Genomic DNA, 57,671 nt, shown 5'->3' on the forward strand with positions numbered 1-57,671 from the left:
CATGCAGATGAGCCAGGTGCAGACCGCTGGATTGTGTTTATCTTTTTCATGATGGGATTGTCTATAGGTGTTCACTTGTTGAATCTATTAACTATACCAGCTATTGTGATGGTTTATTATTTTAGAAAAAGAGACAACTTTAATTATGAATTAATTCGTTCTTGGTTTATTAAAATTGTATCTATTGGTGGAGCGTTAGCCTTTATTGCTGCCTTAGTTAGCGCAGCTGCTGAAGCTACCGACAATGTTCCAATGGATGGAACAATTGGGGGACTAATGATATTGGCTACCATTGTTGGCGTAGGATTATTGTTTGTTATTGAAAAATGGAAGCCTGCCCAAAAAGCTTATTATGGTGGTGTTTATATCTTCTTTGTTATTGGATGTGTTATTACTGGTGCTGTTCAAGTAGGCGTTATTCAATATTCAATTAAAATGGCTGGTTCATTTGATAGATGGATGGTAAACGGAGCAGGGATGCCTTTCTTTAGTGGGTTCACCCTATTCTTTGTTTTAGTTGCTGCATTATTATGGTATGGATTAAAATTAGCTGCTAAGAAAGCATGGCCTTATTTAACTCTATCGATCTGGTGCATCAGCTTTATGTTTATAGGCTACAGTACTTATTTAACAACAATGGTTAGGAGTAGTGCAAATCCTTCAGTGGATATGTACAACGTAGACAACCCAATGAGTTTAGTGGGTTACTTAGGTCGTGAACAATATGGTGATTTCCCATTACTATACGGTCAAAAATTCACCGCACAGCCCGTTGATTTAAAAAATACGGGTATGCGTTATCAGAAAGCCCGGGATAAATACATTGAAGTAGGTCAGGATAAAAAATACGTGTACAATCCCGAGGACAAAATGTTGTTCCCAAGGGTTTGGGATGCAAGCGATGATCAATACCATGCTTACTATTATTCTGCATTTTTGAATATTGCGAAATTAAAAGATGGTACTTATGAAAGAGCCCCTAATCAGGTAGACAACGTTAAATTCTTTGTAGGCTATCAGGTTTATTGGATGTACTTCCGCTATTTCATGTGGAATTTTTCGGGTAAGCAAAATGATATTCAAGGTGTTTACACAGGGAATGTTCGTGATGGAAACTGGATTACTGGGATATCTTTTGTTGACAATTTAATTTATGGAGATCAGTCAAAATTGCCCGATTCTCTAAAAAATAACAAGGCCAACAATAAGCTATTTGCATTGCCATTTATCTTAGGTATTTTGGGTTTTGTATATCACCGTAAAAAAAGAGGTGATGATGCCTTTGCCAATTTATTAATGTTCTTCTTTACCGGCTTTGCAATTGTTTTATACTTAAATCAAGCCGGTAACCAGCCTCGTGAGCGTGATTATGCTTATGTAGGAAGTTTTTATGCATTTGCGGTTTGGATTGGATTGGGAGTAATGGCAGTTATTTCTTACTTAGAGAAAAAAATGAAGCCTGCCGTAGCTGCTATATTAGCAACTGTTATTTGTTTGCTTGCCGTTCCGGCCTTAATGGCTCAACAAGAGTGGGATGACCATGATAGAAGTAAGAAAGTTTTGGCTCGTGATTTAGCGCGCGATTATTTAGAAAGCTGCGCTCCTAATGCCATTCTATTCACATTTGGAGACAATGACACTTATCCATTGTGGTATGCACAAGAAGTGGAAGGTATTAGACCAGATATTCGGGTTATTAACTATAGTTTATTGGGTATAGATTGGTACATTAATGAAATGAGATACAAAGTAAATGAGAGTGCACCTATTGATGTAATTTGGTCTGCCGAACAAATTGAAGGTGGTAAAAGAGATTATGCTTTGTATCGTCCTAAGCCCAATATTCCTGAAGATCGTTATTATGACCTATACGATTTAATGAAAAATTATGTAGGAAGTGATGACCCAATTAATATGGAAGATAGGGGCAATGGAGAAGCGTTGAGTACTTTCCCTGTTAGAAAATTCTCTGTTCCTGTAGACAAGGTTCAGGTGTTGGCTAATAAAACAGTGAACGCCAACGATAGTGTTGTTGCTGAATTAAGATTTGAATTACCTAAGAGTTCAATGATGAAAAATGATATGGCTGTTTTGAATATCATTGCTGCCAATAAATGGAATCGTCCTATCTATTTCACTAATCCTCAAGTTGATTTAGGATTTGATGAATTTTTACGCAGAGATGGATTGAGTCATAGACTGGTTCCAGTTCAGGGCTCTAAAGTAAACACCGATTGGATGATGTCTAAAGCAATGAATGTATTTGCTGCAGGAAATGCCAATGTAAAAGGGGTCTATTTTGATGAAGAGAATAGAAGACACTTGAATAGTATTAGAACTGCTTATACTGAATTAGCTATTGATTTAGCAGCTAAAGGCAGAAAAGAAGATGCTAGAAAAGTTTTACAGAAAGTAGACAAGTTAATGGATGAAGAAAATTTCCCTTATGGAATGGTTAGTAGAGGGAATATGCATAATAGAAATACTTTGATGTTCTTAGAAGCTTGTTATATGGCAGAAGATAAAAGTTTAATTGAAAAAGTAGCTGCTTCTGTTGGTAAAGATCTTCAGCAACAAATCAACTATTATAATTCGCTTACTGGTAGGAAGGCCGAATTAATGGAAGATGAAAAAAGAATTGCAGAAGGTTATATGGAAGGGATGGAGAGAATGAAGTCTGTATATAATCCAGCCATACAAATTCCAGGTAAGTTAATGGCCCCGAGAGACAGCAGTAAATAGTATTAAAAAGAGTATATTGAATCGTCCCGAGTTTTCGGGGCGATTTTTTTTTGAACTTAATAGACTTATAACTGTTATTAAATAATATGATTGGGCACCAATTTTTTGCTTTTAATCCTGAAAACACTGGCAAATCAAAGTTTGAGCAGTTGCTCGATATATTTATGCAATTGCTTACCTATACTAGCGGAGATGCTTCAGAATCGTTGAGCTGGATGAATGAGTTAGATAAGCAATACCATTTTACTGATAAGGATTATGGGATGGGCGACTTTATTGAAGACCTTAAGCAAAATGGCTACTTAAAAGAAGACCCAGCAAATGGTGATTTTAGTATTACGGGCAAGTCAGAACAGACTATCCGAAAGAAAAGCTTAGAAGAAATTTTTGGGAAACTGAAGAAAGCAGGTAAAGGGAACCATCAAACATTCAAGCCAGGTCAAGGTGATGAAGTTAATTCAGATACTAGGCCATTTCAGTTTGGTGATATGCTAGAGCAGATTGATTTTACGGAGAGTATAAGAAACGCACAAATAAATAGAGGGGTAGAAGCATTCTCTATGCACGAAGACGATTTGCAAATTAGAGAAGCAGATTTTAAAACACAAACTTCTACAGTGCTAATGATTGATATCTCTCATTCCATGATACTATATGGAGAAGATAGAATTACCCCTGCTAAGAAAGTGGCCATGGCCTTATGTGAGTTGATCACTACCAAGTATCCGAAAGATACCATTGATATAGTAGTATTTGGAAATGATGCTTGGAGTATAGAAATGAAAGACCTTACTTATTTAAAAGTTGGGCCTTATCATACTAATACGGTTGCAGGTTTAGAATTGGCCATGGATTTGCTTAGAAGAAGAAAGAATCCCAACAAGCAAATTTTTATGATAACAGATGGTAAACCTACTTGTTTGAAAATTGGTAAACAGTACTATAAAAATAGTTTTGGATTAGATAGAAAAGTAGTGAATCGATGCATCAATTTAGCAGCACAATGTAAAAAATTAAAGATACCCATCACCACGTTTATGATTGCTTCAGATCCCTATCTGCAGCAGTTTGTACAGGAATTTACCGAAATGAATAACGGCAAAGCATACTTTGCTTCATTGGATAAATTAGGTGCATTTATATTTAAAGATTTTGAAAGCGGAAAAAGAAAAACAGTTTATTAAAATGAAAAAAGCAAAGAAAGTTCAATACGATACTATTTATAATTTAGGTCAACTGAAAGCAAGTGGATATCAATCTAAGTCGGTTAAAGAAGAAGTAAGAAACAACCTAATTAAAACCATACAGGATAAAGAGAATCCTTTTGTTGGTATAATGGGATATGAAGACACTGTTATACCTGATACAGAAAGGGCTTTACTGAGTCAGCATAATATTTTGTTTTTAGGTCTTCGCGGGCAGGCCAAAACAAGGATGGCAAGGCAAATGATTGACCTGTTAGATGAATACATACCTGTTATCGCAGGTTCCGAGGTAAACGACGATCCTTTTAAACCATTAAGCAGGTATGCCCATGATTTGATAGCAAAAAAAGGCGATGATACACCCATTGAATGGGTACACCGATCTGCACGTTATGGAGAAAAGTTGGCTACGCCAGATGTGAGTGTTGCAGACTTAATTGGAGACATTGATCCTATTAAAGCGGCTAATTTAAAGTTGAGTTTTTCAGATGAAAAAGTCATCCATTACGGAATTATTCCAAGAAGCAACAGAGGAATTTTTGTCATTAATGAATTACCCGATTTACAAGCCAGAATTCAAGTAGCATTGTTTAATATTTTACAAGAAGGTGATATACAAATCAGGGGCTTTAAATTAAGAATGCCTTTAGATATTTTATTTGTATTCACTGCAAATCCAGAAGATTATACCAATAGAGGAAGTATTGTTACGCCATTAAAAGACCGTATTGAAAGCCAAATACTTACTCACTATCCTAAAAATATTGAAACCTCATTGGCTATTACAGAGCAAGAAGCCAATATTTTACCAGCTCAAAAAGAAAGAGTTAATATAAGCGATTTAGTAAAACGCATTATTGAACAAGTTGCATTTGAAGCAAGGTCTAATGAATATGTTGATAGAAAGAGCGGGGTTAGTGCAAGGCTAACTATTGCGGCACTAGAGAATGCGGTGAGCAGTGCCGAAAGACGCGCCATCATACACAATGAAGCCAATACACAGGTTTGGATTAGTGATTTAACTGGCATTATACCCGCAATAACTGGTAAAATTGAATTGGTATACGAGGGAGAACAAGAAGGACCCTATCAGGTTGCCGTAAATTTGATAGATAAATCGGTTCGGAATTTGTTTATCCAATATTTCCCCAATCCTGAGCAAGCAAAAAAGAGAAGAAATACTGGTAAAAAGTCAGTAGAAGAAACTGGGGCAAACGAAAGTCCATACAAAACCATAACTCGTTGGTTCGACGCTGGTAATCATATTGAATTGCTATTAGACATGAAAGATGCTACTAAAATTGAAACCCTATACCAAATAGATGGTTTGTATGCATTGGTTAAAAAATATTATCCGCAAGCTAATGCCAATGAAAATGCATTGTTGATGGAATTTGTATTACATGGGTTGGCAGCTTATTCTATGATCAGCAAAAAGTCTTTGGATGGCAAATTAACTTTTAATGATTTAATGGGAAGCATGATGAATTTTGAAAATTTTGGAACTGAAGAAGAAGAGGAAGATATCTAAATTAGTTCTTTTAATTTTTCAACAACAGCATCTATTTCGGCTTTGGTATTGTGTTTGCTAAAGCTAAATCTAACAGTAACCTGATTGGGGTTATTGTTAATTGCTCTAATAACATGAGATCCTTGGTCGGCACCACTAGTACAGGCACTTCCTCCACTAGCACAAATATTATTGATGTCTAGGTTGAATAATATCATTTCGCTTTTCTCTGTCTTAGGAAAACTAACGCTTAAAACAGCATACAAGGATTTGCCAGTTGGATCTCCATTAAATGAAATGCCTTTAATATTTTTTTTGAGTTGATCCATCATGTATAGCTTCAACTCGGTAATATATGCACTATCATTTTCGTAATTACTAGTTGCCAATTCAAGGGCTTTTGCAAAACCTACAATGCCGTACAAATTTTCTGTGCCAGCACGCATATTTCTTTCTTGGCTTCCCCCATGTACAAAAGGCTTGATTTTTACATTTTCATTAATATACAACATGCCAACTCCTTTAGGGCCATGAAATTTATGCCCCGCTCCGGTAATAAAATGCACCGGTGTATTTCTTAAATTAAATGGGAAATGACCAACTGTTTGCACAGTATCAGAATGGAAAATAGCATTGTGTTTTTTACAAAGCTCGCCCACTCCATGAATATCCAACATATTACCTATTTCGTTATTGGCATGCATTAAAGTAACCAAACATTTTTCCTCACTTCCGGCTATTAAATTTTCCAAATCATTCAAATCTATATGCCCGTCTGGTAAAAGCTTCACATAGCTTAATGCGGCTTCTCCATTTTGGTATAAATATTCTACAGTATGACTTGTGGCATGGTGTTCAATAGGAGAACTAATAATATGCTTACATCCTAGGTCTCTTACAGACGCAGTAATGGCCATATTGCTACTTTCTGTACCCCCGCTAGTAAAGAAAATTTCAGCAGGGTGTGCATTCAATATTTTAGCAACTAATTTTCTGGAATTTTCTATTGCCATCCTAGATTCTCTACCATATGAATAAATAGAAGATGGATTACCAAAATGCTTCGTTAAATAAGGCATCATAGCTTCTAATACTGCAGGGTCTAGCGAAGTTGTTGCTGCATTGTCTAGGTAGATTCTTTCCATAAAAACGTTTGATCAATTATTAATTTAATCCAGCTGCTTCCTTAATATCATTCATCAATCTTTTTGCAATATTTGCTGCAACAGTTTCACTATTGCTTTCGGCGTAAATTCGAATAATAGGTTCTGTATTACTGCTTCTTAAATGAACCCAGTCGTTGTCAAATTCAATCTTAAGTCCATCTTCCGTATTAATCGGATTCTTTTTATACTTCTTCTTAATTTGTTCAAATATGTTAGCTAAGTTAACTCCTGGGGTTAGTTCTATCTTATTTTTACTCATGAAGTAATCAGGATAGGTATTCCGGAGTTGTTTTATCGATTTTTTTTCTTTTGCAAGATGGGTTAAAAACAAAGCAATTCCAATTAGTGCATCTCTACCATAATGTAAGTCGGGTACAATAATTCCTCCATTACCTTCTCCTCCAATCACTGCATTTACTTCTTTCATTTTGGTAACCACATTTACCTCGCCAACTGCACTTGCAGAATATATGCCACCATGCTTAATTGTAATGTCTTTTAATGCACGAGTACTACTCATATTGCTAACAGTATTGCCTTTGCGATGTTGCAAAACATAGTCTGCAACAGCAACTAAAGTATACTCTTCTCCAAACAAACTACCATCTTCACATACAAAGCAAAGCCTGTCTACATCGGGGTCTACCGCAATACCCATACTTGCTTTTTGTTTATTTACTTCATTACATAAATCTCTTAAGTGTTCAGGTAATGGTTCAGGGTTATGGGCAAACTGACCATTGACCTCCCCGTTTAAAACGGTATATTTTTTTACCCCTAATGCATTTAACAAAGCAGGAACTGCAATAGCTCCTGTGCTATTGATGGCGTCAATTACAATAGAGAAATTGGCAGCTTTAATGGCGTCTTTATCTACCAATGGGTAATTTACACAAGCTTCAATATGTTTTTCCAATAAATTTTCTCCATCTGTTACCTTGCCCAATTGATCTACAGATACAAATTGAAAATCTTCTTTGGATGCTATTTCAAGTAATTTTGCTCCATCTGCGCCACTTATAAATTCTCCTTTTTGGTTGAGTAATTTTAAAGCATTCCATTCTTTGGGATTATGGCTGGCAGTTAATATAATTCCTCCAACCGCTTTCTCAGACACTACGGCCATTTCAACAGTTGGAGTGGTGCTTAATCCTAAATTAATTACATCTAGCCCCATTGAAATTAGGGTGTTAACTACTAATGCTTGAACCATTTCTCCACTAATTCTACCATCTCTTCCAATGACTACTTTTTTATTTTGATCATTCGATTGTATGAGTAAAGTGCCGAATGCAGCAGTAAATCTTACTATATCTACCGGACTCAATGTGTCTCCTGGTTTACCTCCAATAGTGCCTCTAATGCCTGAAATGCTTTTTATCAATGCCATATGTAAATGCTTAAACGGCGGCGAATATAATTCAAATTTTTTGTATGGCTAGGTAACGTAACTTCGCAGTTGAAACATTAATATGGCAGACAAAGCATGGTTTAAGGACTGGTTTAATTCTCCTTACTACCATTTATTATACCAACATAGAGACGAAAATGAGGCTGAGCTGTTTATTAATACACTCATACACTATTTGCAGCCTGCTATTGGAGCAACTATGTTAGATATTGCATGTGGAAAGGGTAGGCATAGTATGGCTTTGGCAGAAATGGGATTTGATGTAACTGGAATTGATTTATCTGAGGCATCAATCAGTGAAGCCAAAGCAGCCGAGTCAGCGCAATTGCATTTCTATCAGCATGATATGCGAAGGGGGTTTAGAATTAATTATTTTGATTATGCCTTTAATTTTTTCACCAGCTTTGGTTATTTCAAAACAAGAAGAGAACATGATAATGCAATAAGGATGATGGCTGATAGTATTAAACCGGGGGCAATATTGGTTATTGACTATTTAAATGTTCATTTTGTAGAATCCCAATTAGATCCAATTGTTACAACTGAAGTTGAAGACGTTAAATTTCATATTAGCAAATGGCAAACAGCTGATCATTTTTTTAAACAAATTCAAATTACCGACAAAGAGCATGCTGCCCCAAGGCATTTATATACAGAGCGAGTGGCTAAGTTTTCCCTTGGTGATTTTAATGATATGCTCAGTTATCAGCATATGCAAATCGTTGAAGTTTTTGGCAACTATCAACTCGGACATTATGATGTTAAAAATTCTCCAAGAATGATTATAGTTGCAAAAAAATTACACGAAAAATCACTATAGGTTAAACCCCAAATACTTTATAAGACTTTCTGGGAGTTTAGGTAAATTCTTACGCTCAATTAAATAGGTTGATAAGCCAGACAAGTCTCTGTAAACATAATGCTTGTTTAAAGCCCCTTCTAAATAACCGGCCCCTGAAGTATTACCTGTGCCCACCCGCATTCCAATCATTCTTCTAACCATGATTAGGTGTTTGTGTCTCCAGTTACTCATTAAATGATCCATTTCAATTAATGAATCCAATATTTGATAGGAAGTTTGAAAAACGGGAAAATCTCTATAAAGCATAATAAACAATGCAGCACGCATTGCGGCAGGGCTAAAACTACAGTTAAATAATTGCTGTTGTTCCTTACTCATTTCAGGGGCAAAATGTTGAAAGAAAACGGCGTCAAAATCTGCTTGTTTCGATTGCTCTCTTTCAGATAAACCTGCGCTGTAAACGGCTTTGTATTGTTTCCAAAAAGGGTGATTAATAGGATCTGTAGACAACTGATCTTCCCAATATGCGTTATCAAAAAACGGCATCCGCTCTAACCAGTCATTCACCAATTGTAACAAATTTTTTCCTTCTTCTGTTTGAGTGATATGCTGATAGTCTGGTTGAGTAAATCCACCTTCATTGGTTCTCTTATAATAATCTTTTTGGTGTCTCTTTTCTATTTCTAGCCCTAGTTTGGCTTCAATGAGCCTGAATTGCTTGCTTTGAAAGCCAGAGGAAGGTGTTAATAGGTTTCGAAATGCTAAAAAGTCCATTGGTGTCATGGTGTCTAGCACATTTACTTGCTGATTCAGCAGTTCTAATATTTTTATGATTCTTTTAAACCGATGTCTTACAAGGTTTAAATCTTCTGAATTGTCGTTAATTTTTTCTTTTTGGAAAATGCCCATGCAATAGTCTAATTCAAACAGAATTTGCTTAAACCAAAGCTCATAAGACTGATGAATAATAATGAATAACATTTCATCATGGGCAGGTTCATTTCCCGGCTCAAAGCTAACTGGATATTGGCTTTCAATAATTTTATCTAATTGTAAATAAGTACCGTAATACATTGGCTCTTTTTCCATGGCAGAATAGTTAGGCTTCAAATATAGCTTCATTCATTCAATTGCAAAAGAACCACTAAATTCGTAGCATGACAGCAACTTCATTAACTGAGCAAATTTTATTGAAGCAATCTTATTTATGTGTAGGATTAGATTCAGATATTACCAAATTACCTGCCCATTTAAAAGCTAATCCAGATGGAGTACTTGAGTTTAATAAATCAATCATAGACGCAACCCTGCCTTATTGTGTTAGTTATAAAATCAATACTGCATTTTATGAGTCTCAAGGATTAAAAGGTTGGGAAATAATGAAGGAAACATTGGACTATATACCCAATACGCATTTTACTATTGCTGATGCTAAAAGAGGTGATATTGGTAACACTTCAACACAATACGCAAAGGCTTTTTTTGAAGCACTCAATTTTGATGCTATAACAGTTGCTCCTTATATGGGCGAGGATAGCATTAGGCCTTTTTTAGAATATGAAAATAAAGTAACCATTGTTTTAGGCTTAACTTCTAATATTGGCAGCAACGATTTTCAGCAACTTTTATTGGAAGAATATGACGAATCATTAACTATGGTACCACATATAACACAAGGCTCAGTAGAAAAAAGGTTATATGAACATGTTTTAGAACGCGTATCTACTTGGGGTACTAAAGAGAATCTAATGTTTGTAGTGGGTGCAACGCAAGCAACTGAATTAGAACGTATCCGAAATATTGTTCCCAATAATTTTCTATTGGTTCCTGGTGTTGGTGCACAGGGGGGGAGTTTGAAAGACGTTAGTAGATTCGGACTCAACAAATCGGTAGGTTTATTAGTGAATGCAAGTAGAGCCATCATTTTTGCATCCGGTGGAGAAGATTTTGCTAATCAAGCGGCTTTAGTAGCTAAGGAATATCAATCAGAAATGGCTGGGTATCTGCAAATGATGTAATATATTCTCATTGTTATGTAACAATGGTTTAGTTGGTAACAATCAACTTTACCATTATGAAAATTACAATTGTCAAATTTATCTTTATTGTTTCTGGGTCATTAATTATGAACGGATGCGAAACAATAAAACAATCAACTAATCAACAAAAGGGTGTAGCAGTTGGTGCAACAAGTGGCGCAGTAATAGGAGGCGTGCTAGGCAATAATATAGGGAACAAGAACAATACAGCTTTAGGGGCAATTTTAGGTGCGGCTATTGGTGGAGTTGCTGGAGGTATTATTGGTAATAAAATGGATAAACAAGCAGCAGAAATAAAAACCGCTATTCCAGGAGCAACAGTGGAAAGAGTGGGAGAGGGAATTAATGTAACTTTTGATGAAAAGAATCCAGACGGATCTCAAGCTGGGGTATATTTTGCCAATAACCAATACAATATCAATAGCAATGCTCAATTGGCTTTAAATAAATTGAACAATGTATTCACTGAATATCCCGATACCAATATTTTAATTGAAGGTCATACAGATAATACCGGTTCTGAAAATTATAATTTATCATTGTCTGAACGTAGAGCAAATGCAGTTGCTGCGGCATTACTTGCAACTGGAATTTCTTCTAGTAGAATTACCACAAAGTGGTATGGCGAAAGTCAGCCCAAAATGGAAAATAACAGTGACGAGAATAGGGCTTTAAATAGAAGGGTTCATTTTGTTATAACAGCAAATGAAAAAATGAAAGCAGAAGCAAAGCAAAACCAATAGAACTTACTGGCAAATTTCAATCATATGATTTGCCAATTTGGTAGCCCAATGCAAGTGGGTTATTCCAGAATAATGTAACTGATCAGAAGCAAGTGCTGCAGGGTTTTTACTCTCTTCTCTTGTTTCTTCAGTTATGTTAATAAAGCCAGTTTGATACTTTTTTGCAAATTGATTGCAAACATGGTTAAAGGAGTCAATCTCAATAGCTATTTCTGCCCCATTTTTATCAGCAGCATAAGGCGTGCAACCCCAGTCAGGTATAGATAGTACAATTACTCGTTCCGATTTTCCTCCAGTTAAGTGGATTGCTTTCTTAAGTAAATATTCAAAATCGTTTCTAAAATTGTCTAAAGACAAATGCCTGTATTGATTATTGACTCCAATTAATATACTTACAAAATCGTAGTGTAAATTTAATTCTGTTTTAAGTAATTGTTCTGCTAACTCCGTGCTAGTCCAGCCAGTTTGGGCAATTATTTCAGGAGCATGAATAGCCATTTTCTGCTTTCGTATAAGTTGGGTTGTCAAATACGGGAAAGATTCATGCAATGGAACCGATTCGCCAATGGTATAAGAATCGCCTAATGCTAAATAGCTGATTGGATGGTGCATATTAAAAATTGTTTTTTAATATTTCATAAAATTTGTACACGTCTTCAAAACTACAATACAATGGGGCAGGGGCAACTCTAATGACTCCAGGCTCACGAAAATCTACAATTACTCCGTTGTCAATTAATTTATTGTGTATTTCTTTGGCCCTTTCTTTAAAGTATAAAGAAAGTTGTGCTCCTCTTTCATCTTTTTCATCTGGTGTGATAATTTCAAAAGATATTCGATCTAGTTGATTTAGTAAAAATGCTAGATAGGCCGTTAATACAATGCTTTTTTCTCTCAAGCGATGAATGTTGGCTTGGTCTATAATTGAAAGAGAAGCTTTTAATCCTACCATATTAAATACTTGAGCAGTGCTAATATTCCAACCGCTGGCATTTGTTTTTGGAATAAATCCTTTCTCCATTTTAAACCGCTCCTTCTCATCGTTGCCCCACCATCCTGCAAGTCTAGGAATATTGGCATTAATTGCATGTTTTTCGTGCACATAATAACCCCCAACTGCCCCTGGGCCAGCGTTGAGGTATTTATAACTACACCAAGCTGCAAAATCAACGTCCCAGTCGTGTAATGAAAGCGGAATATTACCGGTTACATGCGCAAGATCAAATCCTGCAATAGCCCCCACATTATGCGCTGCAGAAGTAATGGCTTTTAAATCAAAAAATTGACCAGTATAGTAATTAATACCACCAAATAAAACCATCGCTAATGAATTTCCTGCATGATCAATGGCATCAATAATTTGTTCAGTACTAAGTGTTTTTTTACCATTTAATGGAGCAATCTCAATAATTGCATCAGATGGATGGAGGTCAAAATGTTTAACCAATGTTTCAACTGCATATTGATCTGAGGGGAAAGCCCCAGCTTCCATTATAATTTTAAAACGCTCTTTTGTGGGGGTATAAAAACTAAGCATTAATAAATGCAAATTCACAGTAAGGGCGTTCATTGCACTTACCTCTATTTCTTTTGCCCCTACTAGTTTGGCTAAACTCGGTTTTAGGTATTCTTGGTAGTGTAACCAAGGATTTGGCCCATTAAAATAACCTCCAACTGCCAATTCTTTCCAGGTATTTAATTCTGTTTCTATAGCGGCTGATACCGATTTTGGTTGAAGTCCAAGGGAATTGCCACAAAAATATATGGCAGGTTGATTATTATGTTGAGGGAAATGGAACAAATTTTTAAACTCAGCAAGTGGGTCTTGTTTGTCGAGTTGTTTGGCAAAATCCAATGTAGCTTCAAAATTAGGCAGCATAGTCTTATTTTACCGCAAAGTAAAGCTATCCACCGATTATTTTATAAATGGTGCACAGTTAAAGCCCGAATCCTTTATTTTGAGCATCCAAAAAATCAATATACTGTTATGAGACTATTCCAAATGCTACTGCTACTATTAATAAGCAGTTCGGTTATGGCGCAGCAAACTCCAGTTACCAAAGCAAACTATGCATTGGCTGCTCGATTTTCGCCCAATAAAGTGCAAAAAATGATTTTTAGTTTAAATGTAGATCCACATTGGCTAAAAAAATCTGATCGTTTTTGGTACATGTATGAAACCTCAGAAGGGAAAAAATGGTACATCGTAGATGCAGCAAAAGGCGAAAAAAAGCAATTATTTGATAATGCTTTACTTGCTGCAAAACTCACTCGAATTACCGATGATCCTATGGACGCTCAACATTTGAACATTGATAGCATGAAGTTCATAAAAGATGAGAACTGGATTAGGTTTGAAGTGAAAACAACTAAAGATGTTCCAAAGAAAGATACTGCAGCAAAAAAAGGTACCCCGCCTGTAATGGAGAAAAAAGTCTTTTATTTTGAATACAATATTTCAACAGGAGACTTGGTAGAAATCACCGATCCTGTTAAAACTAAGCGTAAGCCAATGTGGGCAAGTATTGCGCCAGATAGCTCTATTGTTGTATTTGGTAAGAACAATAATCTATATTCAATGGATTGGGCTAATTATAAGAAGGCCTTGGTAAATGACAAAGATTCAAGTATTGTAGAAACACAGCTTACTAAAGATGGAATTGAAAACTTTGGATACCATAATAATGGTAATGGTGAAACCAATGTAGACAAAGAAAAAAATAAAGGAATAAGAAGACCTGCTTTTATACTTTGGTCTCCTGATTCAAAATATTTTGTAATAGATGTTACCGATAATAGAAGGGTAAAGGATCTTTGGGTAATTAATAGTATTGCAGAACCAAGACCTACTTTGGAAACCTATAAATACTGGATGCCAGGAGAAAAAGAATCACCTGTTGAGCATCTTAGAATGTTTGAAGTGGCTACCAAAACCATGAAAGAAATTAATACTGGTATGTATAAAGACCAAACAGTAAATGTTTGGAGTGCGCCTTCAAAAGTGAGTAGTAGAGACGATGAAGGTCGTCCAAATACCTGGTTAGGAACAGCTGATAAATTTTACTTTAGTAGAACAAGTAGAGATCTAAAAAGAATTGATATTGGATTAGTAGACGTTAAAACAGCCACTGCTAAAACCTTAATTGAAGAAAAAATGAATACCTATGTAGAAATACGTAGAATTGGTTTAGTAAATGAAGGCAAAGAATTGATTCAATGGAGTGAAGAAGATGGTTGGGGACATTTTTATTTATATGATGAAAACGGTAAGTTAAAAAACCAAATTACTTCTGGCGCTTGGCATGCTGAAGACATTTTGGCTATTGACGAAAAAGCTAGGGTACTGTATTTTTCTGCTAATGGAAAAGAAGCTGGAGAAAATCCATATTACTTACATGCATACAGAGTCAATTTTGATGGTACTGGATTAAAACTATTGAACCCAGGAGAGTTTGATCACAATGCGTCTATGGACGACAATAAAAAATATTTAGTAAATACTTTTTCAAGAGTAAATACTGTTCCTAAATCTGTATTATTAGGAGCAGATGGCAGAAAGATTCTTGATTTAGAAACAGCCGACTTAAGTAGTTTAATGGCAGCTGGTTATAAATTTCCTGAAATCTTTAAAGCAAAAGCCGACGATGGTATCACCGATTTATATGGGGTGATGTACAAGCCTTTCGATTTTGATAGTTCCAAGAAATACCCAATTGTAGAGTATGTTTATCCAGGTCCACAAACGGAGGCAATGAATACCAGCTTTGGTAGAGGGTTTGATAGAACCGATCGTTTAGCACAGTTAGGTGTAGTAGTAATTACATTGGGTAATAGAGGTGGGCATCCAAGCAGAAGCAAGTGGTACCACAATTACGGTTACGGGAATTTACGTGACTACGGTTTAGCTGATAAAAAAGTGGTTGCTGAACAATTGGCAGACAAACATAAATTTTTAGACATTAATAGAGTTGGTATTCATGGTCACTCTGGTGGTGGATTCATGAGCACAGCTGCAATTTTAGTTTATCCTGATTTCTTTAAAGTGGCTGTATCTTCTGCCGGTAACCACGACAACGCCATTTACAATAGATGGTGGAGCGAGAAGCACCATGGAGTTAAAGAAATTATTAGTGAAAAAGGTGACACTACTTTCCAATACAACATTGATAAAAACCCTGAATTGGCAAAGAATTTAAAGGGTAAGCTAATGTTGTTCCATGGCGAAATAGACAATAATGTACACCCTGCAAATACCATTCGTGTTGCTAATGCATTAATTAAAGCAAACAAGCGCTTTGATATGAAAATATTGCCAACACAAAGACATGGTTTTGGTGATATGACCGAATATTTCTTCTGGGGGATGAGCGACTATTTTGCTCAGCATTTGATTGGAGATAAAACAGAGCGCCCTGTAGATTTGGAAGAAATGAATAGAGATATTCCACAGAATAGCAAAACCGGTGCTGCTGGCGGCCTAGGTAGAAGATAAATTATTTTCTTTTGTTATAATAATCCCCGTCAAAAATACATTGACGGGGATTTTGTTTAATTCAACCTGCTGTATTAATTGCAATTCATGAGATTATACTATTTCGGGTAATTTTAAATTGTATTTTTGTATAAATTCTAAGACTTAAAATTCAGTGCGATGGCTGCCAGAACAGATTTATTTCAATCTCCAGATTATTACCAATTAGACGAGCTATTATCCGAAGAGCATAAATTGATTCGTGAATCGGTAAGGGCTTATGTAAAAAAGGATATTTCTCCAATTATTGAAGATTATGCTCAAAGAGCTGAGTTTCCTGAGCAAATTGTTAGTCAATTAGGAAACTTGGGTTGTTTTGGACCAACTGTGCCAACTGAGTATGGCGGTGGAGGGCTTGATTATATTAGTTATGGATTGATGATGCAAGAGTTGGAAAGGGGAGATAGTGGGGTAAGAAGTACTGCTTCTGTTCAAGGAAGTTTGGTGATGCATCCAATTTATGCTTACGGTAACGAAGCGCAAAGAAATAAATATTTACCCAAACTTGCTTCAGGAGAGTGGTTGGGTTGTTTTGGATTAACAGAGCCAGACCATGGAAGTAATCCGGCGGGTATGATAACCAATATTAAAGATGCCGGAGACTATATGCTATTAAATGGTGCTAAAATGTGGATTAGCAATGCTCCCTTTGCAACAATTGCTGTTGTATGGGCAAGAAATGAGCAAAATGAAATTCAAGGAGTTATTGTAGAAAGAGGAATGGAAGGATTTTCTACTCCAACTACCCATGGCAAATGGAGTTTAAGAGCAAGTGCAACAGGAGAATTGGTTTTTGACAATGTAAAAGTGCCAAAAGAAAATATTTTACCTAATGTAAAAGGATTAAAAGGGCCATTGGGATGTTTAACTAAAGCGAGATTCGGAATTGCTTGGGGTGCATTAGGTGCAGCTATGGATTGTTATGATACCGCATTAAGATACAGCATGGAACGACAACAATTTGGTAGGCCAATTGGTGGTTTTCAATTACAGCAAAAAAAGCTTGCTGAAATGATTACTGAAATAACTAAAGGGCAGTTATTGGTATGGCGTTTAGGGGTATTAATGAATGAGGGCAAAGCCACACCACAACAAGTGAGTATGGCAAAAAGGAATAGTTGTGAAATAGCAACCAATATTGCAAGGGATGCCAGACAAATGCTAGGCGGGATGGGCATTACTGGTGAATACAGTATTATGCGCCATATGATGAATTTAGAAAGTGTTATCACCTATGAAGGAACACACGATATTCATCTATTAATTACTGGGATGGATATTACCGGTTACAATTCCTTCAAATAATGAAAATTTTTCTTATTGGGATGATGGGCAGCGGAAAGAGTTTCTGGAAACAGCGGCTTTCTGCAAAATTAAAAACAGGTGGATACGATTTAGACGGCATAATAGAGTCTGTTGAAGAAAAATCTGTTACAGAATTGTTTGAAGAGGAAGGAGAAATCTGGTTCAGGAAAACCGAAGCCAAATTGCTCAGATGGTTTGGCGAAAAAAAATCTTTTGTTTTAGCAACTGGTGGAGGTACGCCTTGTTTTCATCAAAATATGGAATGGATGAATCAACAAGGAATTACAATATGGTTAGATGAGCCAGTTGAAGTATTAGTTGAAAGACTCTTGCCAGAAATGGCTCAAAGGCCGTTGCTTAAAAATCTTTCAACACAGCAATTGCAATCCTTTATTCAAAATAAATTAACAGAGAGGAGGCCATTTTATAATCAAGCTAAAAAGAAGCTATCTGGTTCTGAAATCAATTTAAAAAACTTAATTGTAAATATTCAATAACATGCATAAAGGGTTCATTATCATTGCATCATTTCTTGGAGCTTTAGCAGTTGCACTGGGTGCTTTTGGTGCACATGGGTTAAAAAATTACGCTAGCCCTGCAATGATTAATACTTTTGAAACGGCAGTTAAATATCAATTTTACCACGTTTTTGCATTATCCATTACAGGTATTCTTTATGCTTATTTTCCTACACCAATGTTGGTTACGGCTGGCAAACTATTTATTGTAGGGATGTCTATTTTTTCTGGATCACTTTATTTATTAACCCTTTTCTCAGTATTAGGATACAACCAGTTTAAATGGATAGGTGCTATTACGCCAATTGGGGGCCTTATATTGATAACTGCATGGATATTAATGGGGATTTCTTTGTGGAGATATAAAGCTTAGTGGAAAACCCAAGCGCCTTGCAGGCATTTTTGCACATTGATGCCGAAGTTCTCTTTATGGCTATCTCAAACAGTATATTTGGTATATGGCCAATAGTTTAAAAAAGAAGACCCCAGTTCCGCCAGACCCTGAAGAGCTGAATCCAGACAAAGATGCAGATGTAACGGTTGCAGCAGTGGTTAAAGACGAAAGAACCGAAAAGATTATAGGTTCAGTTTGCCTATTACTTACCCTTTTCTTATTTATTTCTTTTACTTCCTATTTATTTACTTGGCAAGAGGATCAGGATAAAGTACAACAATTTGGTGTTCGTATTTTTTCTACTGATGATGTTAGAGTGAATAATTTGTTGGGTGTACTAGGTGCGTATGTTTCTCACTCACTATGGTACAATGGTTTTGGTTTGGCTTCCTATTTATTCTGTACCGTTTTTTTTGTGTTAGGCGTAAACCTTCTTTTTGGAAAGAAAGTGTTTAAATTATTACGGAACTTGAAATATGTGTTAATTGGTTTGGTTGTATTTAGTATGGCAGCTTCTTATATTGCAAAAGGGGCTCCTTTTTCTTGGGGCGGTGCTGTTGGTGAATATTTAAATGACTGGTTCGAAAAATGGATTGGTAGAATTGGTACAGGAGCATTATTACTTCTAACATTATTTAGTTATTTTATTTGGAGGTTTAATCCTGTTTTCAAATTGCCAAACTGGAAGTTCAACTTTTTGGATGGTAAGGAAGAACCAATGTCTAAAAATCTTGCAGCTGATATTCCAGAGGAATCAACAGAAAACAACAATCTTATTGATGAAGAATTGGATGAAGACGGGTTGCCTATTAGTAAGAACAAACTAAAGACAAATGCTAGTGGCGTTTCGGTAATAATGCCAGCTGTAGAATTAACCAACAACCCTATGAATGAATTTGATATGGTAGAGAAAGAAGAGTTGGTTATAGAGGAGGAAGAAGAATTAGAAGCTGAATTAGAAGAAGCCGAAGACGAATTAATAGAAGCAATTGAAGAAAGTGAAAACGAAGAAGAAGTTGATGATGTTGATCAGGCTCCAATTGCACAGAATAGCAAAAAAAATGAACCTGAATTAGAATTAGAAATTAAAGAAACTCCAGAAGTTGAAGAGGAAGAAACACTAGCTGAAATTGCTGCAACCATTGGTAGTTTGGCAAGTAAATACGATGTTACACTTGACTTAAAGAATTATAAATATCCAGGGTTAGATTTATTAGAAACACATGGTAGTGAAAAAATAGTACACGATCCAACAGAATTAGAAACACATAAAAATCAAATCATAGCAACATTAAAAAACTATGATATTGCAATACAAAGAATTGCTGCAACAGTAGGTCCTACAGTTACTTTATATGAGATTGTGCCTGCGCCAGGTGTTAGAATAAGCAGAATTAAAAACCTAGAAGATGATATTGCTTTAAGTTTAGCTGCATTGGGTATTCGAATTATTGCGCCAATTCCGGGTAAAGGAACTATTGGTATTGAAGTACCCAATGTTCGTAAAACGGTTGTGAGTATGAAAACCTTATTGGCTAGTGAAAAATTTCAAAATAGTAGTTTTTCTCTACCCATTGCAATTGGCAAAAAAATTGATAATGACAATTTCATTGTAGATCTTGCTACAATGCCCCACTTGTTAATGGCTGGTGCAACAGGTCAAGGAAAGTCGGTAGGCCTAAATGCAATTTTAGTTTCTTTATTGTATAAAAAACATCCCTCTCAATTAAAGTTCGTTTTGGTTGATCCCAAAAAAGTTGAGTTGAGTTTGTATAGGGTAATAGAAAAGCATTTCCTAGCTAAGCTTCCAGGAGAGGAAGAATCAATTATTACCGATACCAAAAAAGTGGTCTATACATTAAATGCATTGTGCATTGAAATGGATAATCGGTACGATTTGTTAAAAGAAGCAGGCTGTAGAAATATTAAAGAATACAATGAGAAATTCACTGCTCGAAAGTTGAATCCAGAAAAAGGGCACCAATATTTACCATTTATTGTATTGGTAGTAGATGAGTTTGCCGATTTAATCATGACAGCTGGTAAAGAAGTAGAAATGCCAATTGCTCGACTTGCCCAGTTGGCAAGGGCCATTGGTATCCATTTAATAATTGCAACACAAAGACCTTCAGTTAATATTATAACAGGAACCATTAAGGCCAATTTCCCTGCTCGTATTGCATTTAAAGTTTCTAGTAAAATTGATAGCAGAACAATTTTAGATGCAGGTGGTGCAGAGCAGTTAATTGGAAAAGGAGATATGTTGGTTAGCTATAATGGAGAAATTACTCGTTTGCAATGTGCTTTTGTAGATACCCCCGAAGTAGATGCTGTTTGTGAATTTATTGGAAATCAAAAAGGTTATCCTCAGGCATTTTTGTTGCCAGAATACGTGGATGAAAAAGAAATGGAAGGGAGAGATTTTGATGCCAATGATCGTGACCCGCTATTTGAAGACGCAGCAAGATTAATTGTAAGCAGTCAAATGGGATCTACCTCTTTAATACAACGAAGAATGAAACTAGGATATAATAGGGCAGGAAGGCTTATGGATCAATTAGAGGCAGCAGGAGTGGTAGGGCCTAACCAGGGAAGTAAGGCAAGAGAAGTGTTGTTTAAAACTGATTCAGAATTGCAATCTTTCTTAGATACAATGGTATAAACAAGTTGGGCCTATGATAAGGCCATTTTACCGAAACTTTAATAGGTTGAATTACCCAAAATCAGTCGAAAGTGTATATTTGCACCCTAATACGGAAACATGCAGAAATTTTACATAGCTAGTATTTTTATTTTTTGTTCTTTTTTGTTTACTAATGCCCAGAATGATCCCGCAGCAAAAAAAGTAATAGATGCTTTTGGGTCAAAAGTAAAGGCATCAAAGGGAATTACAGCCTCCTTCTCATTAAAGTCTTTCAACAGTAAGGGTAAAGCGAATGGAACAAAATCATTATCTCTTTCAATGCGAGGAGAAAAATATTTATTAAAGCAGGGGAAAACCGAAATAATATGTGACGGCAAAAATGTATATAATTTTGACGGGGCTAAAACGATTACCAAGTCTGCTGTAGAAGAAAACAGCCAAACTTTGAGTCCTCAAAAATTGTTGGCTGGCTCGTATGATAAAGATTTCTCTTATAAACTCACCAATACAAAGGGTAATTTCAATGAAATTGAAATGGTGCCATTAGACAAAAGAAAAAATTTCCAAAAAGTGACTTTATTTTTCAATAAAAAGACAAGTGTACTTTCAAAAGCGTCTATTTTAGATAAAAGCAATAATATTACTGAGTTAGGAGTAAGTAATATAAACTTAAGTGCTAAGCTGGCTGATATCCTGTTTGTATTTAATAAAGCCAATTATCCAAAAGACGTTGAAATTCTAGACTAATTCATTTTATATTTTTTTTATTAAGCCCTTCTAATTATTTAGAGGGGCTTTTATTTTGCTTATTTTTAAGCTATGAGAACGGTACTATTATTTATAGCCTTAATTGGTTCTGGAAATATAATGGCACAATTTAGTGCAAGGTTTGTAGTCACTAATATAGCAACCCGAAGCAATGAGGATATTTATTTAACAGGAACTTTCAATAATTGGAATCCGCAAGATCCTCAATATAAATTGAAGCCATTTAGTGGTGGAAGAAAAAGCATTGTTTTAATTAATTTGGCAGCAGGTACTTATGCTTTTAAGTTTTCGAGAGGAGCAAATAAGTTAGAGTCTACAGCAGATGGAAGAGATATCTCAGATAGAATTCTAGAAGTAAATGGAGATGTAAGCAATGAATACACTATTGCTGGCTTTAAGGATGATTATCCAGAAAAACCCAAACAATACACGGCTAGTCCACAGGTTCGCATTTTAGATACCGCTTTTTCTATTCCTCAGTTGAATAAGAAAAGACGTATCTGGATTTATTTGCCCAAAAATTACCAAACTACGGGTAAGAACTATCCTGTTTTATATATGCACGATGGTCAAAATTTATTCAATGAAAAAACAGCTTATGCAGAAGAGTGGGGAGTTGATGAATGTTTAGACAGTTTGCAACAAAAATTGCAAAAAGAATGCATCGTTGTTGGCATAGACAACGGTTTAGACAAAAGAATTAATGAATACAATCCTTATGACCATTTTCAGTATGGAAAGGGGATGGGTAATGAATATGTAGATTTTGTAGCACAAACGCTAAAGCCATTTATAGATAGCAAATACCGAACTAGAAAGGGTAGAGATTATACCTATTTGGCTGGCAGCAGTATGGGAGGCTTAATAAGTTGGTATGCCCAATTAAAGTACCCAACTGTATTTGGAGGAGCTGCTGTGTTTTCACCTTCTTTTTGGATTTCGCCACAAATTGCGGTAGACGCAGAAAAATGGGATGGGATGGAAATGCTCAGGTTTTATTTTTATACTGGTGGTAAAGAAGAGGCTAACTCTATATCAGATATGCAAAAGATAGCAGCTATATTGCAAAAGAAAAAACAATCACAAATTAGAACTGTAGTTAATCCGATAGGACAACATAGCGAAAAATATTGGAGACAAGAATTTCCTGCATTCTATATTTGGATGGCTAATAATTGGAAAGAATGAATAAACTAATCTTTGCTGTTTTACAGCTGCTTTTTTTTGCTCATATAGATGCACAAAATAGAAATCCTTTACCCACAAATGCGCAATTGAAATGGCATAAGAACAATTATTATTTTTTCATGCATTTTGGCCCCAACACATTCACGGGCAAAGAATGGGGAGATGGTAAAGAAAAGACAGCGGTTTTTAATCCTACCCAATTAAATACTGACCAATGGTGCAAAGTAGCTAAAGAGTCTGGTGCTAAAGGCATTATTATTACCGCAAAGCATCACGATGGTTTTTGTTTGTGGCCAAGTAAATTTTCTACCCATACGGTTCGCGAGAGCGGTTTTAAAAGAGATATTTTGGCTGAACTTGCTGCTTCGTGTAAAAAAGCAGGATTGTTATTTGGTGTTTATTTATCTCCATGGGATAGAAACCATCCGGACTATGGTACAGATAAATACAATGACGTATTTGTAAATATGCTTCAAGAGATTTTTCAACAATATGGCCCTATTTGGGAGTTATGGTGGGATGGTGCAAATGGCGAGGGCCCTAACGGGAAATTGCAAGTGTATGATTGGAAGCGTTACGAACAGCTTGTTAGAAAGTTATCCCCGCAAACCATTATTTTCAGTGATATTGGCCCAGATATAAGGTGGGTTGGTAATGAAAGCGGATATGCAGGTAAAACCAATTGGAATTTATTATATACGGCTGGGTTTAAAAGAGGACATGGTGCCCCCCATCAGGACACTTTGGGGAAGGGTAATTACAAAGGTCAACATTATATTCCCGCAGAGGTAGATGTGAGTATTCGACCAGGTTGGTTTCATAGAAATGCGGAGAATGAAAAAGTAAAAACAGCCGATCAATTGTTTAAAATTTACCTTGAATCCGTTGGAAGAGGTGCCAATTTATTATTGAATGTTCCTCCAGACGCTCGAGGCTTAATTCATGAAAATGATATAGTTTCTTTAAAGGGATTAAAATCTAAAATAGATCAAATTGAAAGGGTGGATCTATTTAAGAATGCTGCATTAAATGAAGCTGGGCCAGACAAGAACAATCCTAATAAGAATAGTACATGGTATTACATGTTAAAATCTCCAGCAACCATTAAAGGAATCATTTTAGAGGAAGATTTAAAATATGGACAAAAAATTGCATCCGCCAACATCAGTTTATCTTTAAATGGTGAACAGGTTTTTCAAGAAACCATTACCACTGTTGGTAATAAACGCATTATACTATTACCCAATCCTGTTCAAGCAACTGAATTGTCAATTGTAATTAATGAAGCAAAAGGATTGCCAATATTAAAAAGAGCAAAAGCATTTTAATTAAGAAAGTAGTTTGTGTTCGTAGGCCCATTTAACCAATGAGAGTAAATTATTGGTACCTGTTTTACGAAAAATATTTTTTCGGTGAGTTTCTACCGTCCTAACTGCAATATTGAGGTTGTCGGCAATTTGTTTGTTGGAGAAATCTTTTTCCATTAAGCTAATCACTTCAATTTCACGTTGAGTTAAATGGGCTGCTTCTACAATATTTTTATTAGATGAATGGGCTTCTAAAGCATCAAGTATACTTTCGGGAAAATACTGCCCACCATTGGCAATTTTTTTAATGGCCAAAACCAATTCATTTGCATTCGACTGTTTTAATAAATATCCACTGATAGAAGCTTTATTGATTAATTGATCAATAATAACTCCTTCTCCATTCATACTCAGTGCTATAATTTTTGTAGAAGGGTACATGATACTGACCAATTCAGCTAATTCAAGCCCGTTCATCTGCGGCATCATTACATCAGTAAGTAAAACGTCAATTTTGTTATCCGCTAACAGGGCTAACATTTCTTTACCATTATTGGCAGTACATACAATTGAAATGTCGCACTGATTATTGAGTAGTGCCGTTAAGCCGTCAATAACAATTTGGTGATCATCTATAATGCCAATATATATCATTATAAATTATTGGAATATTGTTGGGTTAATGGAATAAAGATAGCTACTAATGTGCCATTGTTTTCACTAGTGTTCCATTCTACGGTACCTTCAAGGTATTGAATTCTAGACTTAATATTAGATAAGCCTATTCCTGCACTTTTATTTGTTTGATTTATATTAAATCCAATCCCATTGTCTTCAATCATTACATCAATACCGTCGGTTGACTTAATGATTGAAATATCTAACTTACTCGCCTGCGCATGTTTTATTACGTTATTTACACTTTCCTGAATAACCCTATACAAAACGGTTTCAATATGAGATGGCAAGCAATCCGAAAGACCTTCAGTAGTTAAATTAATTTTTAGATTTCTTTGGTTTATTTGTCCTATAAATTCTTGAACAGCTTTAACCAATCCTTTGAGCAATAAAGCGTTTGGCATCATATTATGACTTACTTGTCTAACTTCATTACAGCTTTCATTTACAAGCGCCAATGATTTATCTAATAATTCAGATTCGACGGAATTTAAGCTGCTAATTTGATTTTTCAATGCTTGCAAATTCATCCAAGCGGCAGACATTATTTGACCTACTCCATCATGTAAATCACTTGCAATTCGTTTGCGTTCTTTCTCTTCAGAATCTATCACAGCTATTGCTGCATTTTTTTGTTGTTCTAATAGCTTCTTTTGATAGGCTTTTTCTTGAATGGATTTATTTCTTTTATAAACAAAATATATTGCAAGCGATAAAAAGCCCATGCTAATTAAAACAATTATAATCTGATTATTTTTTCTACTTACTTCAAGCTCTTTAATTCTATTCTGTTCTGCAAGCCTAAGTATTTTCTCTTCTTTAAAACTAGAATCAAGTTTTGCTTGTAGCAATTGTTTGTTTTGCTCAGTTAGTAATAAACTATCGGTAATGATTTGCAAATTGGCATCAGCTAATTTTAATTTTTGTTCGGCTATTTTAAAAAGACTCTGATTAATTGCCAATTGTTGGTTGGCAATTGCATACTCTTTTTTCTGTGTTTCGTATTTGGTTTGTAATTCATTTACTTCTTTTATTACTTTATCACCCATGAATTTTTCGTTGATTCGCATATACTTGGTTCTATAGACCAAGGCACTTTGGTAATTACCCATTGCGGAATCTAAAGATGATCGGTGATTGTAAATTTCTCCAAAACTATAATCGTCGGCCTTGGTATCTATGGCTGTTTTTTCTGCTTTTTCAAACCATTCAAGTGCTTGTTGATATTGCTTTAGCCCTGATAAAGAGAAGCCAATATTTTGTTCAATTAATGCAACGCCAGCCTTAGACTGATTTAAGTTGGCAAGCTCTAATCCTTTTTTTAAAAGCGGAATGGCAGCTTCATAATTTTGCTGTCTAATATTCATGGCGCCCATATTATTGTAGACCACTTGCATTCCTCGTTTAAAATCTACTTTATTAAAGTAACCTAAGCTTTTATTGAGTTCTTCAATTGCTTTTGGGTAATCGTTTAAGTCAACATAAACATTGGCAATATTCACATATGCTATGCCTAAATTTCTCCAATCTTGAGATAGGTAATTGGCTTTAATGGCTTTGTTGAAATATTCAATTGCTTTTGGGTAGTTTTTGGTTTGATAAAAAAGTCGGCCAATATTATTTTGTGTTGCGCCAATCGTTTTTGTGTCGTTTAATAATTCTTGTATTTCCAGAGACTTAATTAAATAAACCAAAGCAAGTTTCGGTTCTGTCTTTTCGGTAAACATTGCGCCAGCATTATGATACAAAACACTTAAAGCTTTTTGGTCATTCAATTTCTTATAAATTGATTCCGCTTTATTAAAATTATTTGCTGACTCTTCAAAATTACCCGATAGGGAGAATGCTTGCCCTGTCATGGTATAATTGGCAGCCATTTCTTTTGGCCTTTTAATTTGCTGCCAAATAAGGGCTTCTTGATTTAAGTAAGGGATGGCTTTTTGTGGAACTCTTTTTATAATAAAATAATTGGCTTTAGCTCTAAGAGCTGCAGCAGTTCCTGGTTTATAAGAAAAAGAATTAGCATAATTGCTAACTAGGTTGGCATTGAAAAAAGTATTAGCAGAATCAATAAAAGAATAATAAAAAGCGAGTTGAGCAAGGTTATTTAATTGTTTGGTGTCTTTAATAGCAGCAGGAATTATTTTTTTAAGGCTATCAATTTCTTTTTGATATTGAGCAAAATTGTTGTTGGTGCAACAAAAAAATAAAAAAACGAATAAAGCTAATGGCCTTATAAAAATTGGTATCATATTCTAAAAGTAACACCCTCTATGGCTAATTGGGTTTTAGGAAATACTTCTAGCGCTTCTTTTAAATAGTCGTGTAACTCTTCAAATTTGCTACTAAAATGACCAAGCAATAATCCTCCAGCATTCGCATTTAAAGCAATGGTTGCTGCTTGAGATGTAGTAGAATGAAATCTGGCAGCAGCTCTTTCTTCCATGCCATTTAAATAAGTAGCTTCATGGTAAATCATTGTTACTTCTTTGGCAATTTCAATTAGCCTTTCATCATAAATGGTATCTGCGCAATAAGCATAACTTTTTGCACGTACATTCGGTAGGGTAACTTGGTCGTTATATACTACTGAGCCATCTTTTGCTGTATAGTCGTACCCCATTTTTAAAGAGGGATAAAAAGCAGATGGAATATTAAAGTTGATGGCTTTTTCCTTGTCTAATTTTCTAGGATGTTTTTTTTCTTTAATTAGAAAGCCCCAGCATGGAATACGGTGTTGAGTATGAAAAGTCTCTACAGAAAACTTGGGGGTGTCTAATATGAGTTCCTCCTTGTTTAATGAATGAAAAACCAGTTCGTAGGGTAGGGTAGTTGAAGCAACTTTTAATTGGAGGGAAATGATTTCCTCTAATCCGGGAGGTGCAAAAAGATGAAGTGGTTGTTCTCTATTTAACAAAGCCATGCTACTAATTAAGCCAATGAGTCCAAAATAATGGTCTCCGTGTAAGTGCGAAATGAATATATGGTTTAATTTCCCCCTTCGTATTTTATACCTCGAAAGCTGCATCTGAGTGCCTTCGCCACAATCAATTAGCAATAGTTGATCGTTAATGGTAACTATCTGTGCACTAGGATGACGATCGTAGGCTGGTAATGCTGAATTATTCCCTAAAATAGTTACCGCGAACATAAAGAGTTAATAATGATTTATTTATAATAGTTGAAGATAAGACAAATTAATATTTTTTATGCTGCATAACTAGGCTAATTTATATCAAACAACATGCCTCAATTGGGAATCCTAGTCTTTTCTTTCGTATTAACTAAAAAAATGTAGATAATTTGTATTTTTTAAGGAAAAATGGTACTTTTGCACCGAAAAAAAAGAAAGAGTCTAATTCCGGAGTCTATTTAAAAACTTAGAGATGCCTTATTTAACTACAGAAAGAAAAGCCAGCATTTTTGCTGAATTTGGTGGAAAAGCAAGCAACACAGGTTCTATTGAAGCGCAAGTTGCTATTTTAACTGAGCGTATTGCCCATATTTCAAAGCACTTACAAGCTAACAAGCACGATCATTCTACCCAACGTGGATTGATGATGATGGTTGGTCAGCGTAAGCGCTTATTGGCTTACATGCAAAAGCATAACTTAAGCGGATACCGTGCGCTAATTGAGAAATTAGGTCTGAGAAAATAATTCTTCAGTCATGTTATAAAACCATTCCCAACTCACATTTTATTGTAGTTGGGAATAGTTGTTTTATCCTGTATCTTACAATCAGCCTTTCAAACCATTGATGGAAGCCTAATTGCTTCCAATCGATTCATATAAAAGATTATGTTATCACAACCAATAAGTGTTCAATTTAGCCTAGACGAAAAACGTCAGGTAACTCTTGGAACAGGTAAATTAGCTCGTCAAGCAGACGGAGCAGTAACTGTTCAACAAGGGAACTGTATTATCATGGCTACAGTAGTAGCTAATAAAGACCCTAAAGATGGGCAAGATTTCTTCCCTTTAAGCGTAGACTATCAAGAAAAATTTGCTTCTGCAGGACGTGTTCCAGGATCATTTTTTAAAAGAGAAGCTCGATTAAACGATTATGAAATATTAACCAGTCGTTTAATAGACCGCGCATTAAGACCATTGTTTCCTGAAGATTATTTATGTGATGTTCAAGTTCTAGTGAGTCTTATTTCTAGCGATGCAGATATTTTACCTGATTCATTAGCTTGCTTAGCTGCATCAGCTGCATTGGCTGTTTCAGATATTCCAATTAAAGAAATTATTTCTGAAGTAAGAATTGCCAGAGTAAACGGTCAGTTCATTATTAACCCAACCAGAACTGAACTAGCTAATTCAGACTTAGAATTTTTAATTGCCGCTACCGAGAAGAATTTGATGATGGTAGAAGGGGAAGCAAAAGAATGTGCTGAAGCAGATTTAGTTAAAGCACTAGAAATAGCGCACGATGCTATTCGAATTCAAATTAAAGCACAAGCAGAGTTAAGAGCGAAGGCTGGTGTTACAACTAAGCGCGATTATAAGAAACCAGAACAAGATGAGCAAATCAAGGAATTGGTTTACAATTTTGCAAAGGGTCGTGTTTATGAAATTTCTAGAAAGGGTTCTGCTAAGCATGAGCGCTCTGATGCATACAGTGCATTAAAAGACGAAATCATGGCTAGTTTGCCTGAAGACGTTACCGATTTGCAGAAAAAATTAGCAAAGAAATACTACGAAGATCTTAAGTGGGAAGTAGTTAGAAATATGATATTAGAAGATCGTATTAGATTAGACGGACGTAAATTAGACGAGGTAAGACCATTGGCAATGGAAGTGGAACCACTTCCCACTCCACACGGTTCTGCTTTATTCACAAGAGGTGAAACTCAATCACTTACAACGGTTACTTTCGGAACTAAATTAGATGAGTTATTGTCTGAAACAGCTGCAAAATCTGAATATTCTAAATTCTTCTTACACTATAATTTCCCACCGTTTTCTACAGGTGAAGTTAAAATGATGCGCGGTGTAGGTAGAAGAGAAGTAGGTCATGGTAATTTAGCTCAGCGTTCTTTAAAACAAATGATGCCATCTTCTACAGAGTTTGCTTACACAGTTAGAATTGTGAGTGATATTTTAGAAAGTAATGGTTCATCCTCAATGGCTACCGTTTGTGCTGGTTCATTGGCTTTAATGGATGCAGGAGTTCCTGTTCCAAAGCATGTAAGTGGTGTTGCAATGGGTTTAATTACGCGTGAAGACGGTAAATATGCAATCCTGACCGATATCTTAGGTGATGAAGATCATTTAGGCGATATGGATTTTAAAGTTACCGGAACCAGAGATGGAATCTGTGGCGTGCAAATGGATATTAAAGTAGATGGTCTTAGCATGGAAGTGATGATGGAAGCTTTATCACAAGCACGTGCTGGTAGATTACATATTTTAGATGCCATGTACGATTGCATTCCATCACATAGAGCAGAAGTGAAACCACATGCTCCAAGAATGGTTAAGTTAATAATTGACAAAGAGTTCATTGGTGCTGTAATAGGACCAGGTGGAAAAGTGATTCAAGAAATTCAGCGTGAAACTGGAGCTACTGTAAATATTGAAGAAGTAGGTAATACTGGAGAAGTAAGCATTTTCTCAGCTTCAAAAGAAAGCTTGGATAAGGCAGTGAATTGGGTTCGCAGTATTACTGCTGTTCCTGAAGTGGGAGATGTTTACGAAGGTCCTATCAAAGGGATTAAAGAGTTTGGTGCATTTGTAGAATTTATGCCAGGCAAGCAGGGTTTATTGCATATCAGCGAAATTAGCTGGAGCCGTCTTGAGTCTATGGATGGATTGTTTAAAGAAGGCGATATGGTAAAAGTTAAATTGGTTGGTCTTGATCCAAAGACTGGTAAATTTAAATTAAGCCGTAAAGCATTAATGCCAAGACCAGAACAAAAACCTAGAGAAAATAATCCTACTAATGAAGGATAAACTTTAAGTATATTTTGTAATTCAATGGCCCGATTACGGGCCATTGATATTTTAAATAACAGCTATGACGCAACAATACCAAGAAGTGATTATTCCAATTAGCAATCAGCCAGAAGAGCTGTCTGAAATATTGATTGCTCAATTAGCAGAAATAGGATATGATGGGTTCTTAGAAGAAACCCATCAACTAAAAGCCTATATTTCTGCAGATGAATTTAATCAACAGGCGCTTACCAACTTACTAACTCCATATGAGTTAGTTGCAAGTATTAATACTATAGAAAAACAGAACTGGAATATATTGTGGGAGTCTAATTTTAGTCCAATGCAGGTAGACCAGTTTGTTGGTGTAAGGGCTTCATTTCACGAACCCATTAAAGGAGTAAAACATGAATTAATTATTACACCTAAAATGAGTTTTGGCACAGGGCATCATGGAACTACCTATTCTGTTATGAAATTGATGGAGCCCATCAACTTTAAAGCAAAAAAAGTTTTTGATTTTGGAACTGGAACAGGAATTCTGGCCATTTTAGCTGAAAAGCTTGGAGCTGCGCTAGTGATGGGAGTAGACAACGACCCATGGTGTATTGAGAACGCAGGAGAAAATGTGCAGGTAAATAATTGTAAAAATATTCATCTTGCATTGTCTGATACCATTGCTATCACCAACCAATATGATATTGTGATTGCAAATATTAACCGACATATTCTAGAAGCTAATATGTTATTGTTTCCACAAATAATTAACCAAGATGGAATTTTGATATTAAGTGGGCTTTTAATTAGCGATGAACTAGATATGATTGAATTGTGTAAGAAACATGGTTTTAAACATGAACAAACAATGACCAAAGATGGGTGGGTAGCCATACAATTTTCGGTTAAATAGGTTCGTTTTTGTGTTAAGAAATTATTAACTTAGATAATTGTTTATCTTTGTGCCCCCAATAAATACGTACATGAACGAAGTTATATTGATTTTGTTGGCTTATTTAATAGGTTCTGTGCCAACAGCCGTTTGGATTAGCAAGTATTTTTTCAAAATTGACATAAGAGATTATGGTAGTGGCAATGCTGGTGCTACCAATACATTTAGGGTACTCGGTTCTAAATGGGGAACTTTTGTAATGATGGTAGATGTGCTAAAAGGAATCATTGCAACTTCATTATATATTTTACTACCTTATTATTTAACCGACGAGTGGGATAGAACCAATTTTATGATTGGATTGGGGCTGGCTGCAGTGCTAGGTCATATATTTCCAATTTGGGCAGGGTTCAGAGGCGGAAAGGGCGTTGCCACTCTATTAGGAATGGCCGTTGCCATTCAACCATTAGTGGCACTCTGTTGTGTAGGTGTATTTTTAATCGTATTATATTTAACCAGATTTGTATCACTAAGCTCCATTTTAGCTGGTGTTTCATTCATGGTATTTATTCTATTCATTTTTAATGAGAAAGAAACATTATATCGCATTTTTGCGGTATTGGTTGCTTTAATGGTGATACTGACCCATCAAAAAAACATTGGAAGAATTTTAAAAGGTACAGAGAGTAAAATCCCTTTATTTAGATCAAGGGATAAGGAAAGACGTAGAAAGTAATTGTTGTTGTACTTAAATTTTTACATGAAAAAGATTATTCAATCGGTAACGTTTGTAGCAATCATTGTTGTAGCCATTGCTTGTCAAAGAAATGCCATCACAGGTAGAAAGCAATTGACTTTGGTTCCAGAATCTGAAGCCCAATCATTGGCAGTGAGTCAATACAGATCATTTTTAAATACCAATAAAGTTGTTTCCGGAACTGCGGAAGCTGTTATGGTGAAACGGGTAGGAGACCGGATTGTAACGGCAATAAAAAAATATTATCAGCAAAAGGGTTTATCTAATGAATTAGAAGGATATACCTGGGATATAAATTTGGTAAGCGACAAGCAAATGAATGCTTGGTGCATGCCTGGCGGAAAAATCGTGGTTTATACAGGTATATTGCCCGTTACCCAAAATGAAGCAGGGTTGGCTGTGGTAATGGGTCATGAAATTGCTCATGCGTTGGCTAGACATGGAAGTGAAAGGATGAGTCAAGGTTTACTACAACAAGGATTAGGGGCAGGAATGTCTATTGCATTGTCTAATAAGCCACAATTAACCCAAGATATTTTTAATGCATCTTATGGAATTGCATCCGGCACTGTTATGCCAGCATTTAGTAGAAGTAATGAATTAGAAGCCGACCGATTTGGATTAATGTTTTCTGCTTTAGCCGGTTTTGATCCTAGAGAAGCTTTATCCTTTTGGAAAAGAATGTCTGCTGTAGCAGGTGGTGGAAATACCAATTCGATATTGAGTACGCACCCAAGTGATGCGGAAAGAATGGCTGCCCTTGAAAAAATTATGGCCAGTACCATTCAGAATTACTATAAAAAGTCATAACAATTTTTTAACTTTGCAACTTTAATTGCATTTATAAAACTCCTTTAAGGCATGTCGAATCAAACGCTACTCGAAAAACTTCAATTAAAGGACGAGAAGAATCTCCTTATTCAGGGTTTACCTTCTTCAGTAGAAAAACAGTTTGCCAAACTAACATATGCTAAGAATATTACCCCCTTGTTAAGGAGTAAGAAAGTTGATTTCGCGTTGGTTTTTGCATTGAGTGAACAGCAATTAAAAAACTTATTAAAAGAAGTGATTCCTGCTTTGCATAATGAAAGCAAATTATGGATTGCTTACCCTAAAAAGACCAGTAAAATTGCCAGCGACTTAAATAGAGACTGTAGCTGGGAATGTTTAACTGCTCAAAATTTCGAGTGTGTTCGTCAAGTTGCACTAGACCATGTTTGGAGTGCTATGCGTTTTAAGAAGACCGACCAAATACCCAATAAAGAAAGAAATTTTTCAGAAGCCAAGCTGGCAGTGAATGGAGTAGATTTTGAAAAAAGATTGGTTAAAGCACCAGTTGAATTGGATCGATTATTTACTACCCACGAAGAAGCCAAAGAGTTCTTTACTTCCCTTTCTTTCACGAATCAAAAAGAGTATGTTACTTGGATTGAAGGTGCAAAAAAAGAAGAGACCAGAAAAAGAAGGCTTGAAACTGCATTAGAAAAATTATTAGCAGGTAAAAGCAATCCTTCTGAAAAGTAAATGGAGCTTATTGTTTAGCTTCCAATTCCATTACTTGTTCAAAAACTTGTTCATATTCTTTATTTAGAGCACTAATTTTATCTTTTACCGTTTTGTAAGTGATTTCCAATTCAGCAAACTGATGCTTATTGGTATAAGTAGCAGGGTTCCCCATTTCTACTTCAATTTTCTTTTGCTCATCTTGAGCTTTGCTTAAAGATTCTTCAATTTGACTTAATCTTCTTTGTTGCTTTTGAAGTTCCTTTTGCAATTCTTTATTAATTGGTTGTGCGTTTTTAACAACTGGTTCAGCTGCCTTAACTGGTTCTTTTTTAACAACAGGTTTGGCTAATTCTTTATTCTCCCCAACATTGGCTTTTCGTTGCTTTTCCATTCGTTCGTTCCACTCAACCCATTCTTGGTAAGTACCTTTGAATTCTTTTATCTGATGATCAACAATTTCCCATATTTTGTTGGCGGTTTTAGAAATAAAATAACGGTCGTGGCTTACCAAAATATAAGAACCCTCATATTTGTTTAATGCCTCGGCTAATAACTCTACCGAATGCATATCTAAGTGGTTAGTAGGTTCATCCAATATTAAAAAGTTACCTCTACTTACAATGGTTTTGGCCAATGCAACCCTGGCTTTTTCGCCCCCACTTAATACCCGTATTTTTTTATCAACGTCTTCACCACTAAATAAAAATGAACCCAATAAACTTCTTAGTTCAACATCATTTTTTTTGCTACCACAACTTTGCAACTCTTCAAGAATATTATTGGTCATGGTGAGTGCTTCTAGTTGGTGCTGTGCATAAAAACTTTCTTCTACGTTGTGCCCCCATATTCTTTCACCACTAAATTGCTCAGTTCCAGCAATCATTCTTAAAAGGGTAGACTTACCCTTACCGTTTGCTCCAATCAGGGCAATTTTATCACCTCTTTCAATTTCTGCAGATGCATTTTCTACAATAGTAAGATTGCCAAAACTCTTGGTTACTTCTTTAAGTGTCACCAATATTTTACCTGGCACTTTTTCTAATTGAAAATTGATGCGCATATTGGGTCTTTCCAATTGAACGTCTTCAATTTTGTCTAACTTATCTAATCTTTTTTGAACACTCTGCGCTTGAGCTGCTTTACTTGCTTTTGCTTTAAATCGTTCTATGAATCTTTCCTGCTGACGAATATAATCTTGTTGATTTTCAAATGCCTTTTGCTGCATTTCAATTCTTATTTCCTTCTCTGTTTCATAAAACTCATAATTGCCGGAATAAATATGTAGTTCTTGTTGATAAAGTTCTACAATTTTATTTACCATTCTATTCAGAAAGAATTTGTCGTGACTCACTATTACCACGCTTCCTTTGTAATGAATTAAGTACTTCTCTAGCCATTCAATGGAGGGTAAATCTAAGTGGTTGGTGGGTTCATCCATCAACAATACATCGGGCTGTTGCAAAATCATTTTTGCCAATAAAACCCGCATTCTCCAACCTCCACTAAATTGTTTGTAAGGCTTAACCAAGTCTTCATTAGAAAAACCTAAGCCATGTAATACCTCTTCCGCTTTATGATGAATATTATACCCATCTAAAACATCTAATTCATGCAAACTATCGGTGTACTTAATTAATAAGTCTTCGTCTTCAGGATTTTTCTCTAATTCAATTCCCAGTTGCTCAATTTCTTTTTCTACAGCTCTAACTCTTTCAAAAGCACCTAATGCTACTTCAGTAATATTTTCATTGGTGTCAAAACTCAATAGGTCTTGGTGTAAATAGCCAATAGTTGTTTCCCTGCTTTTTTCAACAGTACCTTTTGATGGGGTATATTCACCTACTAATACCTTTAATAAGGTAGACTTTCCTGTTCCATTATAACCCACTAATCCTATTCTATCTCCGGGTTGAATATGCCAGGTAGCATCTGCTACTATTACTCTTGCACCAAATTCGAATGTTACATTTTGAAATCCAATCAGCATTGCAGGTCTTTATTTTGCGTGCAAAGGTAATTGGAAAGGGCTCCCAAATGAAATTGCTTTAAATTTGTTTGAAAATAAGCGTAAATGAAAAATTTCGGTTTAGGTCTCTTACTGGTTCTATTTGCTGCATGTGGCGAAAACCTACTAAAAGAAGAAAAAGTATCAATTGTATATAATAATACTAAGGAAAGTGCCAATTCTGATGTTTTCAATAGCCAGTTCAGCCTTTTCTTACATAGTTATTACAATTTAAAAGATGCATTTATTAATGAGCAAATAACCGCAATTGATGCTGCTGCCGATAGTTTGACCAAATTAATTGTAGTAATTCCAATTAAACAAGTAAAATCGGATTCTACACAAAAAGCTGCCCAACTACTCATTGAATCCATTCTTGCTGAATTAAAGGGATTAAAAGGAGAGACAGATATAGAAGAAAAGCGCAAAGCTTTTCAAATGATTGGAGAACAACTATTGGTATTAATTCAAACAGTGCAGTACGATTACGAAATTATTTACAACCAATATTGCCCAATGGCCATGGAAAACAATGGAGCAACCTGGTTAAGCAATTCTGCCGATATACAAAATCCATACTTACCCAAAACCATGTTGGAATGTGGCGAAGTAAAAGACACTTTAAACTTTTTTCTAAAATAGTATTGTTACGAACCATTCAAACATCCAATTGTTAAATCACTATGAGAAAATGGTATCTGTTAGCTTTCCTTCTGCATTGGGTATTGGTTGGATTAGGGCAAGAAAAAGTAACCTTGAATGGATATATCAAAGATGGGCTTTCGGGCGAGACCCTTATTGGGGCTAATATTGTAGTAAAGGGGTCGGGAAAAACAGTTACTAGTAACAATTTTGGCTTCTTCTCTATCACTTTAACCAAAGGTAAGTACCAATTAACCTGCAGTTATATTGGTTATCAAACCAAAGAATTAGACCTAGACTTAATTAATAATACCGAGCAACTCATTCAATTATTACCCAACTCGGCAATAGTATTGCAAGATGTAACCGTTAGTGCAAGAAGAAGGGACAATAATGTGAAGACGGCTCAAATGGGCAAAATGGAATTGTCTGTTAACACCGCAAAAGCATTACCTGCTTTTTTGGGTGAAGTAGATATTTTAAAAACCTTACAACTCATGCCAGGTGTAAGAAACGCTGGTGAAGGAAATGCGGGCTTTTATGTAAGAGGAGGTGGCCCTGATCAAAACTTAATTTTATTAGACGATGCGGTTGTTTACAATACAGGGCATCTCTTCGGATTCTTTTCAGTGTTTAATTCAGATGCCATTAAAAATGTAAGCTTAATAAAAGGAGGCATGCCTGCACAATATGGTGGAAGATTATCCTCTGTAGTAGACATTGCCATGAAAGAAGGGAATAACAATAAAACCCAAGTAGATGCAGGTATTGGTTTGATTGCTTCTAGATTCTCCATTCAAGGGCCTATAAAAAGCAAAAAGTCTTCTTTTATTGTTTCAGCTAGAAGAACTTATATAGACGCCATTACTAAACCATTAATTAGTAAGTCGAGCGATTTTTATGGGTCAGGTTATTATTTCTACGATTTGAATGCGAAGATGAACTTTCAAATTTCAGAGAAAGATCATTTGTACATTAGTGGATATTTTGGAAGAGATAAATTCAATTTCAATAATGCAGCACGATCATTTAAAACATTAATTGATTGGGGTAACGCTACTTCTACCGTACGATGGAACCATGTTTTCAATAAAAAATTATTTTCAAACACTACATTGGTTTACAACGACTACCACTTTAATTTAAATGGGGCGCAAAACGATTTCAATATCAATCTTTCTTCTGGAATTAGAGATTTAACTGCTAAAACAGATTTTGATTATTATGCAAGCCCCGAGCATAAATTAAAGTTTGGCGTACAATTTACTCACCACACATTCTTACCCAATATTGTTAGCGGAAACCAAGACAGTGTAGTTTTTACCCCCAATAATGCAAGTAAGAAATTTGCAAGGGAATGGGCGGTCTATTTACAAGACGATTGGGAAATCAATTCAAAGCTTAAATTGAATCTTGGCTTGAGGTACAGTTTATTTCAACAGACGGGCAAGTATACCAATTATACAAGAGATAATAATGGTAATAAGTTAGATAGTACGGTATATGGTTCGGGGCAAATAGTTCAGCAATATGGGGGATTAGAGCCACGAGCAACCTTAAGGTATACACTGGACGAAACAAGTTCACTAAAAGCAGGGGTCACGAGAAACTTACAATATATTCATCTTGTTACGAATGCTGGGTCTTCATTGCCCACTGATCTTTGGGTGCCTAGCACACTTCGAGTGAAGCCACAGTTAAGTTGGCAGTATGCTGCCGGTTATTTCAAAAATTTTAATAATGGGATGTTTGAAACTTCATTAGAGGTATACTATAAAACAATGGAAAATCAGATTGAATATAGAGAAGGATATACGCCTTCTTTAAAAGATCCTGAAGAAGAATTTGTTTTTGGGAGAGGTTGGAGTTATGGTGCAGAATTTTTTATTAATAAGGTGAAGGGCAGGTTAACTGGATGGATAGGATACACTTTGGGTTGGACTTGGAGAAAATTTCCTGATTTAAACCAAGGACAAAAATATCCAAGTAGATACGATAGAAGACATGACCTTTCTGTTGTGGCCAATTATACAATTAATGACAAGTGGAAAATAGCTGGGGTATTTGTTTATGGAACAGGTAATGCTATTTCAGTGCCAGAGCGATTCTATTTTATAGGAGGGGTGCTGTCTCAACAATATAGTGGAATTAATGCTTATAGAATGCGGGCATACCATCGGATGGATATTGCAGCAACGTATACGCCTAAGCCTAAAAAAGAAAGAAAGTACACTACCAATTGGGTATTTAGTTTATACAATGCTTACAGCAGGGCCAATCCTTATTTTTTATATTTTGATCAAGAGGGATCTGCTGCTAATGGCACACTAAATGTATCTGCAAAACAAGTTTCCTTGTTTCCGGTTTTACCTTCGGTTACTTGGAACCTGAAATTTTAGTGCTTGGGAATAAATTCAATCACTACTTTGGCGTTCCTACTTTCATTAGAAGTTAAGAATACTTCATATCTTTTTTTACCGGCAGTAATTACCATCAAAGCAGTATTGGGTGGTATTTCTCCTAAGTTCTCGGCAACCACCACTAACTCGTGTAAATTATCTTCAGTGCTGCATTTAATCTTAATAGAAATGGGGTTAAAAGCTAGTCTTCCGTGTTTAATAATTTGCTTATTGTTGTGAAATACACTAATGGTATCATTGTCAATAGTTCCATTGTCAAATAAGTCTACTTGAATGTTTTCTTCGTCTACTATAATGGTTTTAACCAATTTATTTTCTCTCTCTTGTAATACTTTTGGAACTGGGAGAGCTCTTTTTTCTCTTCCCTGAGTTTCAACATGTTCTCTTTTTATATACGGTTGAACAGGTGGCTCTTCAACTTTAGTATTGTTTTGTTCTTGTACCAGATCTTTTGTAGAAGGTTTGGTAGGTTTAATATTGGGTACTTTCGGTGTTATTTTATTTGCAAGCGCTTGGGGCTTGTTGGTGATGGATGGTTTAGGGTTAGGTGCAATTGGCTTGGTTACTTTTTTGGTTGCCGATTTGTTGGGAGAACTATTTTTCTTAGATAAGAAAGCTTCTTTTTCAAAATCAGAATCTGGAACTCGTTCTAAGTAAATTTTACCATTTCCGCAATCGCCCTTGTCTTTTATATTTATTGAAATAAATGTGCCTTGTAACACTTCTAGCTTTCCCATTTTAGAATAATCTAAATAACAGGTCATTAAGCAAGGTTCGCTTTTATCTCCAATTTTAAGATCAATTAAGCTGTTCTCTTTTAGGATGATGGTTTTAGTTTTTACATTGTAAATACCTTGAAAAGAGGCTTTTCCATAAAATACAGTACTCTTGTAGGAATAAGTAACACCTTTCAATCCATTGTTGGGTTGCTGGTCAATTTGAATTTCATACTTATACATTTCTTCCTGAATGCCTTCCCGGTATAGCCCATTACTAGAACTAAAATAGCCCCTCCAGATGCCCGTAATTTTTTGAGCAGATGAGCAAAGCGAAAGCATTAAAAAAGCAGATAGCGTAAAAACCAACCTCATTTAGCAAATTTACATGGTACACCTGATAAAAAACAGTTAAGGTTTTGTTCAATACGGCTGCCTATTTGCTACCTTTGCATTCAGAAATTAAAGATTGAAACAATTTATGATTAGTATTAGTTTTCCGGATGGAGCAGTACGCCAGTTCGAACAAGGAGTGTCGGCAATGGATATTGCAAAATCAATTAGCGAAGGGTTGGCCAGAAAAGTGTTGGTGGCAAGTGTTAATAATAAAGTAGTAGATGCCAGCTTGCCTATAACGGAAGACGCAACGGTTAAATTTTTGACTTGGGATGATGATGCGGGAAAAAATACTTTTTGGCACTCTTCTGCACACTTAATGGCAGAAGCAGTGGAATCTATTTTTCCAGGGGTTAAGTTTTGGGTAGGACCAGCTTTAGATAAAGGGTTTTACTATGATATAGATTTAGCTGATAAAAAAATTACAGAAGACGATTTATTAACTATAGAGAAAAAGATGATTGAGTTGGCTAAAAAGAATAGCCAATATATAAGAGAACAAAAAGCGAAAGCAGAAGCTATAGCCTACTTTACAGAAAAAGGAGATGAATATAAATTAGACTTATTGGCTAATTTAACAGACGGTGAAATCAGCTTTTATACACAAGGTCAATTCACCGATTTATGTAGAGGGCCACATATTCCACATACCGGATTCATTAAGTCTATTAAGCTAACCAGTATTGCTGGCGCTTATTGGAAGGGAGATGAAAAGAATAAAATGTTAACCAGAATTTATGGTGTAACATTCCCTACACAAAAAGAGATGGATGAGTATTTGCTAATGTTAGAAGAGGCAAAAAAAAGAGACCATCGTAAACTAGGAAGAGAATTAAGTATTTTCACCATGGACGATGATGTGGGTCCAGGCTTGCCTTTATGGATGCCAAACGGAACGGTGATTATTGAAGAGTTAGAAAAATTAGCAAAAGAAACAGAAGAAGCAGCTGGATATAAGCGTGTGGTAACGCCACATATAGCTAAGGAAAGCATGTATTTAACAAGTGGGCATTTGCCTTATTATGCAGATAGTATGTTTCCACCTATGGAATTAGATGGAACCAAGTACTATTTAAAAGCAATGAACTGCCCGCATCACCATAAAATTTTTGGAGCTGAGCCTAAAAGTTATAAAGATTTACCATACCGAATTGCAGAGTATGGAACATGTTATAGATATGAGCAAAGCGGTGAGTTGTTTGGATTAATGCGCGTAAGATGTTTGCATATGAATGATGCGCATATCTATTGTAATAGGGAACAATTTGCACAAGAGTTTAAGGCGGTGAACGAAATGTACCTTAAATATTTTGGCATATTTGGCATAGATAAATATGTAATGAGATTGAGTTTGCACGATCCTGCTAAATTAGGCCAGAAATATGTGAATGAGCCTGAGCTGTGGAAGGAAACTGAAGATATGGTTCGCAAAGTTTTAGTTGAAACCAATACTCCATTTGTTGAAGTGCAAGACGAAGCTGCGTTTTATGGACCAAAAATAGATGTGCAAATTTGGAGCACAATTGGAAAAGAATTTACGTTGGCTACCAATCAAGTTGATTTCAACTCAGGAAGAAAATTCGAATTAGCCTACACCAATCAACACAACGAAGCAGAAATTCCATTGATTATTCATAGAGCACCTTTGGGAACGCATGAAAGGTTTATTGGGTTTTTATTGGAACATTATGCAGGTAAGTTTCCGGTATGGTTGGCTCCGTTGCAGGCTAAAATTCTTCCTATTAGTGATAAGTTCATGGGTTATGCGCAGGAAGTTTATAAGGCGTTGAAGAAAGCAGGGGTAAGGGTAGAAATAGATGACAGAAGCGAAAAAATAGGTAAAAAAATCAGAGATACCGAATTGATGAAAGTCCCTTATATGCTGGTTATTGGAGAAAAAGAAATGAATGAAGGTCAGCTGGCAATTCGTAGGCAAGGTAAGGGTGATATGGGTACTGTTGCATTGAATTCATTTATTGAAACAATTAAAGAGGAAATCCTAGAACGTAAATCCGGCGATTAGTAAGGAATATGGTATATCTTTATCAAAATTTTAAACCAAACAAGTTTTAATGGCATTAGCACCAAGAGGAAGATTCAATCCCAGGTTCAACAGGCAACCAGAGCCTGAGCATCGTATTAACGAAAGAATCCGCGCACTACAGATACGACTAGTAGGAGACAATGTTACAGTTGGAATTTATTCTACACAAGAAGCGCTTAAAATTGCACAGGAACAAGAATTGGACCTAGTGGAAATTTCTCCAACAGCAGATCCTCCTGTTTGTAAAATTATAGATTATAAGAAGTTCTTATACGAAAAGAAGAAAAAGGAGAAGGAAATGAAAGCCAACTCCAAGCAAAGCGAAATCAAAGAAATTAGATTCACGCCAAGCACTGATGACCATGATTTCAACTTCAAAGCAAAACACGCAGAAGGATTTTTGAAAGATGGGAATAAGGTTAAAGCTTATGTACAATTTAAAGGTAGAGCCATCATGTTCCAAGATCGAGGGCAATTATTGCTCTTGAAATTTGCAGAAAGATTGGCAGAAGCTGGTACATTAGAAAGTATGCCCAAATTAGAGGGTAAGCGAATGTTTGCCATTTTTACCCCAAAAACAGGTAAAAAGAAGTAAATAATTGGACATTTCGCTCAGAATATGTACTTTTGCAATCCAAAATTTTCCCGTAAGGCCAAAACAAGTTTCCACCCTGTGGTGGAACGCCAGCAGGGTGTAATCTTTATTAGATTATTATATGCCAAAAGTTAAAACAAACTCCAGCGCTAAAAAGCGTTTTAAAGTGACCGGTACCGGAGAAATCAGTTTCCAAAAAGCGTTCAAGCGTCACATCCTAACCAAAAAATCTAAGAAGCGTAAACGTGCTTTAAGACAAAAAGGTATTGTTGGTTCTACCAATAAGGATTTCGTTTTACGTTTATTACGCTTGAAAGGCTAATTAGCCCGCTAAAAAAACAGATTATTAACCGTTAGCTCCGCTAACTTCAAAACATTTACTATGCCACGTTCAAAAAATGCAGTTGCATCTAGAGCAAGGAGAAAGAAAATTCTTGACCAAGCCAAAGGTTATTACGGTAAACGTAAAAACGTTTATACCGTTGCCAAAAATATTGTAGAAAAAGGTCTTACTTATAGCTATGTAGGTCGCAAACTAAAGAAGCGTGAGTATCGCCAACTTTGGATTGCTCGTATTAACGCAGCAGTAAGAGAAGAGGGAATGACTTACAGCCAATTTATTAATAAGTTAAGCGTTAAAGGCATCGACTTAAACCGTAAAGTATTGGCCGATTTAGCTATGAACGAACCAGCTTCTTTTAAAGCGTTGGTTGTTTCTGTTAAATAAATTGACCTCATACAACATATTTAGCCGGCTGCTTTTAGCAACCGGCTTTTTTTATTTTCATAATCCATTACAAGGACTATTTTTACATCTTAATTTTAAAAGGAAACTTCCCTGATGAATAATACCTACACCTCTCTGGTGAACCAGACTTTCCACTTTCCACAAGAAGGATTTGATGTAAGCGATGCAGGATACTTAGAATTCAATGGTGTTGATATCAAAAAATTGATAGACAAACACGGAACACCATTGAAATTAACGTATTTGCCTAAAATTGGAATGCAAATTAATAAGGCAAAAAATATGTTTGCCAATGCATTCAAAAAACACAAATACGAAGGGGAGTATTTTTATTGTTATTGTACAAAGAGTTCCCATTTTTCATTTATTGTTGAAGAGGCATTGAAGCATAATATTCATTTAGAAACTTCATATGCTTACGATATTGAAATTGTAAATAGATTGTATCAGCGAAGAAAAATCAATAAAGATACTTTTATCATTTGCAACGGGTATAAGCAAAAACAATACACATCAAGAATTGCTAAGCTTATTAATTCTGGTTTTAAAAATGTAGTGCCCATTTTAGATAATAAAGAGGAACTGCAAGCATATAAAAGAAGCGTAAGGTCTGCAACTCCTTTTTCTGTAGGAATTAGAGTTGCCGCGGAAGAAGAACCCAATTTTCCATTCTACACTTCTAGACTAGGTATTCGTGCAAAAGATATCTTAGAATTTTATGTAGATGAAATTGAAGGTTATGAAGATAAGTTTCAGTTAAAAATGTTGCATATCTTTTTAAATAAAGGCATCAAAGATGATATCTATTATTGGAGTGAGCTAAATAAAATCATCAACCTTTATTGCCAATTAAAAAAAATCTGTCCTGAGTTAGATTCAATTAATATTGGAGGTGGATTCCCCATTAAACATTCTTTAGGATTTGAGTACGATTACCAATTCATGATTAATGAGATTGTTGGGAACATTAAGAAAGCTTGTAAGAAAGCGAAAGTGCCAATGCCTAATATTTATACTGAATTCGGAAGCTTTACAGTGGGAGAGAGTATGGCGCATATATACAGTGTTATTGGAGAAAAAATTCAGAATGATCGAGAGTGTTGGTATATGATTGATTCTTCTTTTATTACTACTTTGCCTGATACCTGGGGTATTGGAGAAAAGTTTTTGATGCTTCCAGTTAATAAATGGGACAATGAATACCAGCGGGTGGTATTAGGAGGTATAACTTGTGATAGCCATGACTATTACGATTCAGAAGAACATATTAATGAAGTGTTCTTGCCGAAGCTTACCACAATAGATAAAAAAGAAGTCGAATCAAATAAAGAGCCTTTATATGTTGGTTTTTTTCATACAGGTGCCTATCAAGATCAAATAAGTGGATACGGTGGAATTAAACACTGTTTAATTCCTTCACCCAAGCACGTTATAGTAGAATTAGATAAGACGGGTAAAATGATTGATTGGGTGTATGCAAAGGAGCAAACCGCGCAAAGCATGTTGAAAATTTTAGGATACTTATAGATTCTCTGATCATACAATAAAAGATTATGAAAAAATTGTTGTTATTCTTTGTTTTAATTAATGCTTGTTCAATTAATGTGCAAGCACAATCTGCGGAGGATTCTGTAAAAGCAACTGTACGCAAAATGTTTTTTGCAATGATAGAAGCGGATGGAGCAATGTTACAAGATTGCTTTACAGAGAACGCCATCATGCAAACTATTACAACAAATAAAGAGGGAAAGCTAATTGTACGCACAGATTCAGTTGCAGCTTTTGTTCGTCAGGTATCCAATATGCCTAAAGGATTGGCAGACGAAAGGATTGTTTTTGATGTTGTAAAAGTAGATGGGCCGTTGGCAACTGTTTGGACTCCTTATCAGTTCTATAGACGATCCGATTTTAGTCACTGCGGAGTAAACTCTTTTCAATTAGTAAGGAACAACGATAAATGGAGAATTCAATATATTATTGATACCAGAAGAAAAACAGGTTGCGCACAATAGTATTAGCTGCATTAATCTTCTTTTAATTCAGCTAATAATAACTTAAGTTGGTCAATGTATTTGCCGTAGAGTTTTTTGATATACCATTTTGTTAAGTATATAAGACCAAATACCATCGCAATACTATATCCTACAATAAACCCTATATAAAGACTTTTAGTAACTTTTAGTTTGTCAATTAAATTGTCTAAAACTGCAATAGGTTCTTTTTCATTGTATCCCAAAAACAAGGCAACTAAAAAGCAGATTGGTAACAATGCCATATTGAACTGAAAATACCTTCGAGTAAAATCTTCAAGCATTTTTATTAATTGATGAAGATTCTCTTTTATTGGTAAAACCGATTGATCAAATTCGTTAATTTTTCTTAATAAGTAGAAAAAGATTAGTGTAAATGGAATGAATATTATTCCAAATAAGCCAAAGTAAATTTTTAAAGAAGATTGAGAGCTAAATAAGGCAATCCCTAAAAATAAAGGAACTACCAAAGCACAACAAGCTATTTCGAACCAAAGACTTTTTTTGATTTTACTAATTACTGAGCTTGCTTGCCCTTTAAGCAGTAGGGTAAAATTATTTTCGGTCATCTTTGGACTCCCTTCCATTAATTTCTGGTTAATCAATCCTTTTAAATCATCTAATTCCATAGTTATTGATTTAGATCCTTTCAAAGTTTTTTAATGTAGCTTCTCTAAGCTTTACTTTAATCCGATTCATTTTTACAGCTATATTATTTGCTGTTATACCTATTATTTCACTTATTTCGGCATAACTATAGTCTTCCAAATAAAGCATTACGATGGCTTTATCAATCTTAGATAAATCTGCAATGGCTTTATACATTGCTTTAGTTTTATCCTCAATAGGATCTCGATCCAAATGATGTGCTAATTCGGGTATTTCAGAAACGGAGGCAATAAAAGCATTCTTTTTATCCTTTCTAAAGAAAGTGATGGCGGTGTTTAAAGCTACACGATACAGCCAGGTTGAAAATTTTGCATCTCCTCTAAATTGGCTAAAAGCTTTCCAAGCTTGTAAAGTGATTTCCTGAAAAAGATCTTCCTTATCTTCTTGCCAATTCAAATACAGGTTACATACTTTATGTATGATTTTCTGATTTTGATTCAGCAGTTGAATAAACTCTTTTTCTGAATAGTCCATTAATATACTATAAGTAGTTGTTCAAGCTAAAATATTACAAGGGTAGTTTATTTATTACATTTTAAGTATATTTAAGTACATCAAATCATATAAAAATGAAAAAGAACATGGGTACTGTAGACAAAGCTATTAGAGTAGTCATAGCTGCAGTTATTGCTGGTTTATATTATACCGGCACTATTTCTGGAACATTGGGAATTGTATTACTCGTATTTGCTGGAGTATTTGTATTAACTAGTTTGGTAAGTTTTTGCCCACTCTACACGTTATTTGGCATTTCTACCTGTCCGAATAAGCAGTAAAAATTTACTTGTTCAAATGTTTCTATCAATATAATAAATAAAGAGCGCCCCGAAATTAAAGGGTGCTCTTTATTCTTAGTAATCATAGAAAAGATAAATACTTATATTACTTGTAGCATTGCAATTAATTAATTGCAATTTGTTTAGGGGCGTTTTTTACCTCTTCTTTTTTAGGTAATAATAATTTCAATACCCCATTTTCATATCTTGCCTGAATACCATCAGCATTAATATTTTCATCAATAGAGAAACTTCTTTTAAAAGATTTGTAAGTGAATTCTTTTCTAATCGTTTTATAAGCTTTCTCTTCAGTTGATTCTTTCTTTTCATAAGAAATTGTCAATAATCCTTTGTCTACATTAATAGCAAAATCTTCTTTGTTTCTGCCTGGAGCATTCAATTCTAAATGAAATGATTCAGCAGTTTCATGAATATTTACTGCTGCTGTTGGGTACCCGCTAGGAATGCTGCTTCCAAAGTTGGCTGGAAAAGCATTGAATAATTCATCGAATACACTGGTGTTGTTTTGTTTTAAGATTGACATAATTTAAAATTTATTGGTTTTTTGATTGTTTTCTATAGTTTGTGCAAATGGTATTCCATTCAAAAAAAGCTACATTTTTGGCAATTAAACGAACTACACAACAGCCATAATGACTGCTAAAAAATAAAATAGCGTCATTATGACATTTTAATGAATCAAGATTGGAGAATATTGTCCAATGTTGTAACTTTGTAAGCTAAATTAGAATTATGTATCCAGCAGAAATTGTGCTGCCTATGAAGGCAGAATTAACAGATGAAGGGTTTGGAGAGTTACTAACTGCTGCTGAAGTAGACAATACGCTTAAGCAAGAAGGAACTACTTTGGTAGTAATTAATTCAGTTTGCGGTTGTGCTGCAGGTGCATGCAGGCCCGGTGTTTTGATGGCAGTTCAAAATGCTGGAAAAAGACCAGATAGATTAATGACCAGCTTTGCAGGATTTGATGTAGAAGCGGTAAATAAAATTCGCGAACACTTATTGCCAAATCCACCTTCATCACCAGCTATTGCTTTGTTTAAAGATGGTGAATTGGTTACTATGGTAGAAAGACACCAGATTGAAGGAAGACCAGCACAAGCTATTGCGCAACATTTAATTGCTGCTTTTAACGAGCATTGTAATTAATTTTGTAACTTGTTTTTAGATGGGTTAGTAAGTATGGGCCTCACTTTTGTGAGGCCTTGCTTTTTTTGACAATTTCTGAGTAACATTGCACTCAATTATTTTATCATTTTATGTATCCTAATTTATACTACGCATTCAAAGATCTTTTTGGAATTGAAATCAATGGACTTAAGTTGGTGAATAGCTTTGGATTTTTTGTAGCACTTTCATTTATCTTATCAGCATGGATACTAACATTAGAATTGAGAAGAAAGCAAGGATTGGGGTTATTTATACATACCGAAGAGAAAATTAAGATAGGTGAGCCTGCTAGTTTAGGCGAATTAATTACGAATGGCTTATTGGGCTTTATATTCGGATATAAGATTATTGGTGCATTTACTATCAAAAATGCTTTAGACGATCCGCAATCTTTTATTCTTTCTGGGGAGGGCAATTTATTAACAGGTATGCTTACTGCAGTGGTTTTTGGCATACTTAAATGGTGGGAAAAGAAAAAAGTACAATTAGATAAACCAGAAGAAAGAATCATTCGCATTTGGCCACAAGATAGAGTGGGAGATATCGTAATTTATGCAGCACTATTTGGCTTTTTAGGAGCTAAAATATTTCACAATCTTGAGAATTGGAATGAGTTTTCAGCGGACCCTATTGGGTCTTTAATTGCATTTAGCGGACTCACTTTTTACGGTGGTTTAATTTGTGCGGGCGCTGCCATTATTTGGTATGCTAAAAAGCATAAAATCAGTTTGATACCTATGTTGGATGCTTTTGCACCTACAATGATGTTTGCCTATGCATTTGGAAGAATCGGTTGTCAAATTAGTGGTGATGGAGATTGGGGTATTCCAAATCCTACCGCAAACCCATATTCATGGTTACCAGATTTCATGTGGTCGTATACCTATCCCCATAATGTTTTAGGAGAGGGCGTTCCAATTCCTGGTTGTGTAGGACCTTATTGCAACCAATTACCTATACCTGTATATCCTACACCTTTATATGAATTAATTGTTTGCTTTTTCTTGTTTGGCTTACTATGGTTTTTGAGAAATAAGATTAAAGTGCCCGGTCAATTATTCAGTGTTTATTTAATTTTGAATGGGTTAGAGCGATTTTTTATTGAAAAAATAAGGGTTAATACCGAATACAATATTCTTTTTAATCCTACACAGGCCGAGTTGATTTCTGCAGGTCTAATTATTTTGGGTATTGCTGGCTTTTTCTACTTTAAAAAAGCGAAATCGGTTAATTAAGCTCCATTTTCTTTCCGTTAGTCATTCCTACAAAACCATTTAGCACTGAATTGAACCGTCCATGCTAAAACAATGTACTATGTAAAGCACAGTAGTTAGTTTTGTTTTGTAATAATCAAAACCAAGAACTAAATTATAAACTCGTGCAAATGAAAAATCTACTTAAAAAAGCATTGCTGTTTAGCTTAACAGCCTTGAGTATTGGTGCGAAAGCTCAACAAAACTCATCAATTATAACTGGAAAAATTGTTTCCAATCAACAACCCCTTGAATCTGTTATGGTAAGTTTATTGAATGCCAAGGATTCATCCAAGGTTAAAACAGCCCTAACTGATAAAACGGGTACTTATTCAATTCAAGTTACAACCAAGGGGAAATACTTGTTATTAGCCAATATGGTTGGATTTGAAAAAGCCTATTTAGGGCCTTATGAGTGGAACGGTTTAACCCAAGAAAAGTTACCTAATTGGCAAATAATTCCTTTGGCAAAAGGATTAGCTGAAGTTACTGTTAGTTCTAAGAAACCAATGATTGAGCAAAAAGCAGATAGAACCATTGTAAATGTAGATGCTTCCCCTACAAACGGAGGCGCAAATGCAATGGAAATTCTAGAAAAGTCACCAGGCATTTCAGTAGATAAAGACGGAAATATCAGTTTAAAGGGTAAAGAAGGAGTGGTAGTTTATATGGATGGAAGACCTACTTATTTATCTGGGCCCGATTTGGTTAACTTATTAAAGAACACACAAGGAGCTCAATTGGATCAGATAGAAATTATGACTAATCCTCCTGCGCGTTATGATGCTGCTGGTAATGCAGGTGTAATTAATATAAAAACAAAAAAATCTAAAATTGTAGGATTCAATGGCTCTGTAACAGCTGGTTATGGACAAGGTGTATATAGTAGAAATAATCAAACAGTTCAATTAAACTATCGAAAAAATAAATTCAATGTATTTGGAAATATTGGAAGAAATGAGCGAATTGGGTTCCAAAATATTGCCATCGATAGAAGATTTATTGATGGGGGATCTAAGCAGATTGTTTCCTTTTTCGAGCAAATTACAGACCGAAACACGTATAATCATTCTTACAACGGGAAGATAGGATTAGACTTTTATGCAACCAGTAAAACCACACTGGGATTGGTTTATAACGGATTCAATAACAAGGGGAATGGCAATTCACTAGGTGATATCAATATCTTTAATGCGCAACACAATTTGATCAATAAAACAACTGCGTACAATGGAAATGTAGATACCTGGAAAAATTCAAGTATTAATTTTAATATTAGACATGTATTAGATAGCACTGGTCGTGAAATTACTTTTGACGCTGATTATTTAACCTATGATGGAAACACTAATCTTTTTTTAAACAACGCATATCAAAATAATTTAGGTCAAACTGTTGCTAAAACAGATAGTTTAATAGGAAAGCTTCCGCAAATTATTGATATCTACACAGCAAAAATAGACTATGTACACCCTTTAAAAAATAAGGCAAAGTTTGAAGCAGGTTTTAAAACAAGTTTTGTTACCACCGATGCAAATGCTATTTATGACACCCTTTTTAATGGCGTGATCATGCGAGATTATAATAGAAGCAATCATTTTGTGTACAGAGAAAACATCAATGCTGCCTATATCAATTTTAGCAAGCCATTAAGTAGTAAACTAAATATGCAATTGGGATTAAGAGCTGAACAAACCATTGCCAAAGGAGACCAGCGTACTACCAATGTTCAATTCAATAGAAATTATATTCAAGTGTTTCCCACTGCTTATTTACAATACGCAGCCAATGAAAAAAATAACTTCGTATTAAATTATGGCAAACGTATCAGAAGACCTGATTATCAAAGCCTTAATCCTTTTGTTGAATTTTTAGACAGGTATACATACGAGCAGGGCAATCCTTATTTAAAACCTCAATTTAGCCACAATATAGAATTGAGCCATACCTACAAAGGGTTCTTAACTACTACCTTGAATTATACCAAAACAACAGATATGATTCAGCAAGTAATCATGCAAGATGATGCTAAGAATGAGACTTTTATTAAGCAAGATAATATTGCAACACAAGAACAGATTGGGCTATCAATCAATGCCTTTAATCAATATACCAAATGGTGGAGTGGCAATATTTATATGAATGTTTCTAACAATAAGTTAACTGGGCCTATTAATAACGAGCTTGTAAGTATTGCTGCTACTTCTTTTATGGCCAATATTAGTCAGCAATTCAAATTTAATAAAGGGTATAGTGCAGAATTGAGCGGATTTTATAGATCAGAAGGAATTGAAGGAGTCTTTAGAATTATGCCATTTGGAATGGTTAATCTTGGAATAAGTAAGCAAATCATGAAAAACAAGGGAACCATTAGAATTAATGTAAGAGATTTATTCTGGTCTCAAAAAATCAAAGGCGAAAGCAAGTACGGAACAGTGGATGCCAATTTTAAACAATTCAGCGATACTAGAATTGCAAATATCAGCTTCACTTATAGATTCAGTAAAGGAAAAGCAGCTGCAGGACCAAGAAAACGTGGAGGTGCAGAAGATGAGCAAAGCAGAGTAGGAGTAGATTCAGGTAAATAAGTATTTTCTCTCATGTCGTATATCCGGCCTTGGTTTCTACCAGGGCCTTTTTTTTGTACCTTCGTAAAAAAATAAATTATGCCATCTTTTGATATTGCCAGCGCTGTAGATATTCAGGTATTAGACAATGCCATCAATACAGTTAAAAAAGAAGTAGCTACTCGTTACGATTTTAGAGATACCGATGTTAAAGTAGACTTGAATAAAAAAGACTATAGCATTTCTTTGGAAGTGAATACCGAAATGCAAATGAAGCAACTAATAGATATTTTAATCAGCAGATCTATGAAACAGGGTATTGATGGAAACGCTTTTGACTTTTCAAAAGATGCATATCCAAGTGGGAAAACCATTAAAAAAGAAGTGTCTGTTAAAAACGGGTTACGCCAAGAAGATGCCAAAAAAATTGTCAAAATGATTAAAGACAGTGGAGCTAAGGTTCAGGCAGCAATCATGGACGATATTATTCGGGTTTCAGGTAAAAAATTAGATGATTTGCAGGAAGTGATAGGCAAGTGTAAGACTGGAGACTTTGGGGTTCCTTTACAATTCGTAAATATGAAGAGCTAAAACTTAATATTTATCTGCTTTTTTGGTTAAAAACGATAAATACAGTACATTTGCAATCCAAATTTTAAATAATCGTACGGCCAAATCCGTACAACCTAAACCAAATAGTATGAAAAAAGGTATCCATCCAGAAAATTACCGTTTTGTTGTATTCAAAGACATGAGTAACGGTACATCTTTCTTGAGTAAATCTACAGCTGCTACTAAAGAAACCATCGTTTTTGAAGATGGTAATGAATATCCAGTAATCAAATTGGAGATTTCGAATACTTCTCACCCTTTTTACACTGGTAAGAATGTATTGGTTGACACTGCAGGTAGAATTGACAAGTTCAAAAAGCGTTACGCAAAGAAAGACTAGTTCTTTCTTTCATATAATTAAATCCTGCTCCAAAAACGGTGCAGGATTTTTTATGCAATATCATTGATTACCTTTATCATAATTTAATTTTATGCAACTAGATATACTAGCTTTTGGGGTTCATCCGGATGATGTAGAACTAAGTTGTTCAGGTACCATTTTGGCATCTATTGATCAGGGAAAAAAAGTTGGGATCATCGATTTAACCCGAGGTGAATTAGGTACTAGAGGTACTGCCGATATTAGAGATGTTGAAGCTGCAAATGCAGCAAAAATATTGGGAGTACACCATCGGGAGAACTTGCGAATGGCTGATGGCTTTTTTGAACATTCACAAGAAAACTTGCTTAAAATTATACGTGTAATAAGAAAGTTCAAGCCCAACATTATTTTAGCTAATGCCATTGAAGATAGACATCCAGATCATGGCAGAAGTGCAAAACTGGTTGCCGATGCTGCTTTTTTAGCAGGGCTAAGAAAAATTGAAACCATTGATGAAAAAGGTAAACAACAAGAGGCATTTAGGCCAACCAATATTTTTCATTATATACAAGATCGCTTATTAACGCCTCATTTTGTAGTAGATATTACGCCCTATTATGAAACAAAGATGGATTCAATAAGAGCATATACTACCCAGTTTTACAATACCGATTTAAACGAGCCCAATACCTATATTTCTTCTCCTCAGTTTTTAGAAACAGTAAAAGGGAAAGATTTGATGATGGGTAAACGAATTGGCGTATTATATGCCGAAGGTTTTTTAACAGAAAAAACAATTGGAGTAAAAAATTTAGACCATTTAATTCAGATAACTACCTAATATGTCAACTGTAAAAGTAGGAATGGTGCAAATGTCTTGCACCGGAGTTCAGCAAGCCAATATGGCAAAAGCCATTCAGGGGATTAAAGACGCCGCAGCAAAAGGCGCTCAAATAGTTTGTTTACAAGAGCTATTTACCTCACTTTATTTTTGTGACGTTGAAGATTATGAAAATTTCAAATTAGCAGAAGCTATTCCTGGTGCAACTACCGATACATTAGGAAAATTGGCAGCGGAATTAAATGTAGTCATCATTGCATCATTATTTGAAAAGCGCACACAGGGTTTATATCACAACACCACAGCGGTAATTGATGCAGATGGTAGTTATTTGGGGAAGTATCGCAAAATGCATATTCCCGATGATCCTGCTTATTATGAGAAATTTTATTTTACTCCAGGTGATCTTGGCTACAAAGTATTCAAAACTAAGTTTGCCACGTTAGGTGTTTTAATTTGTTGGGATCAATGGTATCCTGAAGCAGCTAGAATTACAGCACTAATGGGAGCAGAAATATTGTTTTATCCAACAGCCATTGGCTGGGCAACTTCTCAAGATGAAGCAACCAATGATGAACAATACAATGCTTGGCAAACCATACAAAGAAGCCATGCAGTTGCTAATGGAGTACATGTAGTAAGTGTAAATAGGGTTGGTTTAGAACAAAATGGTGCAATGAAATTTTGGGGTGGATCATTCGTGTCTAATCCATTTGGAAGCTTGATATATAAAGCATCACATGATGCCGAAGAAACCACGGTGATTGAATTAGATTTAGCAAAAACCGATCAGTACAGAACCCATTGGCCATTTTTGAGAGATAGAAGAATTGATTCTTATCAGCCAATTACCAAAAGATTTATTGACGAAGATTAATATTATTATGATTTCTTTAGACCAAGTGCCCGCTATATTAGGATATGAATTTCCGGCAGAATTTGCAAAACATGAAGCTACTTGGCTAAGTTGGCCTCATAAGGAAGCCAGCTGGCCTGGTAAAATCGAAAGCATTTATCCCCACTACTGTTTGTTTGTGAAATACTTGGCCATGAGTGAGAAAGTTAGAATTAATGTTGCCAATGAAGCCATGGAAAATTTCGCAAAACATCATTTAAATAATGCGGGAGTGAATATGGGGGAAGTTGAATTTTTTTATCATCCTACTAATGATGCTTGGTGTAGAGATCATGGCCCTGCTTTTTTAATTAATCAGCAAGCGGAACATAAAAAAGTGGTAGTAGATTGGAATTACAATGCTTGGGGCAATAAATATCCTCCTTTTGATTTGGATGATGTAATACCATCAAAGATTGGGAAACACTTTAACCTTCCTGTATATCATCCAGGCATTGTAATGGAGGGTGGGTCAGTAGAATTTAATGGAGCAGGCACTTTACTTACTTCAACTTGTTGTTTATTAAACACCAACCGAAATCCACATCTTTCATTAGAAGAAATAGAAAACTATTTGCAAAACTATTATGGAGTTAAACAAGTTCTTTGGGTATCTGAAGGAATTGTTGGAGACGATACCGATGGACATATAGATGATACGGTTCGTTTTGTAAATGAAGACACGGTGATAACTGTAATTGAAGAGGATAAATCTGATGAAAATTATTCTTTGCTGCAAACCAATTTACAAGAATTGAAAAGAATGCGTTTGTTATCTGGTAAACAATTAAATATTGTTGAGCTACCAATGCCCGATGCGGTTGTATATGAAGACCAACGTTTACCTGCCTCTTATGCAAATTTTTATATTAGTAATCAACACGTGATTGTTCCTACTTTTAATTGCAATAAAGACGATAAAGCTTTAAGCATTATACAATCTTGTTTTAGCAATAGGGAAGTGGTAGGTATTGATTCTACAGATATTATCTGGGGATTGGGTAGTTTCCATTGCCTAAGTCAACAAGAGCCAGCGGTGTAGCAATGAAAAACAATTCGCTGTTTGCTCTTGGTGCCACAGAATTATGACAAGCTGCAATGGATTCAAAACTAAAGTAAGATTCAAATAGATGATGATAGCTTACAAGGTCTCCGCCAAATGGGGGGCCTCCTTCAAATTCCCTATTAAATAACAGTCCAACTAATTTTCCTTTGGGCTTTAATAAACTAGCCATATGCTTCACGTAATTTTTCCTTAATTCAGGATCAAGTGCGCAAAAAAAAGTTTGTTCTAGTATTAAATCATATTGACCCTTCCATATAAAAAAGTCTGTTTCAGTAAATTGAATGTTATTTTGATTGGGATATTTTAGTTGAAGTGCTTTAATTACAGCAGGGGCAATATCAATAACAGTAATATTCGTAAATCCCTGCTCCATTAAATAAACGGCTTCATAACTATTACCGGCACCAGGAATTAATATGGCCAAGTCTTTTTGGGTTAATTGATCAATATATGATTTTAAGGGAGGCGAAACCATTCCCAAATCCCAATGCGAAGCGTTGTTTAAATAACGATCATTCCAATATTCGGCAGATAAAAATTCAGTCATTATCCTAGAAAGCGTTTCATTTCTTTATCTAAATCTCTATTCTTGATTGTATCTCTTTTATCGTGCAATTTTTTGCCCCTAGCTAATCCTATTTCTACTTTTACGTGACCTTTTTCAGAAAAAAATACTTTTAAAGGAATGATGGTATATCCTTTATCCTTTAGTTTGAGTTGAAGTTTTTTGAGTTCACGCTTGTTCAATAATAATTTTCGGTCGTGTACTTCAATATGATTGTTGGCTGTTCCATGAGAGTAGGAAGCAATATATAATGCCCTTACCCATAACTCCCCATTATCAAATAAACAAAATGAATCATTGAAGCTGAGCTTGCCTTCTCGTATAGACTTTACTTCGGTACCGAGTAATACAATACCCGCCACATATTTATCTTCAATATGGTAATTGAAATAAGCCTGTCTATTGTTCATCATTAGCTTCGGAATAAATGAACCAGCTGAGCCAGTTTGTCTTTCAGGTTTTTTCTATCAACTATAAAGTCTAGAAAACCATGTTCTAATAAAAATTCACTTCGTTGGAATCCTTCAGGAAGGTCTTTCTTAATGGTTTCTTTAATAACCCTTGGGCCTGCAAATCCAATCAGCGCACCTGGTTCAGCAATATTTAAATCTCCTAACATACCAAAACTGGCAGAAATGCCACCAAAAGTAGGGTCGGTAAGCATAGAGATATAAGGTAATTTTGCATCGCTCAACTGCGATAACTTTCCGCTGGTTTTGGCCAATTGCATTAAACTAAATGCGCTTTCCATCATACGAGCTCCACCACTTTTACTTATCACTAAATAGGGAAGTTTGTGTTCAATACAATAGTCTACCGCTCTACTAAACTTTTCGCCCATCACACTTCCTAAAGAACCTCCTATAAACTCAAAGTCCATACAAGCAATAACCAATCCTTCTCCATTTGCTTTGCCCACGGCAACTCTCATAGAATCTTTTAAATTGGTTTTGGTATGAATATCATCTAATCTTTTTTGATAAGGCTTAAGGTCGGTAAATCCCAAAAAGTCTTTGCTCATAATTTCGTCGTAAAGAACAGTGTATTCTTTATTGTCGAATAAAATATCGAAATACTCTTCACTACCAATACGATGGTGATGATTGCATTTAAAACAAACAAAAAGATTTTCTTTTAATTCGTTGGTAGTGCAAATATAATTGCACTCAGGACACTTGTTCCAAAGCCCTTCAGGGGTTTCTTTTTTATCTGCAGTAGAAGTTTGAATATTCCTACTCTTACGAGTGAACCATCTTGACTTTGCAGGCTCGGCAGG

53 protein-coding genes (2 of these 53 only partly in view) are annotated in these 57,671 nt (G+C 35.3%); 37 read left to right on the forward strand and 16 right to left on the reverse strand.

The window, feature by feature from the left end; all coding sequences use genetic code 11:
* From Q8S25_RS07665 to Q8S25_RS07675, 3 genes are all read left to right on the forward strand, one after another.
* Positions 1-2,742, forward strand: the 3' portion of a protein-coding gene (locus Q8S25_RS07665; RefSeq protein WP_305536432.1) for a DUF2723 domain-containing protein. 501 nt of this gene lie to the left of the window's left edge; the window shows 2,742 of its 3,243 coding nt (coding positions 502-3,243); its start codon lies off the left edge, out of view; the stop codon is at positions 2,740-2,742.
* A gap of 86 nt (positions 2,743-2,828) precedes the next feature.
* The gene (locus tag Q8S25_RS07670) at positions 2,829-3,926 is read left to right on the forward strand and encodes a VWA domain-containing protein (RefSeq protein WP_305536435.1); all 1,098 of its coding nucleotides are present in this window, start codon (positions 2,829-2,831) and stop codon (positions 3,924-3,926) included.
* A gap of 1 nt (position 3,927) precedes the next feature.
* Positions 3,928-5,478, forward strand: coding sequence for a sigma 54-interacting transcriptional regulator (locus Q8S25_RS07675; protein ID WP_305536437.1), 1,551 nt, complete (start codon positions 3,928-3,930; stop codon positions 5,476-5,478).
* On the opposite strand, the gene Q8S25_RS07680 is transcribed toward Q8S25_RS07675, so the two are convergent.
* Positions 5,475-6,602 carry a cysteine desulfurase family protein gene (locus tag Q8S25_RS07680; protein WP_305536439.1) on the reverse strand — a complete coding sequence of 376 codons (1,128 nt, stop codon included), beginning with the start codon at positions 6,600-6,602 and terminating at the stop codon, positions 5,475-5,477. The genes Q8S25_RS07675 and Q8S25_RS07680 overlap by 4 nt on opposite strands.
* A 19-nt stretch (positions 6,603-6,621) precedes the next feature.
* Positions 6,622-8,013, reverse strand: a complete 1,392-nt coding sequence (glmM, locus tag Q8S25_RS07685) for a phosphoglucosamine mutase (RefSeq protein ID WP_305536441.1) — start codon at positions 8,011-8,013, stop codon at positions 6,622-6,624.
* Positions 8,014-8,095: 82 nt separating this feature from the next.
* Here glmM and Q8S25_RS07690 point away from each other — a divergent pair, with 82 nt between their 5' ends.
* Positions 8,096-8,854 carry a bifunctional 2-polyprenyl-6-hydroxyphenol methylase/3-demethylubiquinol 3-O-methyltransferase UbiG gene (locus Q8S25_RS07690; RefSeq protein WP_305536443.1) on the forward strand — a complete coding sequence of 253 codons (759 nt, stop codon included), beginning with the start codon at positions 8,096-8,098 and terminating at the stop codon, positions 8,852-8,854.
* Here the strand turns inward: Q8S25_RS07690 and Q8S25_RS07695 are convergent.
* On the reverse strand, positions 8,849-9,958 hold the full coding sequence (locus Q8S25_RS07695; RefSeq protein ID WP_305536445.1) for a tryptophan 2,3-dioxygenase family protein: 1,110 nt from the start codon (positions 9,956-9,958) through the stop codon (positions 8,849-8,851). The two genes, Q8S25_RS07690 and Q8S25_RS07695, sit on opposite strands and share 6 nt — an antisense overlap.
* 35 nt (positions 9,959-9,993) lie before the next feature.
* On the opposite strand from Q8S25_RS07695, the gene pyrF reads away from it, so the two are divergent.
* Together pyrF and Q8S25_RS07705 are read left to right on the forward strand one after the other, a co-directional pair.
* Positions 9,994-10,854: an orotidine-5'-phosphate decarboxylase gene (pyrF, locus tag Q8S25_RS07700; protein ID WP_305536447.1), complete on the forward strand. Its 861-nt coding sequence runs from the start codon at positions 9,994-9,996 to the stop codon at positions 10,852-10,854.
* A 56-nt stretch (positions 10,855-10,910) separates the two neighbouring features.
* Positions 10,911-11,618 carry an OmpA family protein gene (locus Q8S25_RS07705; RefSeq protein WP_305536449.1) on the forward strand — a complete coding sequence of 236 codons (708 nt, stop codon included), beginning with the start codon at positions 10,911-10,913 and terminating at the stop codon, positions 11,616-11,618.
* Positions 11,619-11,621: 3 nt separating this feature from the next.
* On the opposite strand, the gene Q8S25_RS07710 is transcribed toward Q8S25_RS07705, so the two are convergent.
* A complete protein-coding gene (locus Q8S25_RS07710; RefSeq protein ID WP_305536451.1) occupies positions 11,622-12,230 on the reverse strand; it encodes a GDSL-type esterase/lipase family protein in 609 nt (202 codons plus the stop codon).
* 1 nt (position 12,231) lies between these two features.
* Positions 12,232-13,497, reverse strand: a complete 1,266-nt coding sequence (kynU, locus tag Q8S25_RS07715; protein WP_305536453.1) for a kynureninase — start codon at positions 13,495-13,497, stop codon at positions 12,232-12,234.
* Positions 13,498-13,653: 156 nt separating this feature from the next.
* Between kynU and Q8S25_RS07720 the strand changes: the two genes are divergently transcribed.
* From Q8S25_RS07720 to Q8S25_RS07755, 8 genes are all read left to right on the forward strand, one after another.
* Positions 13,654-16,110 carry a DPP IV N-terminal domain-containing protein gene (locus Q8S25_RS07720; protein WP_305536455.1) on the forward strand — a complete coding sequence of 819 codons (2,457 nt, stop codon included), beginning with the start codon at positions 13,654-13,656 and terminating at the stop codon, positions 16,108-16,110.
* Positions 16,111-16,269: 159 nt separating this feature from the next.
* Positions 16,270-17,454 (forward strand): acyl-CoA dehydrogenase family protein, encoded by a 1,185-nt coding sequence (locus Q8S25_RS07725; RefSeq protein ID WP_305536457.1) that lies wholly within the window; start codon positions 16,270-16,272, stop codon positions 17,452-17,454.
* On the forward strand, positions 17,454-17,951 hold the full coding sequence (locus tag Q8S25_RS07730; RefSeq protein WP_305536459.1) for a shikimate kinase: 498 nt from the start codon (positions 17,454-17,456) through the stop codon (positions 17,949-17,951). The genes Q8S25_RS07725 and Q8S25_RS07730 overlap by 1 nt, the downstream gene beginning before the upstream one ends.
* Before the next feature lies 1 nt (position 17,952).
* Positions 17,953-18,345, forward strand: a complete 393-nt coding sequence (locus Q8S25_RS07735; RefSeq protein ID WP_305536461.1) for a DUF423 domain-containing protein — start codon at positions 17,953-17,955, stop codon at positions 18,343-18,345.
* Between the two features lie 85 nt (positions 18,346-18,430).
* Positions 18,431-21,028, forward strand: a complete 2,598-nt coding sequence (locus Q8S25_RS07740) for a DNA translocase FtsK (protein WP_305536463.1) — start codon at positions 18,431-18,433, stop codon at positions 21,026-21,028.
* A 99-nt stretch (positions 21,029-21,127) separates the two neighbouring features.
* Positions 21,128-21,757, forward strand: coding sequence for an outer membrane lipoprotein carrier protein LolA (locus Q8S25_RS07745; protein WP_305536465.1), 630 nt, complete (start codon positions 21,128-21,130; stop codon positions 21,755-21,757).
* A 72-nt stretch (positions 21,758-21,829) separates the two neighbouring features.
* Entirely contained in the window at positions 21,830-22,966 is a 1,137-nt protein-coding gene (locus Q8S25_RS07750) for an alpha/beta hydrolase (protein ID WP_305536467.1), read from the forward strand.
* Positions 22,963-24,294, forward strand: a complete 1,332-nt coding sequence (locus Q8S25_RS07755; protein WP_305536469.1) for an alpha-L-fucosidase — start codon at positions 22,963-22,965, stop codon at positions 24,292-24,294. The genes Q8S25_RS07750 and Q8S25_RS07755 overlap by 4 nt, the downstream gene beginning before the upstream one ends.
* Here Q8S25_RS07755 and Q8S25_RS07760 read toward each other — a convergent pair whose 3' ends face one another.
* Genes Q8S25_RS07760 through Q8S25_RS07770 form a run of 3 tightly spaced genes read right to left on the reverse strand, consistent with a single transcriptional unit; the run spans position 24,295 to position 28,102 of the window.
* Positions 24,295-24,927, reverse strand: a complete 633-nt coding sequence (locus Q8S25_RS07760) for a response regulator transcription factor (RefSeq protein ID WP_305536471.1) — start codon at positions 24,925-24,927, stop codon at positions 24,295-24,297.
* Complete coding sequence (locus Q8S25_RS07765; RefSeq protein WP_305536473.1) at positions 24,927-27,203, reverse strand: tetratricopeptide repeat protein; 2,277 nt, start codon at positions 27,201-27,203, stop codon at positions 24,927-24,929. The genes Q8S25_RS07760 and Q8S25_RS07765 overlap by 1 nt, the downstream gene beginning before the upstream one ends.
* Positions 27,200-28,102 (reverse strand): ribonuclease Z, encoded by a 903-nt coding sequence (locus Q8S25_RS07770; protein ID WP_305536474.1) that lies wholly within the window; start codon positions 28,100-28,102, stop codon positions 27,200-27,202. The genes Q8S25_RS07765 and Q8S25_RS07770 overlap by 4 nt, the downstream gene beginning before the upstream one ends.
* A 235-nt stretch (positions 28,103-28,337) precedes the next feature.
* Between Q8S25_RS07770 and rpsO the strand changes: the two genes are divergently transcribed.
* From rpsO to Q8S25_RS07800, 6 genes are all read left to right on the forward strand, one after another.
* Positions 28,338-28,610, forward strand: a complete 273-nt coding sequence (rpsO, locus tag Q8S25_RS07775; RefSeq protein WP_295185404.1) for a 30S ribosomal protein S15 — start codon at positions 28,338-28,340, stop codon at positions 28,608-28,610.
* Positions 28,611-28,751: 141 nt separating this feature from the next.
* Positions 28,752-30,908 carry a polyribonucleotide nucleotidyltransferase gene (pnp, locus tag Q8S25_RS07780; protein WP_305536477.1) on the forward strand — a complete coding sequence of 719 codons (2,157 nt, stop codon included), beginning with the start codon at positions 28,752-28,754 and terminating at the stop codon, positions 30,906-30,908.
* Positions 30,909-30,972: 64 nt separating this feature from the next.
* Complete coding sequence (gene prmA, locus Q8S25_RS07785) at positions 30,973-31,800, forward strand: 50S ribosomal protein L11 methyltransferase (protein ID WP_305536479.1); 828 nt, start codon at positions 30,973-30,975, stop codon at positions 31,798-31,800.
* Positions 31,801-31,870: 70 nt separating this feature from the next.
* Entirely contained in the window at positions 31,871-32,515 is a 645-nt protein-coding gene (gene plsY / locus Q8S25_RS07790) for a glycerol-3-phosphate 1-O-acyltransferase PlsY (protein WP_295236877.1), read from the forward strand.
* Between the two features lie 24 nt (positions 32,516-32,539).
* Complete coding sequence (locus tag Q8S25_RS07795) at positions 32,540-33,346, forward strand: M48 family metallopeptidase (protein ID WP_305536481.1); 807 nt, start codon at positions 32,540-32,542, stop codon at positions 33,344-33,346.
* A 51-nt stretch (positions 33,347-33,397) separates the two neighbouring features.
* Positions 33,398-34,060, forward strand: a complete 663-nt coding sequence (locus tag Q8S25_RS07800) for a YdeI/OmpD-associated family protein (RefSeq protein ID WP_295185392.1) — start codon at positions 33,398-33,400, stop codon at positions 34,058-34,060.
* 7 nt (positions 34,061-34,067) lie between these two features.
* Here the strand turns inward: Q8S25_RS07800 and Q8S25_RS07805 are convergent, their stop codons facing one another.
* Complete coding sequence (locus Q8S25_RS07805; RefSeq protein ID WP_305536483.1) at positions 34,068-36,029, reverse strand: ABC-F family ATP-binding cassette domain-containing protein; 1,962 nt, start codon at positions 36,027-36,029, stop codon at positions 34,068-34,070.
* An 84-nt stretch (positions 36,030-36,113) separates the two neighbouring features.
* Between Q8S25_RS07805 and Q8S25_RS07810 the strand changes: the two genes are divergently transcribed.
* Positions 36,114-36,689, forward strand: a complete 576-nt coding sequence (locus Q8S25_RS07810) for a DUF3347 domain-containing protein (protein ID WP_305536485.1) — start codon at positions 36,114-36,116, stop codon at positions 36,687-36,689.
* Positions 36,690-36,730: 41 nt separating this feature from the next.
* Positions 36,731-39,088 (forward strand): TonB-dependent receptor, encoded by a 2,358-nt coding sequence (locus tag Q8S25_RS07815; RefSeq protein ID WP_305536487.1) that lies wholly within the window; start codon positions 36,731-36,733, stop codon positions 39,086-39,088.
* On the opposite strand, the gene Q8S25_RS07820 is transcribed toward Q8S25_RS07815, so the two are convergent.
* Complete coding sequence (locus Q8S25_RS07820) at positions 39,085-40,200, reverse strand: hypothetical protein (protein ID WP_305536489.1); 1,116 nt, start codon at positions 40,198-40,200, stop codon at positions 39,085-39,087. The genes Q8S25_RS07815 and Q8S25_RS07820 overlap by 4 nt on opposite strands.
* A 106-nt stretch (positions 40,201-40,306) precedes the next feature.
* Here Q8S25_RS07820 and thrS point away from each other — a divergent pair, with 106 nt between their 5' ends.
* From thrS to Q8S25_RS07850, 6 genes are all read left to right on the forward strand, one after another.
* Positions 40,307-42,244 (forward strand): threonine--tRNA ligase, encoded by a 1,938-nt coding sequence (gene thrS / locus Q8S25_RS07825; RefSeq protein ID WP_305536491.1) that lies wholly within the window; start codon positions 40,307-40,309, stop codon positions 42,242-42,244.
* A gap of 49 nt (positions 42,245-42,293) precedes the next feature.
* Positions 42,294-42,860 (forward strand): translation initiation factor IF-3, encoded by a 567-nt coding sequence (gene infC / locus Q8S25_RS07830; RefSeq protein ID WP_295185380.1) that lies wholly within the window; start codon positions 42,294-42,296, stop codon positions 42,858-42,860.
* 121 nt (positions 42,861-42,981) lie between these two features.
* The gene (rpmI, locus tag Q8S25_RS07835) at positions 42,982-43,182 is read left to right on the forward strand and encodes a 50S ribosomal protein L35 (RefSeq protein ID WP_026751942.1); all 201 of its coding nucleotides are present in this window, start codon (positions 42,982-42,984) and stop codon (positions 43,180-43,182) included.
* 60 nt (positions 43,183-43,242) lie between these two features.
* Entirely contained in the window at positions 43,243-43,587 is a 345-nt protein-coding gene (gene rplT / locus Q8S25_RS07840) for a 50S ribosomal protein L20 (protein WP_295185377.1), read from the forward strand.
* Positions 43,588-43,701: 114 nt separating this feature from the next.
* Complete coding sequence (locus Q8S25_RS07845) at positions 43,702-45,135, forward strand: arginine decarboxylase (protein ID WP_305536494.1); 1,434 nt, start codon at positions 43,702-43,704, stop codon at positions 45,133-45,135.
* 26 nt (positions 45,136-45,161) lie between these two features.
* Positions 45,162-45,620 (forward strand): nuclear transport factor 2 family protein, encoded by a 459-nt coding sequence (locus tag Q8S25_RS07850; protein ID WP_305536496.1) that lies wholly within the window; start codon positions 45,162-45,164, stop codon positions 45,618-45,620.
* Between the two features lie 11 nt (positions 45,621-45,631).
* Here the strand turns inward: Q8S25_RS07850 and Q8S25_RS07855 are convergent, their stop codons facing one another.
* Together Q8S25_RS07855 and Q8S25_RS07860 are read right to left on the reverse strand one after the other, a co-directional pair.
* Entirely contained in the window at positions 45,632-46,267 is a 636-nt protein-coding gene (locus Q8S25_RS07855; RefSeq protein WP_305536498.1) for a hypothetical protein, read from the reverse strand.
* 10 nt (positions 46,268-46,277) lie between these two features.
* Entirely contained in the window at positions 46,278-46,781 is a 504-nt protein-coding gene (locus tag Q8S25_RS07860; RefSeq protein ID WP_305536500.1) for an RNA polymerase sigma factor, read from the reverse strand.
* A gap of 95 nt (positions 46,782-46,876) precedes the next feature.
* Here Q8S25_RS07860 and Q8S25_RS07865 point away from each other — a divergent pair, with 95 nt between their 5' ends.
* Positions 46,877-47,083, forward strand: a complete 207-nt coding sequence (locus Q8S25_RS07865; RefSeq protein ID WP_305536502.1) for a DUF2892 domain-containing protein — start codon at positions 46,877-46,879, stop codon at positions 47,081-47,083.
* Between the two features lie 124 nt (positions 47,084-47,207).
* On the opposite strand, the gene Q8S25_RS07870 is transcribed toward Q8S25_RS07865, so the two are convergent.
* Positions 47,208-47,627 (reverse strand): Hsp20/alpha crystallin family protein, encoded by a 420-nt coding sequence (locus Q8S25_RS07870; RefSeq protein WP_305536504.1) that lies wholly within the window; start codon positions 47,625-47,627, stop codon positions 47,208-47,210.
* Positions 47,628-47,836: 209 nt separating this feature from the next.
* Between Q8S25_RS07870 and Q8S25_RS07875 the strand changes: the two genes are divergently transcribed.
* From Q8S25_RS07875 to Q8S25_RS07910, 8 genes are all read left to right on the forward strand, one after another.
* Positions 47,837-48,253 carry a BrxA/BrxB family bacilliredoxin gene (locus Q8S25_RS07875; protein WP_295185361.1) on the forward strand — a complete coding sequence of 139 codons (417 nt, stop codon included), beginning with the start codon at positions 47,837-47,839 and terminating at the stop codon, positions 48,251-48,253.
* A gap of 110 nt (positions 48,254-48,363) precedes the next feature.
* Complete coding sequence (locus Q8S25_RS07880) at positions 48,364-49,509, forward strand: prolipoprotein diacylglyceryl transferase (protein ID WP_305536506.1); 1,146 nt, start codon at positions 48,364-48,366, stop codon at positions 49,507-49,509.
* A 149-nt stretch (positions 49,510-49,658) separates the two neighbouring features.
* The gene (locus Q8S25_RS07885; RefSeq protein ID WP_305536508.1) at positions 49,659-52,115 is read left to right on the forward strand and encodes an outer membrane beta-barrel family protein; all 2,457 of its coding nucleotides are present in this window, start codon (positions 49,659-49,661) and stop codon (positions 52,113-52,115) included.
* 78 nt (positions 52,116-52,193) lie between these two features.
* Positions 52,194-52,685: a YajQ family cyclic di-GMP-binding protein gene (locus Q8S25_RS07890; RefSeq protein WP_305536510.1), complete on the forward strand. Its 492-nt coding sequence runs from the start codon at positions 52,194-52,196 to the stop codon at positions 52,683-52,685.
* Between the two features lie 109 nt (positions 52,686-52,794).
* The gene (locus tag Q8S25_RS07895) at positions 52,795-53,046 is read left to right on the forward strand and encodes a type B 50S ribosomal protein L31 (protein ID WP_305536512.1); all 252 of its coding nucleotides are present in this window, start codon (positions 52,795-52,797) and stop codon (positions 53,044-53,046) included.
* Between the two features lie 91 nt (positions 53,047-53,137).
* Entirely contained in the window at positions 53,138-53,869 is a 732-nt protein-coding gene (gene bshB1, locus Q8S25_RS07900) for a bacillithiol biosynthesis deacetylase BshB1 (RefSeq protein ID WP_305536514.1), read from the forward strand.
* Position 53,870: 1 nt separating this feature from the next.
* Positions 53,871-54,746, forward strand: coding sequence for a carbon-nitrogen hydrolase (locus Q8S25_RS07905; RefSeq protein ID WP_305536516.1), 876 nt, complete (start codon positions 53,871-53,873; stop codon positions 54,744-54,746).
* Between the two features lie 7 nt (positions 54,747-54,753).
* Entirely contained in the window at positions 54,754-55,806 is a 1,053-nt protein-coding gene (locus Q8S25_RS07910) for an agmatine/peptidylarginine deiminase (RefSeq protein WP_305536518.1), read from the forward strand.
* Here the strand turns inward: Q8S25_RS07910 and Q8S25_RS07915 are convergent.
* The 3 genes in view from Q8S25_RS07915 to accD are tightly spaced (each overlapping or abutting the next) and all read right to left on the reverse strand, a layout consistent with a single transcriptional unit that may run on beyond the window.
* Entirely contained in the window at positions 55,751-56,377 is a 627-nt protein-coding gene (locus Q8S25_RS07915) for a methyltransferase domain-containing protein (protein WP_305536520.1), read from the reverse strand. The genes Q8S25_RS07910 and Q8S25_RS07915 overlap by 56 nt on opposite strands.
* The gene (smpB, locus tag Q8S25_RS07920; protein ID WP_305536522.1) at positions 56,377-56,808 is read right to left on the reverse strand and encodes an SsrA-binding protein; all 432 of its coding nucleotides are present in this window, start codon (positions 56,806-56,808) and stop codon (positions 56,377-56,379) included. The genes Q8S25_RS07915 and smpB overlap by 1 nt, the downstream gene beginning before the upstream one ends.
* On the reverse strand, positions 56,808-57,671 hold the 3' portion of the coding sequence (gene accD / locus Q8S25_RS07925) for an acetyl-CoA carboxylase, carboxyltransferase subunit beta (protein ID WP_305536524.1). 63 nt of this gene lie beyond the right edge of the window; only the last 864 of its 927 coding nucleotides appear in the window; its start codon lies off the right edge, out of view; the stop codon is at positions 56,808-56,810. Before accD ends, smpB begins: the two co-directional genes overlap by 1 nt.

This window comes from Sediminibacterium sp. (assembly GCF_030695065.1).
GTDB lineage: Bacteria > Bacteroidota > Bacteroidia > Chitinophagales > Chitinophagaceae > Sediminibacterium.

Excerpts from the sequence above, each read along its gene's own strand:
- Q8S25_RS07670 (WP_305536435.1), top strand. The coding sequence starts at position 2,829 with ATGATTGGGCACCAATTTTTTGCTTTTAATCCTGAAAACACTGGCAAA.
- Q8S25_RS07675 (WP_305536437.1), top strand. The coding sequence starts at position 3,928 with ATGAAAAAAGCAAAGAAAGTTCAATACGATACTATTTATAATTTAGGT.
- Q8S25_RS07680 (WP_305536439.1), bottom strand. The coding sequence starts at position 6,602 with ATGGAAAGAATCTACCTAGACAATGCAGCAACAACTTCGCTAGACCCT.
- glmM (WP_305536441.1), bottom strand. The coding sequence starts at position 8,013 with ATGGCATTGATAAAAAGCATTTCAGGCATTAGAGGCACTATTGGAGGT.
- Q8S25_RS07690 (WP_305536443.1), top strand. The coding sequence starts at position 8,096 with ATGGCAGACAAAGCATGGTTTAAGGACTGGTTTAATTCTCCTTACTAC.
- Q8S25_RS07695 (WP_305536445.1), bottom strand. The coding sequence starts at position 9,958 with ATGAAGCTATATTTGAAGCCTAACTATTCTGCCATGGAAAAAGAGCCA.
- pyrF (WP_305536447.1), top strand. The coding sequence starts at position 9,994 with ATGACAGCAACTTCATTAACTGAGCAAATTTTATTGAAGCAATCTTAT.
- Q8S25_RS07705 (WP_305536449.1), top strand. The coding sequence starts at position 10,911 with ATGAAAATTACAATTGTCAAATTTATCTTTATTGTTTCTGGGTCATTA.
- Q8S25_RS07710 (WP_305536451.1), bottom strand. The coding sequence starts at position 12,230 with ATGCACCATCCAATCAGCTATTTAGCATTAGGCGATTCTTATACCATT.
- kynU (WP_305536453.1), bottom strand. The coding sequence starts at position 13,497 with ATGCTGCCTAATTTTGAAGCTACATTGGATTTTGCCAAACAACTCGAC.
- Q8S25_RS07720 (WP_305536455.1), top strand. The coding sequence starts at position 13,654 with ATGGCGCAGCAAACTCCAGTTACCAAAGCAAACTATGCATTGGCTGCT.
- Q8S25_RS07725 (WP_305536457.1), top strand. The coding sequence starts at position 16,270 with ATGGCTGCCAGAACAGATTTATTTCAATCTCCAGATTATTACCAATTA.
- Q8S25_RS07730 (WP_305536459.1), top strand. The coding sequence starts at position 17,454 with ATGAAAATTTTTCTTATTGGGATGATGGGCAGCGGAAAGAGTTTCTGG.
- Q8S25_RS07735 (WP_305536461.1), top strand. The coding sequence starts at position 17,953 with ATGCATAAAGGGTTCATTATCATTGCATCATTTCTTGGAGCTTTAGCA.
- Q8S25_RS07740 (WP_305536463.1), top strand. The coding sequence starts at position 18,431 with ATGGCCAATAGTTTAAAAAAGAAGACCCCAGTTCCGCCAGACCCTGAA.
- Q8S25_RS07745 (WP_305536465.1), top strand. The coding sequence starts at position 21,128 with ATGCAGAAATTTTACATAGCTAGTATTTTTATTTTTTGTTCTTTTTTG.
- Q8S25_RS07750 (WP_305536467.1), top strand. The coding sequence starts at position 21,830 with ATGAGAACGGTACTATTATTTATAGCCTTAATTGGTTCTGGAAATATA.
- Q8S25_RS07755 (WP_305536469.1), top strand. The coding sequence starts at position 22,963 with ATGAATAAACTAATCTTTGCTGTTTTACAGCTGCTTTTTTTTGCTCAT.
- Q8S25_RS07760 (WP_305536471.1), bottom strand. The coding sequence starts at position 24,927 with ATGATATATATTGGCATTATAGATGATCACCAAATTGTTATTGACGGC.
- Q8S25_RS07765 (WP_305536473.1), bottom strand. The coding sequence starts at position 27,203 with ATGATACCAATTTTTATAAGGCCATTAGCTTTATTCGTTTTTTTATTT.
- Q8S25_RS07770 (WP_305536474.1), bottom strand. The coding sequence starts at position 28,102 with ATGTTCGCGGTAACTATTTTAGGGAATAATTCAGCATTACCAGCCTAC.
- rpsO (WP_295185404.1), top strand. The coding sequence starts at position 28,338 with ATGCCTTATTTAACTACAGAAAGAAAAGCCAGCATTTTTGCTGAATTT.
- pnp (WP_305536477.1), top strand. The coding sequence starts at position 28,752 with ATGTTATCACAACCAATAAGTGTTCAATTTAGCCTAGACGAAAAACGT.
- prmA (WP_305536479.1), top strand. The coding sequence starts at position 30,973 with ATGACGCAACAATACCAAGAAGTGATTATTCCAATTAGCAATCAGCCA.
- plsY (WP_295236877.1), top strand. The coding sequence starts at position 31,871 with ATGAACGAAGTTATATTGATTTTGTTGGCTTATTTAATAGGTTCTGTG.
- Q8S25_RS07795 (WP_305536481.1), top strand. The coding sequence starts at position 32,540 with ATGAAAAAGATTATTCAATCGGTAACGTTTGTAGCAATCATTGTTGTA.
- Q8S25_RS07800 (WP_295185392.1), top strand. The coding sequence starts at position 33,398 with ATGTCGAATCAAACGCTACTCGAAAAACTTCAATTAAAGGACGAGAAG.
- Q8S25_RS07805 (WP_305536483.1), bottom strand. The coding sequence starts at position 36,029 with ATGCTGATTGGATTTCAAAATGTAACATTCGAATTTGGTGCAAGAGTA.
- Q8S25_RS07810 (WP_305536485.1), top strand. The coding sequence starts at position 36,114 with ATGAAAAATTTCGGTTTAGGTCTCTTACTGGTTCTATTTGCTGCATGT.
- Q8S25_RS07815 (WP_305536487.1), top strand. The coding sequence starts at position 36,731 with ATGAGAAAATGGTATCTGTTAGCTTTCCTTCTGCATTGGGTATTGGTT.
- Q8S25_RS07820 (WP_305536489.1), bottom strand. The coding sequence starts at position 40,200 with ATGAGGTTGGTTTTTACGCTATCTGCTTTTTTAATGCTTTCGCTTTGC.
- thrS (WP_305536491.1), top strand. The coding sequence starts at position 40,307 with ATGATTAGTATTAGTTTTCCGGATGGAGCAGTACGCCAGTTCGAACAA.
- infC (WP_295185380.1), top strand. The coding sequence starts at position 42,294 with ATGGCATTAGCACCAAGAGGAAGATTCAATCCCAGGTTCAACAGGCAA.
- rpmI (WP_026751942.1), top strand. The coding sequence starts at position 42,982 with ATGCCAAAAGTTAAAACAAACTCCAGCGCTAAAAAGCGTTTTAAAGTG.
- rplT (WP_295185377.1), top strand. The coding sequence starts at position 43,243 with ATGCCACGTTCAAAAAATGCAGTTGCATCTAGAGCAAGGAGAAAGAAA.
- Q8S25_RS07845 (WP_305536494.1), top strand. The coding sequence starts at position 43,702 with ATGAATAATACCTACACCTCTCTGGTGAACCAGACTTTCCACTTTCCA.
- Q8S25_RS07850 (WP_305536496.1), top strand. The coding sequence starts at position 45,162 with ATGAAAAAATTGTTGTTATTCTTTGTTTTAATTAATGCTTGTTCAATT.
- Q8S25_RS07855 (WP_305536498.1), bottom strand. The coding sequence starts at position 46,267 with ATGGAATTAGATGATTTAAAAGGATTGATTAACCAGAAATTAATGGAA.
- Q8S25_RS07860 (WP_305536500.1), bottom strand. The coding sequence starts at position 46,781 with ATGGACTATTCAGAAAAAGAGTTTATTCAACTGCTGAATCAAAATCAG.
- Q8S25_RS07865 (WP_305536502.1), top strand. The coding sequence starts at position 46,877 with ATGAAAAAGAACATGGGTACTGTAGACAAAGCTATTAGAGTAGTCATA.
- Q8S25_RS07870 (WP_305536504.1), bottom strand. The coding sequence starts at position 47,627 with ATGTCAATCTTAAAACAAAACAACACCAGTGTATTCGATGAATTATTC.
- Q8S25_RS07875 (WP_295185361.1), top strand. The coding sequence starts at position 47,837 with ATGTATCCAGCAGAAATTGTGCTGCCTATGAAGGCAGAATTAACAGAT.
- Q8S25_RS07880 (WP_305536506.1), top strand. The coding sequence starts at position 48,364 with ATGTATCCTAATTTATACTACGCATTCAAAGATCTTTTTGGAATTGAA.
- Q8S25_RS07885 (WP_305536508.1), top strand. The coding sequence starts at position 49,659 with ATGAAAAATCTACTTAAAAAAGCATTGCTGTTTAGCTTAACAGCCTTG.
- Q8S25_RS07890 (WP_305536510.1), top strand. The coding sequence starts at position 52,194 with ATGCCATCTTTTGATATTGCCAGCGCTGTAGATATTCAGGTATTAGAC.
- Q8S25_RS07895 (WP_305536512.1), top strand. The coding sequence starts at position 52,795 with ATGAAAAAAGGTATCCATCCAGAAAATTACCGTTTTGTTGTATTCAAA.
- bshB1 (WP_305536514.1), top strand. The coding sequence starts at position 53,138 with ATGCAACTAGATATACTAGCTTTTGGGGTTCATCCGGATGATGTAGAA.
- Q8S25_RS07905 (WP_305536516.1), top strand. The coding sequence starts at position 53,871 with ATGTCAACTGTAAAAGTAGGAATGGTGCAAATGTCTTGCACCGGAGTT.
- Q8S25_RS07910 (WP_305536518.1), top strand. The coding sequence starts at position 54,754 with ATGATTTCTTTAGACCAAGTGCCCGCTATATTAGGATATGAATTTCCG.
- Q8S25_RS07915 (WP_305536520.1), bottom strand. The coding sequence starts at position 56,377 with ATGACTGAATTTTTATCTGCCGAATATTGGAATGATCGTTATTTAAAC.
- smpB (WP_305536522.1), bottom strand. The coding sequence starts at position 56,808 with ATGATGAACAATAGACAGGCTTATTTCAATTACCATATTGAAGATAAA.